Source organism: Phytohabitans aurantiacus, from assembly GCF_027923225.1.
Classification (GTDB): Bacteria; Actinomycetota; Actinomycetes; order Mycobacteriales; family Micromonosporaceae; genus Phytohabitans; species Phytohabitans aurantiacus.
The window spans coordinates 1-57671 of sequence record NZ_BSDI01000083.1 but is presented as its reverse complement, the minus strand read 5'-3'; the positions used below and the strand labels follow the sequence as shown (position 1 = coordinate 57671).

45 protein-coding genes and 7 pseudogenes are annotated in these 57671 nt (G+C 68.0%); 36 read left to right on the top strand and 16 right to left on the bottom strand.

The annotated features are described in order from the left end of the window. Positions 1–90: 90 nt before the first annotated feature. Both QMG73_RS43175 and QMG73_RS43170 read right to left on the bottom strand, forming a co-directional pair. Positions 91–468 (bottom strand): DUF4267 domain-containing protein, encoded by a 378-nt coding sequence (locus tag QMG73_RS43175; protein WP_281905537.1) that lies wholly within the window; start codon positions 466–468, stop codon positions 91–93. A gap of 117 nt (positions 469–585) precedes the next feature. Then, positions 586–1503 carry an NADP-dependent oxidoreductase gene (locus tag QMG73_RS43170; RefSeq protein ID WP_281905535.1) on the bottom strand — a complete coding sequence of 306 codons (918 nt, stop codon included), beginning with the start codon at positions 1501–1503 and terminating at the stop codon, positions 586–588. A 108-nt stretch (positions 1504–1611) separates the two neighbouring features. Between QMG73_RS43170 and QMG73_RS43165 the strand changes: the two genes are divergently transcribed. Continuing rightward, on the top strand, positions 1612–2010 hold the full coding sequence (locus tag QMG73_RS43165) for a winged helix-turn-helix transcriptional regulator (protein ID WP_281905532.1): 399 nt from the start codon (positions 1612–1614) through the stop codon (positions 2008–2010). Positions 2011–2524: 514 nt separating this feature from the next. Then, positions 2525–2872: a hypothetical protein gene (locus QMG73_RS43160; RefSeq protein ID WP_281905530.1), complete on the top strand. Its 348-nt coding sequence runs from the start codon at positions 2525–2527 to the stop codon at positions 2870–2872. On the opposite strand, the gene QMG73_RS43155 is transcribed toward QMG73_RS43160, so the two are convergent. Both QMG73_RS43155 and QMG73_RS43150 read right to left on the bottom strand, forming a co-directional pair. Further along, on the bottom strand, positions 2832–3263 hold the full coding sequence (locus tag QMG73_RS43155) for a hypothetical protein (protein WP_281905528.1): 432 nt from the start codon (positions 3261–3263) through the stop codon (positions 2832–2834). The genes QMG73_RS43160 and QMG73_RS43155 overlap by 41 nt on opposite strands. Before the next feature lie 12 nt (positions 3264–3275). Continuing rightward, the gene (locus QMG73_RS43150) at positions 3276–9941 is read right to left on the bottom strand and encodes an RHS repeat-associated core domain-containing protein (RefSeq protein WP_281905526.1); all 6666 of its coding nucleotides are present in this window, start codon (positions 9939–9941) and stop codon (positions 3276–3278) included. Positions 9942–10333: 392 nt separating this feature from the next. Here QMG73_RS43150 and QMG73_RS43145 point away from each other — a divergent pair. From QMG73_RS43145 to QMG73_RS43105, 9 genes and pseudogenes are all read left to right on the top strand, one after another. Further along, a pseudogene (locus QMG73_RS43145) lies at positions 10334–10901 on the top strand (NADAR family protein). Beyond that, positions 10894–11127, top strand: coding sequence for a hypothetical protein (locus QMG73_RS43140; protein WP_281905524.1), 234 nt, complete (start codon positions 10894–10896; stop codon positions 11125–11127). The pseudogene QMG73_RS43145 and the gene QMG73_RS43140 overlap by 8 nt, the downstream one beginning before the upstream one ends. After that, a complete protein-coding gene (locus QMG73_RS43135) occupies positions 11124–12023 on the top strand; it encodes a hypothetical protein (RefSeq protein ID WP_281905522.1) in 900 nt (299 codons plus the stop codon). Before QMG73_RS43140 ends, QMG73_RS43135 begins: the two co-directional genes overlap by 4 nt. Continuing rightward, entirely contained in the window at positions 11957–14590 is a 2634-nt protein-coding gene (locus QMG73_RS43130) for a hypothetical protein (RefSeq protein WP_281905521.1), read from the top strand. Before QMG73_RS43135 ends, QMG73_RS43130 begins: the two co-directional genes overlap by 67 nt. Next, complete coding sequence (locus QMG73_RS43125) at positions 14524–15423, top strand: hypothetical protein (protein ID WP_281905520.1); 900 nt, start codon at positions 14524–14526, stop codon at positions 15421–15423. Before QMG73_RS43130 ends, QMG73_RS43125 begins: the two co-directional genes overlap by 67 nt. Positions 15424–15720: 297 nt before the next feature. Continuing rightward, positions 15721–16095, top strand: a complete 375-nt coding sequence (locus QMG73_RS46555; RefSeq protein WP_407676940.1) for a hypothetical protein — start codon at positions 15721–15723, stop codon at positions 16093–16095. Positions 16096–16301: 206 nt separating this feature from the next. Beyond that, positions 16302–19664 carry a hypothetical protein gene (locus QMG73_RS43115; protein ID WP_281905519.1) on the top strand — a complete coding sequence of 1121 codons (3363 nt, stop codon included), beginning with the start codon at positions 16302–16304 and terminating at the stop codon, positions 19662–19664. A 9-nt stretch (positions 19665–19673) separates the two neighbouring features. Further along, positions 19674–22061: a fibronectin type III domain-containing protein gene (locus QMG73_RS43110; protein ID WP_281905517.1), complete on the top strand. Its 2388-nt coding sequence runs from the start codon at positions 19674–19676 to the stop codon at positions 22059–22061. 15 nt (positions 22062–22076) lie between these two features. Further along, the gene (locus QMG73_RS43105; RefSeq protein WP_281905515.1) at positions 22077–23531 is read left to right on the top strand and encodes a hypothetical protein; all 1455 of its coding nucleotides are present in this window, start codon (positions 22077–22079) and stop codon (positions 23529–23531) included. A 233-nt stretch (positions 23532–23764) separates the two neighbouring features. Here QMG73_RS43105 and QMG73_RS43100 read toward each other — a convergent pair whose 3' ends face one another. The 3 genes from QMG73_RS43100 to QMG73_RS43090 all read right to left on the bottom strand — a co-directional run bounded on the left by QMG73_RS43100 (position 23765) and on the right by QMG73_RS43090 (position 25093). Then, complete coding sequence (locus QMG73_RS43100) at positions 23765–24310, bottom strand: hypothetical protein (protein WP_281905514.1); 546 nt, start codon at positions 24308–24310, stop codon at positions 23765–23767. After that, on the bottom strand, positions 24307–24603 hold the full coding sequence (locus tag QMG73_RS43095; RefSeq protein WP_281905511.1) for a hypothetical protein: 297 nt from the start codon (positions 24601–24603) through the stop codon (positions 24307–24309). Before QMG73_RS43095 ends, QMG73_RS43100 begins: the two co-directional genes overlap by 4 nt. Before the next feature lie 151 nt (positions 24604–24754). Further along, positions 24755–25093, bottom strand: a complete 339-nt coding sequence (locus QMG73_RS43090) for a tyrosine-type recombinase/integrase (RefSeq protein WP_281905510.1) — start codon at positions 25091–25093, stop codon at positions 24755–24757. Between the two features lie 163 nt (positions 25094–25256). On the opposite strand from QMG73_RS43090, the gene QMG73_RS43085 reads away from it, so the two are divergent. The 6 genes and pseudogenes from QMG73_RS43085 to QMG73_RS43060 all read left to right on the top strand — a co-directional run bounded on the left by QMG73_RS43085 (position 25257) and on the right by QMG73_RS43060 (position 29562). Beyond that, a complete protein-coding gene (locus tag QMG73_RS43085; protein WP_281905509.1) occupies positions 25257–25445 on the top strand; it encodes a hypothetical protein in 189 nt (62 codons plus the stop codon). 94 nt (positions 25446–25539) lie between these two features. After that, on the top strand, positions 25540–26379 hold the full coding sequence (locus QMG73_RS43080; protein ID WP_281905507.1) for a hypothetical protein: 840 nt from the start codon (positions 25540–25542) through the stop codon (positions 26377–26379). A gap of 406 nt (positions 26380–26785) precedes the next feature. Next, positions 26786–26968 (top strand): annotated as a pseudogene (locus QMG73_RS43075) (helix-turn-helix domain-containing protein); the annotation flags it as partial. Positions 26969–26974: 6 nt separating this feature from the next. Then, complete coding sequence (locus tag QMG73_RS43070) at positions 26975–27277, top strand: helix-turn-helix domain-containing protein (protein ID WP_281905550.1); 303 nt, start codon at positions 26975–26977, stop codon at positions 27275–27277. Continuing rightward, complete coding sequence (locus QMG73_RS43065) at positions 27241–27861, top strand: transposase (protein WP_281905506.1); 621 nt, start codon at positions 27241–27243, stop codon at positions 27859–27861. Before QMG73_RS43070 ends, QMG73_RS43065 begins: the two co-directional genes overlap by 37 nt. 1098 nt (positions 27862–28959) lie before the next feature. Next, positions 28960–29562, top strand: a complete 603-nt coding sequence (locus tag QMG73_RS43060; protein ID WP_281905505.1) for a glycoside hydrolase family 16 protein — start codon at positions 28960–28962, stop codon at positions 29560–29562. A 22-nt stretch (positions 29563–29584) separates the two neighbouring features. Here QMG73_RS43060 and QMG73_RS43055 read toward each other — a convergent pair whose 3' ends face one another. Further along, complete coding sequence (locus QMG73_RS43055; protein WP_407676941.1) at positions 29585–34183, bottom strand: caspase, EACC1-associated type; 4599 nt, start codon at positions 34181–34183, stop codon at positions 29585–29587. A gap of 47 nt (positions 34184–34230) precedes the next feature. Next, positions 34231–34674 (bottom strand): effector-associated constant component EACC1, encoded by a 444-nt coding sequence (locus QMG73_RS43050; protein ID WP_281905502.1) that lies wholly within the window; start codon positions 34672–34674, stop codon positions 34231–34233. 564 nt (positions 34675–35238) lie between these two features. On the opposite strand from QMG73_RS43050, the gene QMG73_RS43045 reads away from it, so the two are divergent. The 3 genes and pseudogenes from QMG73_RS43045 to QMG73_RS43040 all read left to right on the top strand — a co-directional run bounded on the left by QMG73_RS43045 (position 35239) and on the right by QMG73_RS43040 (position 38409). Continuing rightward, positions 35239–35508: a hypothetical protein gene (locus tag QMG73_RS43045; protein WP_281905500.1), complete on the top strand. Its 270-nt coding sequence runs from the start codon at positions 35239–35241 to the stop codon at positions 35506–35508. 79 nt (positions 35509–35587) lie between these two features. Continuing rightward, positions 35588–35818 (top strand): annotated as a pseudogene (locus QMG73_RS46550) (transposase family protein); the annotation flags it as partial. A gap of 329 nt (positions 35819–36147) precedes the next feature. Continuing rightward, entirely contained in the window at positions 36148–38409 is a 2262-nt protein-coding gene (locus QMG73_RS43040; protein WP_281905499.1) for a hypothetical protein, read from the top strand. Here QMG73_RS43040 and QMG73_RS46545 read toward each other — a convergent pair. Further along, positions 38378–38947 carry a pentapeptide repeat-containing protein gene (locus tag QMG73_RS46545; RefSeq protein ID WP_407676939.1) on the bottom strand — a complete coding sequence of 190 codons (570 nt, stop codon included), beginning with the start codon at positions 38945–38947 and terminating at the stop codon, positions 38378–38380. The two genes, QMG73_RS43040 and QMG73_RS46545, sit on opposite strands and share 32 nt — an antisense overlap. 307 nt (positions 38948–39254) lie before the next feature. Here QMG73_RS46545 and QMG73_RS43030 point away from each other — a divergent pair, with 307 nt between their 5' ends. The 4 genes and pseudogenes from QMG73_RS43030 (at position 39255) to QMG73_RS43015 (ending at position 40428) form a co-directional block, all read left to right on the top strand. After that, positions 39255–39587, top strand: a complete 333-nt coding sequence (locus tag QMG73_RS43030; RefSeq protein ID WP_281905496.1) for a hypothetical protein — start codon at positions 39255–39257, stop codon at positions 39585–39587. A gap of 91 nt (positions 39588–39678) precedes the next feature. Beyond that, positions 39679–39974: pseudogene (locus QMG73_RS43025) on the top strand (serine hydrolase domain-containing protein); the annotation flags it as partial. Positions 39975–39979: 5 nt separating this feature from the next. Then, on the top strand, positions 39980–40156 hold the full coding sequence (locus QMG73_RS43020; protein WP_281905555.1) for a hypothetical protein: 177 nt from the start codon (positions 39980–39982) through the stop codon (positions 40154–40156). Beyond that, entirely contained in the window at positions 40153–40428 is a 276-nt protein-coding gene (locus QMG73_RS43015; RefSeq protein ID WP_281905494.1) for a hypothetical protein, read from the top strand. The genes QMG73_RS43020 and QMG73_RS43015 overlap by 4 nt, the downstream gene beginning before the upstream one ends. A 104-nt stretch (positions 40429–40532) precedes the next feature. Here the strand turns inward: QMG73_RS43015 and QMG73_RS43010 are convergent, their stop codons facing one another. Both QMG73_RS43010 and QMG73_RS43005 read right to left on the bottom strand, forming a co-directional pair. Beyond that, complete coding sequence (locus QMG73_RS43010) at positions 40533–42290, bottom strand: S-4TM family putative pore-forming effector (protein ID WP_281905492.1); 1758 nt, start codon at positions 42288–42290, stop codon at positions 40533–40535. A 34-nt stretch (positions 42291–42324) separates the two neighbouring features. Continuing rightward, positions 42325–43848, bottom strand: coding sequence for a WD40 repeat domain-containing protein (locus QMG73_RS43005; protein WP_281905490.1), 1524 nt, complete (start codon positions 43846–43848; stop codon positions 42325–42327). 176 nt (positions 43849–44024) lie between these two features. Here QMG73_RS43005 and QMG73_RS43000 point away from each other — a divergent pair, with 176 nt between their 5' ends. Together QMG73_RS43000 and QMG73_RS42995 are read left to right on the top strand one after the other, a co-directional pair. Further along, positions 44025–44516 (top strand): SigE family RNA polymerase sigma factor, encoded by a 492-nt coding sequence (locus QMG73_RS43000; protein WP_281905489.1) that lies wholly within the window; start codon positions 44025–44027, stop codon positions 44514–44516. Between the two features lie 86 nt (positions 44517–44602). Continuing rightward, complete coding sequence (locus QMG73_RS42995; protein ID WP_281905488.1) at positions 44603–45583, top strand: hypothetical protein; 981 nt, start codon at positions 44603–44605, stop codon at positions 45581–45583. A 311-nt stretch (positions 45584–45894) separates the two neighbouring features. Here the strand turns inward: QMG73_RS42995 and QMG73_RS42990 are convergent, their stop codons facing one another. From QMG73_RS42990 to QMG73_RS42980, 3 genes and pseudogenes are all read right to left on the bottom strand, one after another. Then, positions 45895–46443: a hypothetical protein gene (locus QMG73_RS42990; RefSeq protein ID WP_281905486.1), complete on the bottom strand. Its 549-nt coding sequence runs from the start codon at positions 46441–46443 to the stop codon at positions 45895–45897. A 185-nt stretch (positions 46444–46628) separates the two neighbouring features. After that, positions 46629–47057 (bottom strand): annotated as a pseudogene (locus tag QMG73_RS42985) (transposase); the annotation flags it as partial. A 181-nt stretch (positions 47058–47238) separates the two neighbouring features. After that, positions 47239–49587, bottom strand: a complete 2349-nt coding sequence (locus QMG73_RS42980) for a helicase HerA domain-containing protein (RefSeq protein WP_281905485.1) — start codon at positions 49585–49587, stop codon at positions 47239–47241. Positions 49588–49850: 263 nt separating this feature from the next. On the opposite strand from QMG73_RS42980, the pseudogene QMG73_RS46265 reads away from it, so the two are divergent. From QMG73_RS46265 to QMG73_RS42960, 3 genes and pseudogenes are all read left to right on the top strand, one after another. Then, positions 49851–50928 (top strand): annotated as a pseudogene (locus tag QMG73_RS46265) (tyrosine-type recombinase/integrase). A gap of 4 nt (positions 50929–50932) precedes the next feature. After that, positions 50933–51226, top strand: a pseudogene (locus QMG73_RS42965) (helix-turn-helix domain-containing protein); the annotation flags it as partial. Positions 51227–51736: 510 nt separating this feature from the next. Then, positions 51737–51967 (top strand): hypothetical protein, encoded by a 231-nt coding sequence (locus tag QMG73_RS42960; protein WP_281905480.1) that lies wholly within the window; start codon positions 51737–51739, stop codon positions 51965–51967. Positions 51968–52077: 110 nt separating this feature from the next. Here the strand turns inward: QMG73_RS42960 and QMG73_RS42955 are convergent, their stop codons facing one another. Beyond that, positions 52078–52302, bottom strand: coding sequence for a hypothetical protein (locus QMG73_RS42955; protein ID WP_281905475.1), 225 nt, complete (start codon positions 52300–52302; stop codon positions 52078–52080). Positions 52303–52442: 140 nt separating this feature from the next. Between QMG73_RS42955 and QMG73_RS42950 the strand changes: the two genes are divergently transcribed. The 7 genes from QMG73_RS42950 to QMG73_RS42920 all read left to right on the top strand — a co-directional run bounded on the left by QMG73_RS42950 (position 52443) and on the right by QMG73_RS42920 (position 57375). Next, positions 52443–52670 carry a hypothetical protein gene (locus tag QMG73_RS42950; protein WP_281905474.1) on the top strand — a complete coding sequence of 76 codons (228 nt, stop codon included), beginning with the start codon at positions 52443–52445 and terminating at the stop codon, positions 52668–52670. A 276-nt stretch (positions 52671–52946) separates the two neighbouring features. Further along, a complete protein-coding gene (locus tag QMG73_RS42945; RefSeq protein WP_281905472.1) occupies positions 52947–53528 on the top strand; it encodes a helix-turn-helix domain-containing protein in 582 nt (193 codons plus the stop codon). Beyond that, complete coding sequence (locus QMG73_RS42940) at positions 53528–53899, top strand: hypothetical protein (RefSeq protein ID WP_281905471.1); 372 nt, start codon at positions 53528–53530, stop codon at positions 53897–53899. The genes QMG73_RS42945 and QMG73_RS42940 overlap by 1 nt, the downstream gene beginning before the upstream one ends. Beyond that, a complete protein-coding gene (locus QMG73_RS42935; protein ID WP_281905470.1) occupies positions 53896–54816 on the top strand; it encodes an ABC transporter ATP-binding protein in 921 nt (306 codons plus the stop codon). The genes QMG73_RS42940 and QMG73_RS42935 overlap by 4 nt, the downstream gene beginning before the upstream one ends. Next, on the top strand, positions 54813–55610 hold the full coding sequence (locus QMG73_RS42930; protein WP_281905469.1) for an ABC transporter permease: 798 nt from the start codon (positions 54813–54815) through the stop codon (positions 55608–55610). Before QMG73_RS42935 ends, QMG73_RS42930 begins: the two co-directional genes overlap by 4 nt. Positions 55611–55959: 349 nt before the next feature. Further along, positions 55960–57048: a tyrosine-type recombinase/integrase gene (locus tag QMG73_RS42925; protein ID WP_281905466.1), complete on the top strand. Its 1089-nt coding sequence runs from the start codon at positions 55960–55962 to the stop codon at positions 57046–57048. A gap of 6 nt (positions 57049–57054) precedes the next feature. Beyond that, positions 57055–57375 (top strand): helix-turn-helix domain-containing protein, encoded by a 321-nt coding sequence (locus QMG73_RS42920; protein WP_281905464.1) that lies wholly within the window; start codon positions 57055–57057, stop codon positions 57373–57375. Positions 57376–57671: the final 296 nt, after the last annotated feature.

Below are 57671 nucleotides of genomic sequence, written 5' to 3'. Positions count from 1 at the left end.
GTCGGCCATCAGCGCTGTCTTTGACCACGCGGCGCCGAGCCGGAAAGGCCCCATATCCGGGGATCGGCAGTACCGCTGTGTGGCAATCGATTAGCCGACGAACAACAGCACGCTGATCACCAGCATCGCCACGGCGGTGGCGCCGTGTACGCCGTAAGCGGTCGCCTTGGGTCCGTTGCTGCGCAGCACGATCAGTGCATCGCCGACGGGTATGACGGCGGCGGCCAGCATGAACGAGCCGAGGAGGTGGGGTGTCGCTCCGGCCAGCAGGATGAGGGTGGAAAGTCCCATGGCGATGTCGCGTACGGCCTTGACGGTCAGCCATGCCTGGAAGGTGCGGTCCCCGGTTGGGGTGTCGGGGATACCGAAGCCGGCTGCGGCCTGCGGCGCCCGGAAGGCGTTCGCGCCCATGAGGACGACGGCTACGCCGATCAGTCCGGTGAGCACGTTGCCGATGTTGATGAGCATGGTTGTCCCTCTGAAACGAAGCTAACGACGGAAAGCTTGTAGCTACTGGCACCGTGCCCTGTCTGCGGCGCAGAGCGTGCGTGGTGGGGGCGGCGATCCGGTGCGGTGTGCGGTAGATCAGGGAACGATCACTACGCCTCCCCGCACTCCGCCTTTGGCCAGCCGGTTGTGGGCCGCTGCCGCGTCGGTGAAGGAGTAAACACCGTCGACCCGTAGCGGGATGTCGCCGCCTTCGACGAGTTTGACCAGTTCGCCTAACCGGGTGCTGTCGGGCAGCACGTTCAGTGCGAACGTTCGGATTCCCCTTGCCGGCTCCGGGCGCAGCGGGGGTGAGGCGGCCACGTAACCGCCGCCGTCCCTGACCAGTTCCATCAGTGCCGGGCCGATCACCGCGAGATCGACAACCGCGTCGAAGCTGGCCGCCGCTACCGGGATCGGATTCTCCGAGCGTGGCACGAACGCCGCGCCCTGCGACTCGACGAACTCGCGGTCGCCCGCCCCCGCTATTCCGGTGGCGTGCAGGCCGGCGGCTCGGGCCAGTGCCAGGGTGAACCCGCCGACCTGCCCTGCGGCCCCGGTGACGAGCAGGGACGAGCCTGCCGAAAGCGCGAGCAGGTCAAGGGCTTGGGCGGCGGCAAGGCCGTTGGTCGGCAGGGTCGCGGCCTCGATGGCGGGAACGCCGACGGGCGCGGCGGTCAGCCATGCGGCGTCGAGGATTACATACTCGGCGTGGGCGCCGACGGTGGTGCGCAGCCAGGGTGAGAAGCCGATGACGTCGTCATTCACAGTGAGATCTCCGACGGACGGACCCACCGCGTCGACCGTGCCGGCCACATCCCAACCGGGTACATACGGCAGCCCTGCCGGCAGCGGCGCCGGGAATCGGCCGGCGCGAATCATCAGATCAACCGGGTGGACGACGGACGCGGCGACCCGTACTCGCACCTGACCCGGCCCCGGCTGCGGCACCGGCAGGTCCGCCAGCACGTGCAAAACCTCCGGCCCGCCGAACTGTGTATAGCTGACTGCCCGCATCTCCGTGCCTTCCGCTGAACGTCATGATCGCCATCACGGTAGGTATCCTTGGGTGCTGCGAGAAAGTAGGTACCTGGAAGTGCCTAGGGCACCGACGAGGGATGGCGCATGGCGACGGCGACCGCTGGACAACGACGAGAGAAGGCCAAACGCGACTATGACGCGTTTTTGGCGGGCTGCCCGACCCGGGAACTGCTGAGCACGCTCACCGACAAATGGGCGGCACTGGTGATCGCGGCGCTCGCCGACGGTCCGCAGCGGCACAGCGAGCTCGCCCGCCGCATCGCCGGCGTGAGCCAGAAGATGCTCACCCAGACCCTGCGCACCCTGGAACGTGATGGTCTGCTCACCCGTACCGTGACCGCGTCGGTGCCGGCCCGCGTCGACTACGCACTCACCCCGCTCGGCCAGGATCTGTTCCCGGTAATGGTCGCGATCAAGAGCTGGGCAGAGACACACATCGACCGCGTCTTTCAGGCCCGCGCCCAGTTCGACGCGCGATCATGAAGTCCAGTAGGCGCTGACCTCCCGACCCGGTCACCAGTCGGCCATGACCTGGCGGTAATCGATCGGCATGCGGTTGCCTCACGGCAACGTTCAGCCCACGCCCAGCATTCGGCCAAGCGACTCGGCAACGGCCGATTCGAACGACACATGTGTCCGCGGCCGAAGCCGATCGGAGTCAGCGCCGTACGTGCGGGCGTTGGGCACGCCTAATGTGTGCAGACGCGGCCGTCGATCGGTTCTTGGTTCGTCGCGTTTCCCCTCGGGATCATACCGGACGAATCGGACATATTGTCGCATGTCACGGGGGCAACCCCGGTGAACCAAGAACCGCCCACTCGCAGATCTGTGTCCGGCGGAACGCCAAGCCAGCTCCTTCGCCGGCGGGCCGGCGGGCGACAGTCGAAGCACACATGCCTGGCGCATATTATCGGCGGCATGACAGTGCGCCACCAGAGGTTCCGAGTGACCCGAATCCTAGTCGCGGCCCGAGGCAGGAAGATGGCATCTTACGTCCGTGTATAGAGCATTTGACGATGGCATCGAGATCGTGGCCGAGGGCGGACAGGGCCGTGTCCGTTTGCTTGCCCCTCAGCGACCCTTCGCGGACGAGTTCCTTGACTTCCGAGTCGAGTTGCAGGATCTCGGTTTGAACGCCGCCACCGGGGTGCGCACGATCGGTGGAGACGGAATCGCAGCCTGGGCCAAGATGCTGGCCGACTCGTATGCCGGCTGGGATGATGAACCAGGGTCAATACGACCTGGCAGCCTAACCAAGATCGAGAAAGTCACTCAGCGCAAAACGCACCCGGTGGCTCACCATCTCATCCACGGTTCCATTCTCTGGCGTTGGCAGCATGCATGAATTCTATTGCGGTCTGCGATGTCAACCGCGGGTGTATCTGTCGTATGTATGTTGCGTGCGCCTCCAGCACATGTCTGAGGCTGGCGAGCGTGTGTGCATTATGGGGGACATGGTTGCGTGCAGCAATGCCAGCGGCCTGCACCAGGTCTCCGAGGTCAGCGACCAGGTCTTTCGACTCAATCCCTATCGTCGCCTTCGTCGTGACGGTCATACTGCGCGAGTTGAGCATCACTTCGTATTGAATGCCACGACCATGGTATGAGGCGGCCGACAAGACCACGGTGTCGATCTCGGGGCCAACGAGGTCCAGATCCCGCGCCAATGGTTCGAAAGTGGCAGCAACTTCGTCGAAGAAGGCCGCTACGACCGCACCAAATGCCTTCTTGCCCAAGGCAACTCCGTCTCATCGGATGATCGGCGGTCGGATCCTAATGACGCGCCAGTAGTCATCAAACTGTTCCCAACCATATCCTTTACCCTCCAGATATTTTAGCTCCCGCTTATACGTCTTCCCCGCTAGGAAGAATGGGCTCTTCCTGGCTGTGGAGTATGGCGTCGTGACCAAACGGATCTCGCCACCGCTCTCAAGCGCCTTGTCAATGAACCTCTTGTTGCGTGTCCAGTTCCAACCACCTACCCCTTTCTCCCCCCCAGCCATTGTTCCTTTAATATCCAAGAAGTCTGCGCTAAATGACTTATCTGGGTTCCTCTTGATATACCCCCGGATATCATCGTACTTCCCGAGCAGCGTCACCGGCCCTGTACTTGGACTTGGGCCGGCCGGCAGGGCCAGTTCGTCGACGTGGCCAGCCGTAGCGGCTCGTGTGGCAGATGGTGTGAGGAGTTTGCCGCCGGCCCAGCCGAGTGCGCCGCCGGTGATGGTGGCGGTGGCGAGGCGTTGTGGGTTGATGGTGCCGGTGGTGAGGAGTTGGTCGGTGGCGTCGCCGGCGAAGGCGGAGGTGGCGCCGACGGTGAACGCGCCGGCTCCGGCTGTGGCGGCGACGCCGGCGACGGCGCCTGAGACGGCGCCGACGGTGGTGCCGATGGCGAGGCAGCCGGCGGTGCCGTGTTTTTCGATGTCGCAGAAGGCGCCGCCGTAGACGGCGCCGAGGGCGGCGCCGACGCAGATGGCACCGGCGATGCCGGCGGTGAGGATGCCGAGGGCGACGCAGCCTCCGATGATGACGGTCCCGATGGCGATGCCGGCGAGGGTGGATTTGACGCGGTCGCCGTGTTCTTCCCAGAACTTGGAGGTGTTGGAGGAGATTTCGGCGGCGAGGTTCCGGGCGTTGGCCAAGGTGGAGGACCATTTGCGTTTCGCTTTGGTTTTGGTGGTCTTCCAGCCTTCGGTGGCGTCGTTCCAGGCTCCGCTGATGGCGTCGGCGGCGTCGTTGACCGCTTCGACGGCGTCGTCGATGAGGTTGCCGATGGCGTCGATGGCGTCGCTGATGAAGTCGACGACGGCGTCGATGGCGTCGTCGAGCCAGCCGGGCCAGCGTCCGTCGGGGTCGAACAGGTTGATGGGGTCGCCGTGGGCGTAGAGGTAGCGGTTGAGCGTGATTGGTTTGGTGAGGGCGCCGATGATGCTGTCGGGGGTGGTGAAGGCGCCGGTGGTGGGGTTGTACTGGCGGGTGCCCATGTCGACCAGGCCGGTGGCGGGGTCGGTGTACATGGCTTGGAAGCCGACGGGTGCGGCGGGGGTGCCGGTGGTGGAGGTGGTTTCGCCGAACGGGTTGTATTCGCCTCTCCAGCGCACGGTGCTGCCGGTGTCGTCTTTGAGGGCGGTCAGGTCACCGTGGACGTTGAGGGAGGCTTGCAGGGTGGTGGCGGTGCCGGTCTTTTCGGCCAGGAGGTCGCCGTCAGGTGTGCGGATGAGGCTGGTGGCTGCGCCGCTGGGTGGTTGCCAGGTGGTGAGGGCGCCGGTGGGGCCGTCGTAGCCGAGGGTTTCGGTGCCTGCGGTGGTGGTGCGGCCGGCGGTGCGTCCTAGCGGGTCACGGTTGTAGCCGACGGTTCCGGCGGGGGTGGTTGCGGTGACGGGTTCACCGAAGCCGTTGTAGGTGTGGCTGGTGGTACCGGCGACGGTTTGCAGGCCGTCGTCGTTGTGGGTGTAGGTCTGTCCGGTGGAGGTGCCGGTGAGCCGGTCGGCGAGGTCGTAGGTGGAGGTGATGGCCGGGCCGCCGGCGGGGGTGACGGTGGTGCGGTTGCCGTCACCGTCCCAGCCGTAGCTGGTGTTCGAGAGTGTGGTGCTGGTTTGGGTGACGGTGGTGTTGGTGAGTCGGCCGGCGTTGTCGTAGGTGTAGCTGGTGAGCTTGTCGGTTTCGATGCTGGCGATCTGAGAGTCGTCGGTGTAGGTGACTGCGGCTGCGTACGGGCTGCCGGTGATGGTTTCTAGGCGGCCGGCGTTGTCGTAGCCGTATTGGGTTAGGCCGGTGCTGGGTGCGTTGGAGTTGAGGATGGTGAGCTGGCCGTAGGAGTCGTAGCCGAAGCGCCGGTTGGTGGGGCCGGCGGTGGTGGCGAGCAGGCCTTTGTCGTTGTAGGTGTAGCTGGTTGTCGGTCCGACGGGTGGGGCGCGGGAGGCGAGCCGGCCGGCCACGTCGTAGCCGTATGTGCTGGTGCCGAGGGCGTCGGTGCTGGTCGCCATCAGGCCGCGGTTGTCGTAGCTGTAGGTGAGGGCGGCGACGGCGGGGGTTTGCCCGGACACGCTGGCGGAGGCGAGGCGGCCGGCGTCGTCGTAGCCGTAGGTGCGAGTGATGCCGCCGGCGGTGAGGGTGGTGCGGCGGCCGGCGTCGTCGTAGTCGGCGGTGACGGTCCGGCCGGTCGGGTATGTGGTGGTGGTGAGCCGGCCGGCGGGGTCGTAGTCGTAGCTGGTGGTGTGCTCGAGGGGGTCTTGTTCGGTGTCGAGCCGGCCGGCGGGGTCGTAGGTGTAGGTGTAGTCGCCGCCGCGGGGAAGGGTGATGCCGGTGGGCCGGCCGGCGGGATCCCAGGTGTAGGTGCTGGTGTTGGACAGTGGGTCGGTGGCGGTTTCGAGCCGGCCTGCGGTGTCGTAGGTCCAGGTGCTGGTGTGCCCGAGTGGTGTGGTGGAGCTGGTGGCGCGGCCGGCGCCGTCGCGGGTGATGGCGGTGCGGTCGTTGACACCGTTCTTGACGGCGGTGATATCGCCGCGGATGTTGTACTCGTAGCTGATAAACGGTGTCAGCAGCCGGGTTTCCTGGCTGAGGCGACCGACCGCGTCGTAGGTGTATCCGAAGGAGCAGCCGCAGGTGGTGCCCCATTGCCAGCCGGTGGTCTCGCCTCGGTCGTTGATCCGGTAGGTGCGGCGCACGCCGGTGGGGTCCAGATCGCCGATCAGGTTGCCGTCCAGGTCGTAGGTCGATACCCAGGAGGCGCCGGTGGCGTCCCACCGCACGGCGGGCCGGCCGACCGGATCGTAGGCGGTGTTGGCGACGACCCCGGTCGGGTCGGTGATAGAGGTTTGCCGGCCGAGCAGGTCGTAGGTGTAGGTGGTTTGCTCACCGAGCGGGTCGGTGCTGGTGGTGACCCGGTTGGCCGGGTCGTAGGCGTAGGTCGTTTCCGCGTCGGTGGGGTCGGTGTAGCTGGTGAGGTTGCCGACGCTGTCGTAGCCGAACTGCTCGACATAGTTGCCGGGGTGGGTGCGGCTGGTGAGCCGGCCCAGCAGGTCGTAGCTGCCGGTGGTGCGACGGGCGGTGGCGTCCTGTTCGGCGGTGACGCGGCCGGCCAGGTCGTATTCGGCGGTGGCCGTGCCGGCCGGGTCGGTGGTCGAGGTGGCGTTGCCGTCGGCGTCGTAGGCCCAACTGGTGAGCATGCCGGCGCCGTCGGTGTGTGAGGTGACCCGGCCGGCGGCGTCGCGGCGGATCACTTCCAGCACGCCGAGCGGGTCGGTACGGGTGATGGAGCGCTGAATGTCGTTGTAGGCGATGGTGGTGACCACGCCGGCTTGGTCGGTGGTGGAGGTGACCCTGCCGGCGTTGTCGTAGCCGGCCAGCGTGGTGTGGTTCAGCGGGTCGGTGGTCTTGACCAGATTGCCGGTCGAGTCGTACTGGGCCTTCCACTGCTTGCCACGGGGTGTAGTGGTCAGGTTCCGTCGGCCGAGGTTGTCGTAGCCATAGCTCCACTTAGCACCGTCCGGGGTCCACACCGTCGTGGTGCGGCCGGCCCGGTCGTACTGGGTTTGCGTCACATGCCCCAGAGGGTTGGTGATGCGTACCGGTCGGCCTTGCGGGTCGTTGACCGTGGTCGTGACAGCGCCGGCCGGATCGGTGCTCGTGGAGGTCCAGCCCTCGGTGGTGTAGGTGCGACCGTAGATGGAACCGCGGGCGTCGGTGACCTTCTTGGCGCGGCCAACCACGTCATACTCGAGGCTGGTCACGCCGTTCTCGGCGTCCTCGATGGTCGACAGCCGGCCCGCCGGGTCGTAGGTGTAGGTGGTCACACCGCTAGCCGGGTCGGTCACGGTAATCGGTTGCCGGTCGTCGTCGAATGTCACCGTGGTGGCACCGCCACGCGGCCGCGTCGTCTGACGCACCTCATTCCACGAGGTAAACGCAAACTGGGTCGCGTTCCCCGCCGGATCCGTGGCGACGGTTCGCCGCCCATGGGTGTCGTGGGTGAACAGCGTCGTAGCACCGGTTTCATCCGTCACCGACTCGACGTCGCCATCCCCCTGATAGGCGATCGTTCTGGCACGGCCCAGCGGGTCGGTCTGTGAGGTGATCTGGCCGCGGCTGTTGTGGCCGTACTCCCACTGCTTGCCACGCGGATCCGTGAGCGTGGCGATACGGCCGGCACTGTTGTAGGTCCGGACAACGGTCGACCCGTCGGCCAATGTGGACACCAGCGGCCGGTGCTTGCTGTTGAAGGTCGTCGCCGTGTACCGGCCGGTCGCGTCGACGGTCAACACCGGGTCGCCCTTGCCGTCATACAAGGTCGCCGGGGCGGACGGCCCATAGCCCTCCATCGGCACCGCCGGCACGCCGGTGATCGTGGACACGACCCGGCCGTCGCCGTCATAGACGACATGAGTTCCGGCCGCACCCACCTGTTCGGCCACCAGACGGCCGGCGAAGTCGTACTCCTGGACGATCGTGGCACCGTCGGCCAGCGTGATCGTCCGTCGGGCGTTGGTGTCGTCGTAGTCGATCGTGGCCCGACCGGTGCCCTGCTGCTCGACCCAGTCCACACGGCCGTCCGAGCCATAGTGCGCCGCCAGCTTGACGCGACCCGCCGGTGTGGTCACCCGTGTCAGACGGCCAGCGCTGTCATAGGTATAGGACTCGGTCTGCGAGTCGACGCCCTGCACGCTGGCAAGCCGATCACCTGAATAGGCCAGGCTCACGTCGCGGCCGGCCTGATCCGCCACCGTGGTCAGCTTCCCGCCGCTACGGGAGAAGTTCAGGTAGCGGCCGGAAACGCCAGTGACCCGGTTGACGTGGCCTCCGGACCGCTGCACCGTCAATTCGTGGCCGTCGTCGCCCAGCAGCATGCCAGTCAACTCACCGGCCGGGTTGAACCGGTAGGTGGTCTGCTCCGGTGTAGTCACTGACGACCCGGCCGCGTCCACCACGTAGTCGAGCGCCACGCCGGGCGCCGGCGAATATCCGGACGCCGCGTCCGTTGCGAACGCCAGCGCGGACCCGTCCGACATGTTCAAGGTCGCGATGCCAGCCGACTGGGACAACGACTCCGTGAACGCGCTGGACCAGCCCTCCCCCGCATCACCCGAACTCAACCGGTCAGAGCGGTAGGTGCGCGTAGCGGTGACCTGCTTGCCGGCGTCCTCCACCACCAGATCCTGGGCGGCATACGTCAACGCGCCGCTGTAGGTGTCCACCGGCCCGAACCGCGGTGCCGCGGCCTCCCGCAACGCCGCCGGCAACACCTGAGGTGACGCCGACAACGCCGGTGTCACCGCTGAGGAGTAGCCCAGCACCTTCACCTGCCCAGCCGGACAGGCACTGGAGGACACCGTGTTGATCGCCGGCACGTGAGCATCGGCAATCGCAGGGTCCAAACAGGTCGGCAGTACCGCGTTGGCATCGTGCCCGAACCAGTTGCTCGACCAGTCAGCCAACTGGTAGCCGTCCGAGGAAATACGCCCCAGCAGCGAGTTGTAACGCACATCAGCCTGCGCCCGAGTAACCGCCGGGCTGGCGCCGTTCATCACGCGTATCCTGCCGTTCACGGTGTTGAACCAGAACCGGATACGTCCAGGATTGACCGAGTCGAACGCGAAGGTGTCGAAGGTGCCACTGAACGTGTTACCAACCACCTCGGCCTTCGAGGAATTGTATGCCCACACCCCACAACCGGAATCATCGAATCTCGTGTTGTAGATCCCAGCGAACCCGTGGCCAGTAAGCCCTGATGGCAGCCCGACACCACCAGACTGAGACTCTTCAATTAAGGAGTTGGAAACCACCAAGCGAGATTCCGGATCAACAACCTGAATGGTCGAATAGCCGGCGCAGTTATTTGATCCGTAGCCGCCGTACCGGAGAGTGGTGTAGTCAAAAACGCTGGCCGGCGCGTCATTCTTGACTATGTGGTCAGCGATCCATATCGACATCCAGTCCCCGCGGGCGGGTGTCGTCGCGGATCCGTCGCCGTTCGTGTCACCCATCACCGAATCATCACGATACGAAGTGATCGTCACCCGACGATCAGGCGTGCCTAACGACAGGATCTGGCCATTCACCTGGATCAACGCTTGCCCATCAAGCTTCACCACGGTCCCAGGCAGCAGCGTCAACGAAACGCCAGGATCAACGATCATTCCGAGGCCCGTGCTCGCCGCCCGAACAATGTACGGAGACCCTTGCGGGCCCCACACCGTGTCCACCGTGATGCGCTCCGGTGCCACAGTCGGCCCAGACGTCTGTACCACCCGCATGTACGGGACCGGATTCACCGGCGACGACGGAGGCGTCGGCGTGATCGGATCCGCAGCAGCAGGGGCGACACCAACCCGCAACTCCGGCACATACGGCAGCAACTGCACCGTCAGGCAGGCCACCAGAATTCCGGCGATACACGCCACCAACCTCGCGCGCACGGCAACCTCCCCGACGTCGACCGCAACCGCAGTACAAGGCGCCCGCACCGTACGCGATCAAGCACATCCACCGACATCACTCAAAAGGCCGATTGCAGAGGAGGCCAATATGATCTAGCCACAGGCCACCCAGCGTCGAAAGTGCTTATACGTAGCCGCGACCACCCAAACCGAACCCTCATTAGCCCAGGTCGCAATCAGTCGATTAGAGCAGCCTGACCTAAAGATCCAGACAAACGCCATAAGTTAAATCAATCCATAAACTGATTTGCACACCATGTCCGATACGACAAGATCACTCGCGCTGTCATCGGCATCTGAGGACGGCGTGGAAGCCTCGCAGGCGGTATTGGTGGTGCGGTCGTTGGGCCGGATGCGGCACACTCGCGTTCGTGTCCCCACCGGTCCGTAGCGTCGAGGAGCTGGCTGCCGCGGTCGCCGAGGGCCGGCGGGTCAAGTTCCTGTTCTTCTGGGGCCATCAACCTGAGCGAGACGGCACCATCGGTGCCGGGTGCCTGTCCCAGTGGTGACCGTCGCCGTTCACTGTGGACAGGATGCGGTTCGCCACGGCCGAGCACTACATGATGTGGCGCAAGGCAACCCTGTTCGGCGACCGCACCACGGCCGAGCAGGTGCTGGTCGCGTCGCACCCGCACGCGGCCAAGATGTTGGGTCGCCGGGTTCGACCAGCGGGTGTGGGACGAGCACCGCTACGAGATCGTGGTCGCCGGGAGCATCGCCAAGTTCGGCCAGCACCCGCCGCTGCGCACGTTCCTGCGCGGTACCGGTGAACGGGTCCTGGTTGAGGCCAGCCCGGTCGACGCGGTGTCGGGCATCGGCCTGAGCCGTGACGACCCGGCCGCGGCCGATCCGGCCCGATGGCGTGGGCTCAACCTGCTCGGCTTCGCCCTGATGCAGGCCCGTGCCCTGCTCCGCGAACGGCAGCCGACCGATGGGTAAGACACCGCAGCTCGTGGCCGCCGAGTACGCGCTGGGCAATCTCGACGTCGAACGGGTGCCCTGGTACGCGGCACACTGGCTCGCCGACGGGTGGGACGGTCCCCTGCTGCGGGAGTTGGCCGGGCTGGACCACACCGCGCCACGGCACATCGGCGACCTGCTCCCGCACGTGTTGGCCCAGATGGGCGTTCCGATACCTTCCTGCAGGGTAAGGGGTCGTTCGTGACGCAGCGGGCCGACTCGCGGTCGCCGGATTCGACCGGGATGTTCGAGTCGCTCGTCGTTCTGGACGTGCCGGGCAAGCTGTTCAGCGTCAACCTCGCTGCCGCGTACGAGAAGAAGAAGATGTTGACGATCTCGGGTGATGCCGACGCGGCGTTCTCCTGGGCGCGGCAGCCGCCCGCGGACGTCTGGCATCTGTACGTCGGGGAGAAGGAGCCGCCGGAGAAGCGGATCCGCGGCGTGCTGCTCGACCTACTGAAGGTCGACTCGTATTTTCAGCTGCGCGGCACCGGAATCGCACTGGGCGGGAGGATCGGGTTCGACGGCGACTGGCGCTTCGGCCCGGCGCACGCCTGGGCGCACGCGTCGATGTCGGTGGACGCCTCGGTCAGCTGGAAGCCGCCGCAGTTCGCCGGCGAGCTGGCCCTGCACGGCGACGCGGGCGTCGAGGCGTTCGGCGCCAAGGTGATCGCCATCCTGGACGCGTCGGTCGGCGCGGGCGGCGGCCGGCCCTGGTATCTGGAGTTGCTGCTGCACTTCGAGCTCATCGTGGACCTGTGGTTCTTCATATTCCACATGGACGTGGACGTGCCGCTGCGCTGGGGAAACCGGGCCCTGCCGCTGCCAGATCCGGCCACGCCCGCGGTGTCCTCGGTCGGCGCGCGGCACCCCAAGGTGGCCGAGGACCTGCCCGCGCTGCACGGGCGCACCATCCCGCCGGACTCGCGGCCGGTGGTCAGCTTCAACCGTCCGGTGCTCGATCGCGGCATGGTCGGCACACCGAACACCGGGGCGCGGCCGGCCACGTGGTCGGGCCCCGGTCCTTCACGTAGGTGCTGGGGCATGTGGCCCTGGCGGCCGGCAACCGGTTCGTCGCCGCGGCGGGTTCTCTGCAGGTGACCGGTGGCGCGGTGCTGCTGCCGGCCGCTCTGGTCCTGCCGGACGTCGCGGGCGCCACCCTGACCCTCGAACCCGGTGCGGTGAGTGTGCCGGCGACCGGTCGCACCCCGGGCGGGCTGGCCGTCACCGGTGCGGTTGCCGACGGCGCCTACGCGTACCGGCTGCAGGCCCCGCCGCAGCGCGCCGACGTCGAGGTCACGGCGGTGGCCGTCAAACCGCTCGGCAACACCGAGCTGACCCTCGCGGCACCGGTGGCCGCGGCGACCTTCGACGGCGGCACACTCACCCTCGGGTCGGCGACCTGGACGGTGCTGGCCGCCCGGGACCGTACCGTCACCGTCGTCACCGCGGCGGCGGCCCCGGTGCCGTCGGCCGGGCGCCTCACCGGACCGCCGACGCCGGAGCTGCGCGGCTCCTGGCTGCCCAACGACGACCGGACCTCGGCACAGGATCCGGGGCCGACGACCAGCCTCGTGCTCTGGGCCCGCTCCCCCTACGCCTGGTTCCGCGGCAGCGACGACGAGACGGTCGACGGGTTCGACGCGCACAACCCGGACTACGCCTGCGGTCCCACACCGGTCGAGGACCCGATCTGCGCCGGCTTCGACGACCTGCCGGCCGGGCCGCTGGCCGGTACGTTCCGGACCGAACTGCTCACCGGGGTGGCCGACGGTGATGTCCGCGCCACCGCGCCGGGGCTGCAGATCGGCTGGCAGCCCGGGTTCGGGGTGGTCGAGTTGAGCTTCGCGCCGCCCGTCGACGTCGTCTTCGTGCACTGCCACACCGGCGAGGGCGGCCTGGTCAGCATCCTGCGCGACGGCGTGACAGTCGCCTCCGCCTGGATACCGTCCGCCCCGGACGGCGTCCGGCTGGTCGGGCCGCTGGACACCGTACGCATCGAAGGACAGCGGGTCTCGGTCGAGAGGGTGTGCTTCACGCCCGGCTGGACCTGCGTGCCGTTCGAAAAGGCGAGCTTCCCGCAGGGAAGCTCCGGCGAGCAGAGCTACGCCGGACTCACCGTGGCGAGCCCGTCGGCGATGACAGTCGTCGGCAACGAGCTGCGGGTGGACCCGGTGACGTTCGTGTGGAACCTCGGTGGTCCGCTGCCGCCCATCTCGGCCACCCTCTCGGTGATCATCATCCGGCTGCCGGAGCCGGTCACCCGGATTCGGCTGCGGGTGCTCACCGACTGCGCGGTCTGGCTGACCGGCAACGACGAGGAGGTCGCCACGTTGCCGGGCACGGCCGGGCAGACCGTCACCGCCACCGCCCGCATCGGTGTGATCGACCGGATCGTGGTGCTCTCCACGGACCCGCTCGCGATAACCGGGCCTTGCCACGACGGCGGGCCGTTCGGCTGGCGGCGGCAGGAACAGTGGACGTGGCGGCGCAGCATGCGGGCCGCCGCCGAGAACCTGCACCACGTCGATCCGGTGCTCGCCCCTGGCGACTACACGCTGTCCGTGCTCACCGGCGTGGAGATCGGCGGGGCGTCGCCCGGATCCGCGTGGGACCAGCAGGTCGACACGACGTTCACGGTCGGTGCGCCGCCCGGTCTGCCGGTTCCCACCGGCGACCCCGCACAGGACCGGCACTATCCGGGCGGCGGAGTCCTCGCGGACCTCACCGCGTACGTGCGCTCCACGGTGCCGGTCGAGGGTGAGCGGCCCGCCTACCGCACCTACGACGTGGGTGTGGCGTTCACCGCGCCGTACGTCAGCCGGATGTTCCTCGCGGAGGGCGCCGAACTGACGGTCGCCGTCGTCGATCCCAACGGCGTGGACCGGCGGTCCGGCGCGCCCAACCGGTGGGGTGACGGGCCGCAGATCCGCCTCGGCGAGCAGGAGACTCGCTTTATCAAGACGCTGCACGGTGACGGCACGCAGATCTGCGCACTCGTCGACCTGGCCACGATCGTGCGCGACGAAGGGCTGGCCGCCGGGGCCGGGGAACTGCTCGCTCCGGCCACCCAGCACGTCGCGGAGCTGCGGGCCGCCGGGCACGCGCGGGCGGTCTACCGGTTCGCGTTCACCACGTCGCGCTTCGCCGACTTCCGGCATCATGTCGCGTACGCCAGCGGTGCTCTGCGGCGGCATGCCGCCGACGGTTCCGGGACGGTGGACCTGGCGGTTCTCACCGCTGATCTGGATCGCGCCGGCGACGTCGTGCGCACGGCGGTGGCAAGCTTGGGTACGGCTCGTGCGGCGGCCACCACCGGAACGCCCACCAGGGCACAACAACGCCCACCAGGGCACAACTCGACGCCTACCCGGCGGCGGAACAGGCGCTCCTGGATGCCCGCGAGCGGCTGGCAGGCGTACGGTCGCAGGGGTCCGATGTGTGGTGGCAGTGGGCTTTCGCCGGACCGCCCGCGCAACTGCCGGAGGGCGTCGAGATCACCCACGTGCCCGACGCGCTGCTGCTGGAGAGCGCGGAACCGCTGCGATGGGAGCGTATCGAGGCGTCGCTCGCCACGGCCGCACACCCTCGCCAGCTGCGGGTGCTTACCATCGCGGAGGTCGGTGCGCCCGACATCGGAACGTTCCGGTGGGGTGGGTTCGAGGTGACCACCGACGTGGAGCTGCGCACCCATCTCGGCGTGCTCGCGCCCCGGATCCCCGGGCCGTGGACGTTGCAGCTGACCGCACCGCAGGCGACAGCGGTGCGGGTGCGGGTCGCGGTCGCCGAGGGCGGGTCCGCGACACTCACCGCCTACGGCACCGACGCGACGACCGGCCCAACCTCCGGCACGCTGCTGGAGGTCGTCGGCGACGCGCTGACCGGCGTGCAGCTGACCGGTATCGGGGTGTCGCTGCTGGCGGCCGAGGTGGAACAGCTGTTCATCCCGCCGCCGGCGACCGGGCGACTGCGCCTGAGCCGCGCGGTCCTGCCGCCGCTCACGCATGCGGTCGACGTCGCGGCGTACGCCGATGTCGCGCTCGCCGGATACCGAATCACCTGGACCGACGCCTACTCCCCCGCGGTCGGCGGCGACTACCACGTCTTCGCCCCCGACGCGGCCATCCGCGACGGCCGGACCGCCCGCGTCTACGGCGGCGTCGCCACCACCCCGCCGGACGGTGGCGTCGACCTGTACGCGGGCGGCACCACCGGCGTGCTGCCACCGACCGGCGTGGTGCTCCGCCTGATCGCCCCGGACGGATCCGTCGCGCACGCCCTGGTCGCGCTCCCCGAGACCGCATTCACCGCCACGGCGCCGCCGCGGATCTGGGCGAACGGCGACCAGACCCGCGCGTTCCTGCTCACCGGCACGGCCCTGCCGAGCGGTTTCGGCCGGTTGCGCCTCCAGTGGCTGCGCGACGCCGACCCGGACCTGCCGCGGCTGTCCGTGGGCGGCGACACGACCGCGGAGTCGGCCGCCGTGTGGTTCACCTCGTGAAGTCGGTGACGTCCGCAAGCTGCCGGAAGCCGCCCGAGACGTAGGTGGCCACAGCGCCGACGTTGCTGCTCGGCGTGCACACCGTCGCGGTGGAAGCACCCATCTACCGCAGTGCGGCGGCCGCGGCCACGGTGATCGCGCGGCCGTGCCCGCGGCCACGGCGATCCTGGTGAACGCCCAACGGTTCGAGCAGACCCGGGCGAGCCGTCCGGCCGACCAGACCGTCACCGCGGCGCCGTCCGCGTCGTAGCCGACCAGGCACCGGGCCCGCCGGTAGAGCGGTGAGGCGGCCATCGTGTGCCGGCGCTGCCCCGGCATGCCGCCGAGCAGGCACGCGAGCACGCCCGATCCCACGCAGACGCTGCCGTCGTCGGCCCCGCCGACCAGCCCGCGCCCCATCTCGGCCAGCTTGCCCACGACCGTGTCGAGGTCCACGCCGGCCCGACAGCGCACCGCCTCCCGCCGGTCGAGCACCGGGCCGCCCAGCCCCACCCGGGCCGCCACCAGCCGGTCGACCGCGACGTCGAACGCCAGCACCCACACCCGCCGCGACTCGGGCCGCACCACCAGCGACGGGCGGCCCGCCCGGGTCGTACCGGCCTGGTGCTCCTCACGCACCAGCCCGGCGGCCACCAGCTCGGCGGTCAGCGCCAAGGATGGTGCTGCGGTTGACACCCATCCGCTCCGCCAGCGCGGCGCGGGACAGCGGCCCGCTCACGTGCGCGTGGTGGAGCAGGGTGCCGAGGCTCGTCCGGTGTCGATGCATATCGCCCTCACCGACTCCCCGACCGCTGGAGAATCAACGACAGTACCGATCAGGCATTCTCCGCGACCGCTCATAGTTTGAGTGGCGGCCCCGGAGGAAGCGAAGTGATCTCATGCCCACGGACGCGCGGACACTCCTTCTTCACGACGACCCCCGGCCGCTGCGCTGGACGGTCGGGGAACACGAGGTCGAGGTCGTCGAGTTGACGGCGGGCACGGTCTCCGACGACGGCCGCCTCCTGGAGGGCGCGGCCGGCCGCGCGACGGTGACCTTCCCGGGCGTCCGGGCGCCCCGGCTGCGGGACGACGCGCGGACGCCGGCGAACTCCGTGCGCCTGCGCCAGACTGTCGACGTCGTCGGGCGGGTGACAAGCCCGCAGACGCAGCTGGGCCTGGCCGATGCCGTCGCCTGCGACCCGTCCGCGGCTCCCGGCCGCCCGCTCACCGTGGATCTCGTGGTCGACCGCCGTCACCTTACCGACCTGGTCACCGTCGATCTCGGCGAGCTTCTCGGTCGGGCGAGGCTCATCGACCTGGAGTTCCGTGACCTGGTGGTGGACCTTGCGGCCGGCCGGGTGGTCAAGGGCACCCTGCAATGGGAACCCGGCAAGCTGTGGCGTGCCCTCGAGATCGACATCGACGGGTTCACCATCGTCATACCGCGCCTGGTCCTGTCGCCCAAGGGCTCCCGCGCGCCGGCAACCCTGGTCCTTCCGCCCGGGGTCGCCGACGCCGGCGCGTGCGGGGCCGCGTCGATCGGTCTGGGCACCATCGCGATCTCGCCGACCGGCGACTACTTCTTCGACCTGCCCGCGCTCGACTACGGTCCCTGGCTGATCGGCGACACCGGACTCGTCGCGACGGGGACCGGTGTCGTGATCGACCTGAGCGCCACGCAGAGCGCGCCCGGCTTTCCGCTCCTCTGGCGCGGCCTGGTGCTCGGCGCAGGCGAGGCGACCGGCGCCGCCGCGGTCCCGGATCCGTGCAACACCGGTTACCTCCGCGGCCGGTACACGTACGCGCGGGCGCTCCTGCGGGCCGCCGGCCTCGACGCGACGCTGCACCTCGCCGAGTCCGTGTCGTTCACCGCCCTCAACCCGCTGGGCCAGTTCGTGGAGTTCGGCACCGGCTCCCTCGTCGTGCAGTCCTCCACCATCGCCGCGGGACAGTTCCAGCAGGCCACGTCGGTGCTGGTCGAGGACGCCGGATGGGGAGCCGGGTCCCGCAGCGCCGTCAGACTGCCGTTCGGCGCGGTCGACGTCGAGCCCGATCTCGCCCTCAGCGGCGTCGCCGACGGCCACCAGGTCGACCTGCACTGGGGTGAGCTGACCCGGCACGGTGACGAGATCATCCCGTGGCGCACCACGGCCGACCTCGCCTACCTCTATCTGCCCGCGGGTCCGTTCGCCTCGTACTCTCCGGTCGCCTCGGGGGCGTTCGTGGCGCCGCACGTGTCGCGGAACCCGGTGACGTCGCTGCCCGAACTCGCCACACACCACGCGTCGGGCGTCACGTTCGCCCGCTTCGGGAACATGAAGGTGTTCTCGCCCGACGGGCCCACCGGGGTCAACCGCCCGTACGACCTGCAGGAGGTGGAGGGCTGGCTGCGCGCCGGCATCACGGGCCTGGACGGCCAGTTGTTCTGCCACGCGGCCGTCAACGGTGACGCGGGCTTTCCCGGCCGGCAAGGGTACGTCGGGAACCGCACGTTCCGGGCCACCCTCGTCTTCGGCCAGCCGACGGTGCCGTTCGCGGAGTTCGTCACCAGCGCGGTCCACGAATCGACGCTCGACGCGTATCTGACCCTGCCGGTCCCCGCCGACCTGCCGCGCCTGCATGTGCTCGACATCGGCATCACCTCCACCGCCCATCTGGTGGGCGGCGACCTCGCCCTTCCCCCGGGCGGCGTTCCCCTCGGCTACTGGGAGGTCAAGCTCGTCCCGACCGGCCCGCCGGCCGCGGCGGCGGTGCTCAGCGTCCGCACGGGGCGCATCCTGCTGACGGCAGCGGGAATCCAGGAGGCCCTGCACTTCGCCCGGCCGTTCGGCCTGACCTGGGGCGAGCTGCTCGCCGACGGCAACCTCGGCGACCTGTTCCTCGACTTCAACGACTGGGGTCAACGCTTCGACGGGCTCGTCTTCCACCACGACGCTCTCGTCCTCTCGACGTACGCGCCCGGCACCGATTCGTTCCTCGGCGTCTCCGGCCAGGTCCTCCTCCCCTACTTCGGCCTGCACTACGTCAACATCCGCGATGCCGCGCGGATCACCTTGGGCGGCACCGCACCGCACCCGCGGCATGTCACCGTTCCCAAGCCGGCCATCGCCCCGGGTTCGCGCACCACCGACCTGTCCCTTGCGCGGGACTGGCACGACGTCCACACCAGCGTGCTCGCGAACTTCCTGTGCACGGACGCCGACGTCGACTACCACGTCACCGCCCAAAACGGGTTCCTGGGCACCGGCACCGCCGAATTCGGGTTCCTCCACTCGAGCAGGCTCGACATCACCGTCGAGATCCATTCCGACGCGACCGACATCCGCATCTCGGCGCAGACGGCGCACGGCCTGGACATCGGGCCGGTGTCGAACGTCGGGTCTCTGGGGGAGATCGTCGGCTCGGCGCGCATCGAGGGCTCGGGACTCGCCCGCATCACCATGTACGGCGCTGTCGAACAATCCGCTGGTGCGCTGTTCACCAACAAGGTCGGCTACTCGGCCGAGGCCAACTTCACGATCACGCCGACATCGATCGACCTGTACGTCTCCGGCGACATGCTGGTCGGCGCCACCGTGGTGGAGGTCGAGGCCGCCGGGACGGCGCACCTCTTCTTCGACTTCGGCGCCGGCACCGCGGAGGGCGAGCTGTCCGGCTGCGTGGATGCCGACGCCGCGATCGCGGGCCTGTCCGGCGACGGCCAGTTCACCTGGCACATCTCCCCCGCTATGCACTACCTGCAGGGCCGGGTCCGGGTGGCCGTCTTCTCGACCGTCGCCAGCGGCGGGCTCGAGGGCGGGTTCTTCATCGGGCGGACCGTCCCCAAGGCGCTCGCCTGGTCACTGGACACGGGTGATCCGCACTTCCGGTTGTCGCGCGCGATCATGCCGGCAACCATCACGGGCATCTACGGCTACGGACGGGTCTCCTTCGGCGTCAACTGGTACGTGTTCGGCGGCGGCGTCGACATCTTCGCCGGAGCGGGCGCCTTCAGCCAGCCCGTGCCCGGGTTCCCGGCGCCACCGTTCGTGCCGGCACCGCAACTGCCGTTCGTCGCGGCTGCGTGCGGCATCCACGTGCACGGCGAGATCCTCGGCGGACTGGTCAGCGCGTCCGCCTGGGCGAACCTCAGCCTCGTCGGCGGCGTGCCGCCCTTCTTCGAGGGTTCGTTCGAATTGCGGGGCTGCGTCCTGTGGGTCATGTGCTCATCGGTGTCCGTCAGCGCCGGCGTCAACAGCAGCGGCTTCTACCTGTACTGAGGAGGGGGCATGACCGGGTCGCTCGTCCATGTGACGTCCGCGGGCATCGCCGCGGACGGCTCGACGTTCACCGTGGTGCGCTGGGAGGTGGTGGACGACGCGGAGGGCTACAACGTCTATCGCCGCCCGGCGGCCGGCCCGGTGAGCTGGGGTCCGCCGCTCAACGGAACCACCACGGTGCGGGTTCCGTCCTCGGGCGCCGAGCTGCTGGCGATCGTGTCACCGGGGACGGCCGCCTGGTCGGTCCTCGTCAACGGCCTCAGCGCCGTCGCGGCGGGCACGACGCCCGGCACCGTGCTCAGCCCGGTCGATCCGGTCGTCGTGTTCGACAGGGGGCTGACGCCGGCCGAGCGGACGTTCGTCCAGGCCGGCGCCCAGGCCGACCTGACCATGGGCCGCATCGCCGGCCTCGCGTTCATCGACACGACCGTCACCGCCGACGAGACATACCTGTACGAGCTGCGGGCCGTCCGCAACGGCGCGGAGAGTGTCGCCGGCACCTCGGGGGACGTGTGGGCCGGACACTTCACGCTGCCGCCTGCGCCGTCGGGCGTGACTGCCCAGGCGGGTGACGGCCGGGTCCTCGTGTCGTGGAACCGGCCGCCCGCCGCGGCCACCTTCCTGGTGCAGCGGGCCACGAGCGCGGGCGGCCCGTACGCCCGCGTCAACGCCCGGCCGGTCACCCACGACCTGACGACGGACCTCGACGGGCAGCCGCTGCCCGCCACACCCGGCTTCATCGACGCCGCCGCGTGGGACGCCGACGGGGCTCCCGCGACGCATCCGGTGGACGGCGTTGCCGTGGACGGCCCGCACAACGGCATCACCTACCACTACCGGGTGGCCGCCCGCGACGCCCTCGACCGCACCGGCCCCTGGTCGGCTCCCGTCGCGGCGCTGCCGATCCGCGCGCTGCCCCCGATGGCGCCGGACGAGGTGCAGGTGACGCCGACGACCTCGGCCGACGGCATGGTGGTGCGGTGGCGCACGGTGATCCGCAACGTCGAGGGCCACCGGTTCACCGACCACGACGTGCCGGACTCGACCCAGACCAACCTGATCCACCGCGCTCCGGCCCGCGAGCAGCTGGAGGATCTGGCCACGCTGTCCTCACACCTGGTCACGTCGCTGGTCAGTGACCCGCGGGACGTGACCACGCCGGTGCAGACCTGGACCGACACCGATCCCGCGCTGGTGCCGCCGTACGGCACGACGCCGTTCTACTACCGCGTGCTCGTGCGGGACCAGTACGGGCTCGTCAGCGCCCCCTCGGCCGTCGTCGGCAACCGGGTGCCGGACACCACTCCGCCGGGGCCGACCGTCATCGTGGACGCGGTCGGGCGGGCCGACCACATCCACGTGGAGTGGCGGGAGAACCCCGAGCCCGATGTCGCGGGATACCGGATCTACCGGGGCGTCTGCGATTTCGGGCGGATTTACATCCCGGGGACCGGCCACGACCCGGACAAGGAGCCCAGCGACCCCACCGGCCGGTTCACCTGCGACATGGTGTTGGTGGGCGAGGTCCCGCTCGGCGACGCCCGGGTCATGATGCACGACGACGGAGTCATCTGGTTCGACGACTCCTCGGTGCCGGCGAACTCGCCGATCTGCTACGCCTACTGGATCCGGGCCTACGACTTCGCCGACAACCTCTACCCGGGGGACGGCCACGGATGCCCGGCGAAGAAGGCGGAGTACACATGCGCCGCGTTGCGCGAGAAGACGCCGCCCGAACCTCCGGTCATCACGAACCTCAAGGCCCGCAACAACGCTGTGCTGATCGAGTGGGTGGGCGCACCGGAACAGGACATCCGCGCGTTCCATGTCTACCGCTCGGACAAGGAGAACGATCCTCCGCAGTTCGTCGCGTGCGTCTTCACCGACGGCACCACCACGACCGTGCCGTGGCACGGCATCGTGCCCTCGTGCATGGTGCTGCCGGCGATGCCGGACCCGCTCGCGTCGCGCGGCTCGTATCTCGACACGGCCGTCGAACCGCACCGCGAATACTGGTACCGCGTCGCGGGCGTCGACTGGCTGGGCAACGAAAGCACCTCGGGCAACCTCACGGCCATTCCGGCGTCGAGCACGTTCACCTACACCTCAGACCTGCCCGGCACCCCCACGGTGCTGCCGCCGACGCCACCGCCGCCCGGCGGCTGCGGTCTCGAGGTCACCTGGGAGCCGCCGTTCGACCCCGCCACGCTGCGGGGCTATGTGGTGTCGCGCTCGTCGCCGGGCGCGCCACCCCGGCAGGTGTCGCCGATCCTCACGGTCACGTCGTTCACCGACCCCACCGCGCGCCGCGGCATCGACTACCGGTACACGGTGCAGGCCGTCGACGCGGCCGGAACGCTGTCCGAGCCTTCCCTCCCGGTGCTGCACCGCTACTGACCAAGGAGCACCGCCATGGCTGTCACCGACGTGTTCGACCCGCGGACCGACGGATGGTTCTTCGAGAACTGGGGCGAGGACACCGACTTCACCTGGGACCTCTACCGGCGTACCCATCTGTCGATCCATCCCACCGACGACCCCGTCCTGGCACCGCTCGACCACGCGTACTTCCAGATCTTCAAGAGCTGCGCCGCCGAGGGCAACTGCGGCGGGATGGCCATGCTGGCCCTGGCCGTGTTCAAGTACGGTGGCTTCTTCGGATACGGCTCGCCCGCCAACTTCTACACGGGGGGCCCCGACGGCCCGGACCGGAGCGACCTGCACGAGGCCGTGAACATCTTCCAGGCCCGCCAGTTCAGCGCACCGGGCATCCGCAACTTCCTCGACGTCGTCAAGGCCGGCCAGCTCAACGACGGCATCGCGGCGTGGCACCGCATCAGCGGCGGGCTGGCGAGCGGCGACTACCACGTGCTGTCGCTGTCCAGCGGGCTGTTCGGCGACGCGGCGCACACCGTCATCCCGTACCGCGCCACGCAGTCGGGAGGCACCTACACGCTCTGGGTGTGGGACCCCAACCGTCCGTACGACGCCTTCCCCGCCTATTACGACGGGGGGTTCAACCGCATCGTCATCACCTCGCCCACCGGGTGGTCGTACGACCAGAATGCCGGCGGGTTCTCCGGTGGGCACAACTACCTGGGGTCGCAGAACGGCTGGTTCTTCGCCATCCCGACCTCGTTGATCTTGCACAAGGGCCGCCAACCGATATCGGTCGCGTTCGCCATCACGGGGCTCACCTATCTGTTCGTGTCCGGCACCGGCGCCGCGGTGACCCAGATCGAGGACAGCAACGGCCGGCGCCTGTTCCGCGACACCGGCGTGCACACCCGGCGTGACGACCTCGAGACGTCACCGTCGCACCGGCTCGAGGGCGTGGCCCCGTGGCCGTTCACCGGCGGGCTGCCCGGCACCGGCCGTCCGGGAGAGCTGTACGTCACCGATCGGCCCCCGAGCTCCGCGCCGCTTCGCGTCACCGTGCGGGGCGACTACACGCTGCAGCGTGCCTCCGCCGGCTCCCTGACCGAGGTTGCCCCGGTGGGCAGGACCAAGGCGCCCGACGAGGTGCTGTTCGACGACGATGCCGTCGAAGTGCGCACCCATGCGGCGCGGCGGCGATTCGACCTGCGACAGATCCGCACCACCGGGCCCGGCGAATGGCACGGCGTGCACCTGCGCGACGTGCTCGTCACGGACGACAGTGTGCGGATGCGTGCCCCCGGGCCGGGCGGCGCGGTGGAGGTGTCCGGAAGCCGGACAGGACGCGAGCTGGACATCGAGTTCGAACGCCTGCGAGGGCGGCGCCTTTCCCGGTCGCACCTCGGACGCCGGCGCTACCCGGCTGGCGGCCCCCTGGTGGTAGCCCCCGGCACGTGGGAGGCCGTGCCCCGCCGACGACGCAAGACGTGACGAGCCGGTAGGTCGCGTCGCACCCCACCGCCGACACCGGCGCTGACCTCCCGTCCCACGTACCGGAATTACGGGAAACGGCGACCGGCGTCCGGCAAACCGGCCGCCTTGAGGAAGTTCGTCCCAGGTGGCGCCCTAGATCAACTGCTTGCCGTTGTTTTGGTCTGGAAACTACGGGCGGCCCGGCCTGGCGTACGCCGCCAACAGCGGTCCGCCTGATAGAAGCCCGACCGTCAGGCGCCGGCGGTGACGTGCTCGCACAGCCGACGGGGTCGGTAGCCGCCGGGGACACCGGCGCCGACGGTGTCCCAGAACGCTGGGGAGCCGTCGATGTGCCCGCCTAGGGTGTGCCAGGCGAAGCCGGGATTCTCCGCGCGCAGCGCCGCCAGGCCCGCGGCGGCCAGGCCGCGGCGCCGGTAGGGCTCCAGGGTGTGCGGCTGTTCCACCCAGCCGATCCGGCACGTTCGGCACAGCTGGTAGTCCACCTCAAAGACGAAATCGTCCCGCACGACCTCGGCGTCGCCGGCGCGGCCGCGCAGGTGTGCGGCGCGCATCCGCCAGCCGGGCCGCTCCGCCGACACGGTGTCCTGCCACGGCGTGGCCAGGTGCGGGACGACGGGCCAGCGGGGCCGGGGCCATCGGCCCCCGGTCACCCGTTGCAGGACTTCCCGCCAGGGTTGGCGGCCGGACACCCGACCCACCTGCCCCGAGGCGGCAATCAGCTCGCGGATCGCCGCCTCGTTCGGGTTCCCGGTGCTCATCGCGGGGTCAGTCGTCATCGCCGGCTTCGGCTTGGGCCTGGCTGGCCTGCTCCACCAAGGCGTTGCTCAGGTCCCGCAGGCCGGCGGCGACGTTCCACTCCGGCCGGACCGCCGGATCCAGGCCGCGGGCCTTCGCGCCTTCCCAGATGCGGGTCCACGTAGTCGTACAGCGCCTGCCGCGCCTGCAGCTGCGCCGCCCGGCCCGCCGGGGCCAGGCGGGCGAGGCCGGTGGCGTCGTGCTCGGCGAAGGCGTCGATCAGCTCGATCGCCATACCCTGGTGATGCAGCGTGTCGTCGTCCACGTCACTCATGCCGGTAACTCTATGACGCCCATCGATCACTTTGCGACCACGGCGGCCTGACCCGGGCGGCGGCGCTCACAGCGGTTCGAGGTCGTCCACGTCGTCCGGGCCATCTTCGGTGGCGAGCAGGTGCAGGGCCTCGCGAAGCCAGCCGAGCTCGTCAGGGTGCGAGCCAGAGCGCGATGACCGAGGTGTCCACGCCAGCTTGTAGCAGCGCCATCGCGGTGGAGTGGCGCAGGGTGTGCGGCGTGACGGTCTTGCTGGCCAGCGTGGGGCACGTGGCTACCGCGGTAGCGGCGTGCTTGGCGACGAGGCGTTGCACCGCGTCGCGGGATAGCGGGGTGCCCCGCCGGGTCGGGAACAGCGGATCGGTGGGCTGGCCGCGGTGTTCTTTGAGCCAGGTGCGCAGCGCCTTCACGGTGTGGCTGGTCAGCGGGGTGCACCGGTCTTTGCGGCCTTTGCCGTGGCACCGTAGGTGGGCGCCTGGGCCGAGGTGCACGTCGGCCCAGGGGTGAGCCCGGTCAGCTCGCTGACGCGTAGGCCGGTGTGGACAGCGACCAGCAGTAGGGCGTGGTCGCGTCGTCCGGTCCAGGTGGTTTGGTCGGGGGCTGCGGTGAGCGCGTCGGTTTCCGGGCCGGTCAGCCAGCTGACAGTTCTGGGCCGTGGCGACCCGCTACGACAAGCTCAAAGACCGTTACCTGGCAACGGTCACCATCGCCTCGATCATGGTCTGGCTCCGCGGCGCGCGAAACGCGACCGCAAATCTGATGATCCGTCAGATGCGCCCTAGCGTCTTCCTCCCTGCCGCGATCAGCGATCCAGAACGAATGACGTTTGAGATCAACGGTTGACGCGCAGGTACGCCATCTGCACCACCTCGCCCGTGAGATGTAAGACCTTGGACACTCGCTTTCCCTGCCGCGACGAGGTGCTCAGACTTCACGGGTGGAACCTGTCATGATGGCACTCAATGCCCTCGGAGCGATGAAGAGGGCCTACGACACCAAGCAGTTACGAGATCAGATCGCGCGGATCGAGTCGACGGTCCAGGCTCTCGGCGCCCGGATAGACCAGATACTCGACATCAGCGTGATGGCTGCCTTCGAGCATCTGGCAACCGCTGACAGGGCTACGAACGACGACTTCCGTCGACAGGAACTAAACCTAGCCCGTGGGAAGTTCGTGGAAATGACCAAACGACCAACCGAGTCTATGGCGCATCCGGGAGAGCAAGACCTGTCGGCGCAACAAGTAACCGCGATCGGTCACGCCGGCAATTTCAGCTACTTCATGATGAATGGCGAGGTCTCCCTGGCACTGCTAGAGGCATACCGGTGCACCGAACGCTTCCCCGCCCTTGGGGTACAACTCTTCCCAAAAGCCGTCTTCTCGCGTGACTACAGCGCGACCGGCCGGGCCATGGTCGCCCGACGTGCCAGCCGAGACAGAGTTCGCGCGAATCACGAAGCCTCTCTGAAGGCACACCAGGCGGACAGGGGAGCCTACTACCGGGAATTGGCCTGGAAGGTGCCGGCCGCGGGTGCAGTTTTCCTCGGCTTCCTAGCAGCGGGTATGGTCGCGCCGCCTCTAGCCGGCCAGGCAGGTGCGCGCGCGGCGGGCATCCTCGCCGGTACGGGAGACCGTGCGATATCAGATGTTCCTGGACCCAAACCGAAGCTCAACTACGACTCCAACGCGATCGATCCACCGGAGGAAATCGAACTCATGCGACAAGCGAGTGCCGAGAGCGCCCAGCGCCGCGCAACACTGGAGCGCTCGGTTTAGCAGGACCGACGAAGCCACAGCGACTGTACGGCTGCACCACTCCTGTCTAACATGCCAAAGATCGCTAACGCCATCACCTCGCGTCCGGCACGAGTGTCGCCATCGCCGGGGTGGCCCGTTCACGGAGTCGTGTGCTGGGCGTCACGACGAAGCTCTGTCGTGGCCCGGCGTGGTGGGTTATCCGGCGCCCCCTTGAAGCGCGAAGCGCAGGACTCCACCGACGTGAACATGTCTACAAGGGACTTGGCCGGGAACCCGGAGGCTTCTCTGTGCGCGCCTTCACTTTCCGAGGCGCGGAAGGATCAAGCCAGGTCGGATCAAGCTGGACCATCAGCTACAGACCTTGAAAAGTTGATGTCTGTCGGCGTGGCGGCGTGATCTGCGTCGATGGGTTCGGTAGGCCGGAATGATGAGGTATCCGGCTGGTGGTGGTTTGAACGCGGCAGCCAGGGCCCGGCCTGAAACGGTCCGCAGGCAGGCGGCAGCCATGTTCCAGGAGTCCAGACCGACCGCCCAGATCGCTTCTGAGCTGCGGGTTTCGCCAAAGTCGGTGCGTGAGTGGCGGCGTCGGTGGATCGCTGGAGGCACACGGGCGTTGGCCTCGGCCGGGCCCGGCGGCGCCGACTGCAAACTCGGAGTCGACCAGCAGCAACGGCTTGCCGGAATGCTGGATACGGGACCGGTCGGGCACGGCTGGGACGATGCCCGCTGGACGCTCGCGCGGGTCGCCGAGCTGATCGAACGATGGTTCGAGGTCTGTTACACGTTGCGTGGGGTGTCGTACTTGCTGCACCGGATGGGCTACAGCCTGCAGGTTCCCGCCCGCCGGGCGGTCGAGCGTGACGAGCAGGCGATCCAGACATGGCATCACCAGCGGTGGCCGGCGGTAAAAGGCTAGCGGCGGCGCGGGGCGCCTGGGTCTGCTTCCAGGACGAGGCAGGCCAAACCCTGCGACCGCCGAAAGGCAAGACCTGGGCACGGCGGGGTCACACACCAGTGGTCGCCGTGTCAGGCAAGGGATCCGGACGGATCTCGATCGCCGGGCTGCTCTGCCTCAAGCCCGGACACCGCGGCCGGCTGATGTGGCGCACCCGACTACACCGCGGCCGGACCGGCGAACGCGACAGCTTCAGCGAGGACGACTACATCGCGTTCCTGGACCAGACCCACCAACGCCTGGCCGCGCCGATCGTGCTGTGCTGGGACAACCTCAACACGCACATCAGCGTACGGATGCGAACCCTGATCGCCGCCCGAGACTGGCTGACCGTCGTCCGGCTACCCGCCTACGCCCCGGACCTCAACCCGACCGAGGGCGTCTGGTCCTGGATCAAACGCGGCATCGCCAACACAGCCATCCACCGCGTCGACCACCTCGCCAACCTGGTCAAACAACGACTACGCGCATGCCAGCAGCAAACCAACCTCATCGCCGGCTTCCTCGCCCAAACCGGAATGACCATCGAACCAGAACCACCATGACCGAACAGACGCCAACCCTTCAAGCTCTGTAGTGATCCTCGCCGTGTCGGCCGGCTTGATGGCGACAGGGCGGGTTGGGTCGCGTTCCGAGGCGGCGTCGCCGAGAATTCAGCCTGGTCACGACGTTCCAGCTGCCCTGGGTCTCCTGGCTTCTGGAGGGCTACGACAACAGCGGGGTCCTCTACACGATCGCGGTACCGTCCGTGCTCGCTGGCGGCTACGCAGCTCCGACGGCCGCGCCGTCCTGCGCCGCTTCCGCCACCCCGACGACCCGCTATCGGCCCTGGCCACCGAAGCCGCAAACTCCTGTGAGGCCGCGCCCACGCCGACGCCCCTATCCCGTCACACGGGCGGGTGAACTTTTGGGGATTCGTTTTCCTTCGCCCTGCTCGGGGCGCGCTTCGAACCGGACGGATCGCACTGTTAATACCACCGCCCAAGACGCTCCGGGAAACCTCCAAGCAGGCTTAATACGAGATCAAGTTTGGCAAGTGAGCCCGAGCGCGGGCCCATGATCCGAGTTCCGCATGGAGTTCCCACCCGGCGCCCGCCGGACCGGACATCGTTTTCGAGTTGTCGTCATCGACGAACGGTGAGCACAATACGACAATGACGGCCCGGGAGATCTCGCCAAAGCTGCGGACGAATATGGCCGGACGGATACGGCCACGTGACGCGAAGTTGGCTGGAACTATTTTTGTCATTTTGTCGACGCTGGCGGCAAGTCTTGGATGCGGTAGTGGCCAAGACCGGACAGATGCCTCCGACAAATCCGTTACGCATCCTGGATCAGCTGCGGCGTCGCCCGATGGGGACCCTACTACAGGTCCGGCGGGATCCCCGCCCACGACGGATGGCACCGACCATGGTGACACATCCCCAACTGGTCCTGGTAACAGTTCACCGACGAGACCGGGCCCACCGACCGAGCCTAAGACGGGACCACAAAGCCCCCGCGGTTCCACCAAACCGCCGGTCAGTACGACGCGGCCAGCCGACAGGCCGACCACGGCGCCACCGCCGAGCCCTCGCAAACCCTGGACGCTGGTATTCGAGGACAACTTCGCCGGCAGAAGCTTGAACACCCAGCGGTGGTGGGTGTATAACTCGCCGACCAAAAAGCCGCCGCGCTCCCCAGCCGCATTGAGCGTCGGCGGCAACGAACTCCGCATCAGGGGTGGATTCGACGGTGACGGCAAGGACATGTCGGGAGGTTTGCAGTCCTCTTGGGCCCAACTCTACGGCAGGTGGGAAGCGCGTTTCCGGGTGGATCTCGGAGCTGGCTATTCCGCAGTGGTTCTGCTGTGGCCGGAAACCGACCAATGGCCGACGGACGGGGAGATCAATCTGGCTGAGGCCAATCGTGGCAATCGGCAGACCGCGCTGAACTATCTGCACAACGGCCCCTCTGATCTGAAGTCGGGCAAAACGATGCATGCCGATTTCACCAAGTGGCACACCGTGGCGGTGGAGTGGCTACCGGACCGCGTGACGTTCTTCCTGGACGGTGTCGAGCAACGAACCGTTAAGGCCGTACATACTCCGGGTAAGCAAAATCCCGTGCCGAGTACCTCGCGAATGAACCTGGCGCTCCAGCTCGATGTCGGTTGTGACGGGTTCATCCAGTGCAGGGACGCTGACACCCCGGCCTCGGTGGTCATGCACGTCGACTGGGTCAAGATCTACCGGGCGAGTTCCTGACCGGCAAATCTCGTTCTCACGGTCAGCCGCAGGTCGGTTCGAAATCCACACCCTTTACATGGACCTTCCAGGCCGTCTCGTCGAAGCCGTCACCAACCAGCCGGCAGGCCTCCTCGGCCAAGCGCCCACGCAGCTCGGCGAGCTGCGTGAGGTCCCACAGCGCAACCGAACCGCCGGGACGTAGCGCCGCGATGACAGTCGCATCGCCGCTAACGGCCACGGCCGGGACCGACTCCGGCAAGACGATCGGGTCGCCGAGCCGTTGTGGCGAACGAGAATCCGCCAGATCCCAAAGAATCAGAGACTGATCATCCCCCGCGGACACCAGAATCGGGCTGGCCGCGGAGGAGGCGAACGTCCGTACCCCACCGCCATGCCCGGTCAGGGACTGGCCGGCGGGCGCCCGGACGGCCATGTCCCAGAGTGTCACGACGCCGTCCCGGTCTCCGGAGATGAGGTAGGGCGGATCTGTGCCGGACGGCATGAAGAGGATGACCGAGGGCTGGCGGCTGCCCGACTGGAGCGGTTCAAGCCGCATCGGCTGCTCGCGGTCCGTCATGTCCCAGGCGGTCAGCGGTCCTGTGTCACCTGCCGCCACCAGAAACTTGCCGTCCGGTGAGAAATCGACGGATCGCAACTCGCCTTCGCCGTGGCGGCTTAGCGATCCACCCCCCAGGAGGCGAGGACCGCCCTCGTCAAGGGCCCAGACACGGACCTCGCCGCCGGCGCTGGCGGCGGCCACACTACGCCCGTCGACCGAGGCGGCGACCGCCATCGCCGATTGGCGCAGGCCGGTCAACGGCGGACCGGCGCTGGCGCCGGTCCGCAGGTCCCACAGGATCACCGCGCCGTCTCGATACCCGACAGCCAGAAACGTGGTGCGGGGCACGAACGCCACCGACATCGGCGGCGGCGGGTCCGCGCGGACGAATGGTCGGCCGGCCTGGCGTGGCAGTCCGTCGGAGGTGGCGACATCCCACACTTGAACCGTCTGATCGGCGACCACCGCGAGCCGCCGCCGGGAGTCCGGCGCGAACGCGAGCGACCTGGCCGGTTGAGCGAGCCCGGATGTCAGCGGTTCAAGCGGCTTGGGCTGGTAGCGGTTTCGGACCCGCCAGAGCATCCCGTCACCGTCCCGGCTGCCTGTCGCTAGGCGTTGGCCGTCAGGCGAGAACGCTATCGCTCGGACGTGCCACCGGTGGCCCGACAGGCGCGCTCCCACGCGCTCAGGCAGACCAGGCCTGGAGAAATCCCACTGCAGTACCGTGTAGTCGTCACTGGCGGAGGCGAGAATCTTCCCGTCAGGGGCGAACGCCAACGCTCCGACGGCTGCCCGGTGCCCGGTGCTCGGCATGGGCAACCGACGCGGCCGCTCCAGGTCGTCGACGCGCCAACCCAGGATGGTGTTGTCGCCAAGGCCGGCGACAAGCGTCGCGGATACCGGCGAGAAGGCAATCGACTCGACCGACGTGCTCCGCCCCACCACGATGGTCGGCAGCCCTTGAGGTGAGCGGGCGTCGGCGCCCAGGTCCCAGAGCGTTATGACACCGTTGCCGGTTCCCGCGGCAAGGATTCGGCCGTCGGCGGAGAACGCCACCGAACGCGCCCAACTCTCGTTGAGGCCTGCAGCGACGGTCGACACCCGCGCCAGTACCTGCTCTCCGGCCAGCCGCCACAGCGCCACCACCCCGTCTTCGCCGCCGGCCGATGCGATCAGGCGGCCGTCGCGAGAGAACACGACAGACGACACGTCGCCGCTGTGCGCGACTTCGCTGTCGGGGAGGCGCCGGGGAGGACCAGGCTCTCCGATGGCCCACATCGCGATGGCTCCGTCGCCCTTCCCGACGACGAGGGTCCGGCCGTCTGGGGAGAACGCGACAGACCGCGGTGCCGGGCGGAAGACGGCAAGTGCATCACCCAAGCGGCGGGGGGCTCCGTCTTGGGAAACATCCCACAGGAGAACGGCTCCGTCGCCGCCGACGGAGGCGAGCGTGCGGCCGTCGGCGGAGAACGAAACGCCATTGATCGCGCTGCCCCGGTTGCCCGTCAGCGTTCCCAGGAATGGGCTGGTCGTCAGTAGGTTCAGAAGCGTGGACGTGGCGACGCCGTCCGGCTCGATGCGGTGTGCCGCCAAGGCGAGCTGCAGCGCTGTACGGGGGTCACGCTCCCGAAGCGCGGCAGCCTCCAGCGCGAGTTGACGTACGGTGGCGATCCGCGCCTGCCGGTCCGCCTTCCGCTGCTGACTGGATGCGTAGACTCCCGCCCCGACCACGCCCACGAGCAGTGCGACCAGCGCGATCGAGGCCACCGTCAACCGCCTCACCAAGCGCTGCCACCTGCGTAGCTCGCTGCGCTCCGCCGCCTCGCTGGCTTCGAGGAACTCCCGCTCGATTCGGTCGAGTAGCGGCCCACGGTCTTTCGCGACCGCCCGCCCGTCGGCGAGGAACTTGCCGCGAGAGAGCAAGCCCGGATCCCGCTCGCCGGCGGCCCACGCCCTCGCCGCCTCGGTCAGCCGCTGATGGGCGAGCAATCCCACCCGGTCGGCATCTATCCAGTCCGACAGACGTCGCCAAGCCCGCAGCAATGCCTCGTGTGTGATCTGAACGGTGTCGCCGGTAATCGTGAGTAGCCGCGCATCCGGTGCTGCGAACGCGTCCCGGGCCGCGGTCAGCAACCTGACCTCTTCGGGATCTCGCCCGGCCACCAACTCGCGGAAGTCGATCGCCCGCCGGCTGTCGTCGGTCCGGTTCCCGACCTGCACCATGCTGAGCAGCAGTTGGCAGGCGGCGCGTTGCGCTGGCCGCTCGCCCGTGACGGTCGATTCGGCGCCGTCGGTGCGAGGGCTTTCGGCATCCAGGGCGTTGTAGATCTCTTCGGCGCGTTGGGCGACGCTGCTCCAGATCCCGCCGGTGGCCTCGTACGACTCCAGGGTCAGCCAGCCATCCGGACTACGCCGCTGCCACGTCGCGAGAAGGGCGTAGGACAAGAGAGGCAAACCGTCAGGCCGCAGTGACCGGACGCTGCGCAGTAACTCGGCAGGCAACAGGTGGCCGCTGCCGCCCTTCGAGGGTTCGGTCAATGACCGTGCGACGGCGTCGTCGGTGCGTGGGCCGGTGCTCAGGTCTTGTAGTAGGCGGTTCGAGAAGCCGGGTGCCAGCCGCAGACTCGCTCGCTTGGCCGGCCCTTCGATGGCCTCTCGCAGCTCGGCTTCGTTCATCGGCACGACGACAACCGGCCGTTCGACCGCGGGACGCAGTTCGGCGAACGTCAAGCAGTTCTGGAAGAAGTCTGCCCGAACCGCGAGAACCACCATTGCCAAGGGCTGTTCGGCGCTCGGGCCTGACCGCACGATCTTATCCAAGGCTCGAACATATGCGAGCCGTTCATCGGGATCGACACGCGGATCGAATACTTCCTCGAACTGGTCCACAACGATCAGGAGCCGCCGGTCGACATCGGCGCCGGTACGCCGTCCCACAATTGTCCTGACAACGGCAACTGGATCTTCGAGGAGCTGTTCTCTGGTCTCTGCCTCGGGCATTTCGGTGAGCCGCGACACGGCCTCGGCCAGTGTCGCGACGGGATGCGTCCCAGGCATGACCACCAGCCTCCGCCACTCGTTGGCGCCGGGCAGATCTTGATGACCTTGCCGCAGGGCGGGGAGCAGCCCCGCCCTCAGCAATGACGACTTACCCGATCCCGAGGAGCCGACAACCGCGATCAGGCCCGGGTCACGCAAGCCTTGTGAAAGTGCGTCGAGCAATCTGGATACCAGAGTTTTCCGCCCGAAAAAGAATTCGCTGTCCTCCTCTTCAAATGCCTGCAAGCCCTGGTACGGCGCCCCATCGTCGTTCGAGTGCGGCGCCACTGCCGGCAAATCCCGTGGCTCGGAGACGTAGGCACCGTTTCGCACGAGAACGATCGAGCCGCCGCGACCGCTTTCGAACTCCTGGGGATCGGCAACTCCATGAAGTACCCGCGCAACGAAGCTGTAGGCGTGCCTAACGGTCAGGTACCTCGGCCCCTTCGGATCTCCGTTTCGAAGGAGATCGATGATCGCGCCGGTGAGGGCCGTGTGCCGGTGGCCGGGCGGGGCGAAGGCCTGGCTGTTGCGCCCGGTCGCGGCAAGCAGGTATGTGCCGGACGACGTGGCGGACCCGAACGCGCTTCTTTGGAGGGATCCAATCAGGACATCCGCACGAGCCGCGTAACAACAGTCGAGAATCACAATGACCGAGGCCGGATCCGTGACGCGGGCCAACTCGTCCCGGATCCCGTCGTAGGGCAACGTCGGCGTGCCGAGACGGATATCAGAGTCGATCGTGCCTGATGTGGCGAGATGCAGCTGCCCATTGTGTCCGATCAACCCGTGGCCCACGAAATAGAAGAGCAGCACACCGCCCGCCTGGTGGCTGTTGACCGCACCATGAACGGCGTCACCGATCACCGTCCCATCCGGTGGATCGATCAGGCGGTTGATCTGATCGGGGTGGACTCCACATTGATCCACCAGCGTCCGATAGAGGTCATCGACCGAACGCCGCACTGCAGGCTCATCATTCAGCGGCTTGGAGCCTGCCGGAGCCCGATATCCGGCTTCGGGACGCCGGTGTGTAGCCACACCGACAAGGACGACCCGGGTGCCCGGCCGGCGCAGCGCGGACAGGCTCACTCGTCCAGGTCTTCGTCTTCATCCGCGCGCGAGGCCGCGTCGGAGGTGACACCATCGCCTTCGGCGTTGAGTCCCAGCAGAGCGTCCTTCTCGAAGAAAGTGGTGAGTTCCTGAAACAGCGCACGTAATTCGGCATCGTCTGCTTGGCGCACGTTCGTCGCCCTCAAACGGATCTTGACGTCGCCGTCTCGCGTAATCGTGAGCTCCCGATCACCAACCCGAAACTTGATCCAGGTGACCAGCACGGATGCGAGAGCGGTGGCCAACGCGCCGGAGGTGACCACCGCGATCACGGCGTCCGTGATCGGCCCTAGGGCCCCCGGTTCCATGGGCCTTTGCCTAAGGCTCACATGGGCTCCCAGCCCGCCGTCGATCAATTCCTCACGCAAAGAAAGCAGGTCGTCGACCACCGACTCTTCGTCAGCGGTGATCGTCACCATCAACAACCTCCGTCGTCGTCCCTATTCAGCGGTGCTCATTATGCTGACGTTTCGCACCGTGATGCTGACGCGAACATGACAGATCCACACACCGCCCGGTTCGGCGGTCACTACCAGAACACACCCAGGACCGGCCGTCGGCATCATCTGGCAGATGACTCGGAGGGCTGTACCGTCACCCCGCAGAAAATCCTGAGATTTTCCGGCTATCGTTCGGCATCCCTGGCGCCCCCGAAACCTGGCCGTTGTCCGCGCCCGAGCAGGAACGCCGGCTTGCGGCAGATGCGAAACGGATCTTGCTGCCGACGATCAGCCTGTTCTGGAGAACCGACTGATCCAGGTGCGATACCAACCGATACAAGCCGCTCCCCGCCCCGCCTCCGCCTCCGAAGGGCGCGCAGATTCAGAGCGACCCGGCACTGACGCAGCCGATACCACCCTTGCGACGCGCCCTCCCAGCATCACCTCAGCACCGCGACATCCCGAACCTTGCGCCTACAGGGACAGCTGCCGAGCGGGCAACTTCTCAGCGCCGGCGGGACCACCTTCGACGCCGACGACGACATGACCAACGAGTTGGGCTACGCGACCGGCGAGGCCGCCGGCAACCGGCTCAACTTTCCTGGCGTCAATACGGTCGAGGTGAACCCAACCGAGGCAGCGCAAACCATCGTTGTGTTCCTTGCGCCTGAGACATTTAGGCCGGCCAAACTCGTCCTTACCGACAACAGTGAACCCATCAAAATTCGAAGGCGAGGCGGTCGAGGCCTGGAGCGCTATTCAGAACGTCTGATCGTCCACTGTGGTCAGGGCCACGGGTGTCACTACAGGTGACGGCGGCCGCCCCGGTGTAGATCACCTGGTTGTGTGGACCAAAGAGATCAACGAGGGGCAGCCGCCGCGCTGTCAGGCTATGACCGGACTACGCGGCGATCAAGTCACCGACCTCGTCAGCGGCGTGTTCGACCTACTGGACGGGGTATGGCAGCCAATACGCGGACGGCGGCGGGCGCTCGGCCTGTACCGGGCGGCGGTGCTGATCTTATTCCTGATGCGCCGTAACGAGGCCCAAGCCGTGGCCGCCGAACTGTTCGGCTGCTCCCAGTCCACAGTGTCACGGATCGTGCGCCGGCTGCGGCCACTGCTACGCCAGGTCACCGCGGACTTCGCCGGCCAGATACGCCAGCAAGCCCAACGATCGGCGGTGCTGGTCGACGGTCCAGTAACCGGTGTTTCGTGCTATGTGTCACGACCGTCGCCCTCTCGGCCACAGAAGGCCCTGCTGTACCTCCGCGCGGGTCCGTGCGTGCCTCGCTCGTTCGTCTGGTTGTCCGACAATTACCGGACTCGAGCCTTGATTGTCAGTAAGGTGCGACTGCACAGGTCGATGTCCCAATTGGAATGGATACGATGCGTAGAGTACCAGCCGAGGTGTGGCTCGGAGCTGCGGTCGCAGTCTTTGGATTCGGCGCGATGTCGTCGTTCTACTATCTGTATGGCTGGACGATTCAGCCCGATCTGTTTCACTTCCGTAGTGCGACGTTCGGCGACGGAATCTTCTTGCCGTTGGCGGCCGGACTACTCCTGTGTCTGGCTCGGAGTTTGGGCGGCGGTCGATCCGACTGGCTCGCCGCCGGCGGTGCGGCGTTTCTTGGTGGCGCGGCCGGAACCATCGTAACGCTCCGGGCGCTTGCCGATCCGACTCCAGCGCTCAACTGGACGATGCCGGCACCAGGAGTCCTCAACGCCGCTGGCTTGTACCATGCGGTATTCCTGTCGCTTTGCAGCGCGCTCATCGCTGGCCTACTCGGACTCGTGCTCATACGCATGAATCGGTTGGGACGCCGATCCAATGACGCCGTGCAACGTTACGTCGCGTCGCCGCAGTGGGTCGGTGCGCTTGCTGCACTGTTGAGCTTTGCCGGATGTCTGGCCGCGGACAACCGCGGTGGAACGACAGCAGGCGAACTCACCGCCACGCTGGTTGTCGGTATCGCCGCCATCGCCGTGCTGGCGGCGATGCCGCTAATCACCCGTGCCCGGCCCGCGGTGTGCCTAGCCGCCACGCTGACGGCGGTCATACCGGCCGTCTGCGTAGCGATCCTCGCGGCAAGTGACCTAAACATCACCGCACATGTGGTCGTTCTTGCTGTGATCGCCATCGCAGGAGCAGTAGTGATCGCGGCTCAGCACGGCATCGTCTCGGAGCGGGCGTCAAACGGGTCACTGTGGCTGCTGGCCGCAATCAGCGCCGCGCCGCTGCTCTCGTTCGCCGCAGCGCCCGTCGCACGCGACCGGCCAAACCTGGCGAGTCTTGCTGCGTTCCTGGTGCTGGCCGCGACACTGCTGCTTCTCGTGCTCGTGCTTAGCGGTCTCCTGGAGCGGTACGTCAACGGCGAGCGCCCGGCACGACTCACGCTTCGCGACCTCGGCGGCGCGTCGCTGGCCTGGGTGTTGACTAGCTTTGCGGTGTTCGCAGTCTGGCTCATTGAGGAGATCCAACTCAGCGGCAACGGCGCTTCCCTGATCCTGCTCGTCGTCTCTCTGGCCATCCTCAACTGGGCGTCGCCGCTGCTGCGCAATACCTACCACGCGTTCGTACGCCTAGAGGAGCAGGCCACCACGCCCGGACGAGCACCGAAGGATCATTCGCGGCGTTCGTCCATAGTAGGGGCCTATCTCTTCGCGACCGGTGTCGCGGGCTTTGGATGCTTGTTGCTGCTTACAGTCGCCATAGCCAAGCCGAACAACTTCGAATCCGGCCGCCCGGATCGGACCCTGCCGGACGCCGTACTCATCGCTGGCGCCGCGGCGGTACTAGTGGCCATCTTGGCGATGCGATGGTCACCCCAAGCGCAGCGACGCCGGAGCGCGGCGGCTTTGATGCTTCTCGCCATCACCATCTGGCTCGCCGCCTTGTACAGTAACCTGTCCTTGCGCTGGTACCAGGCGCTGCTTGTCATACCACTCGCGGCTCTGGCCGGCATCTGGTCGTTTGAGAGCGTCAAGGGCAATGGTGCGTTGTTGCAGCGCAACGATGCCAGCCTCGTCCAAGTCCTTCTCGCACTGGCAGTCGGCGCCTCCACGTTCACGACGGTGCTCTGGCCGGCGACCTCCGGCCTGATCACCGACGGCGACCCAGCAACCATCTACTGGTCGCTTGCCGCAGTCTTCTGGTGCTACGTGGTCAATTTCATCCTCGTCGTCGCCGTCGTCAAGTCCTGCTTTCCTGGCCCGACGCACGACGTTGAGGGAACCAGCTACAGCGCGACCGCTGGTACGCAACAAGACCACGGTCTCGTCTCGGCGTTGACCCTCCTGCTGGTATGGCTACCGGCGTTCGTGATCGCACACGTGCCCCCGAGCGCACCTGAGCGATGGACATCCATCATTGTCATTCTGTACGGCCTGCTCTTCCTGCTTAGCTCGGTGTACCTCTGGGTCATGCGCTACAACACACGGCACGCAGCGTATCGGCGCCACCGGCATCACGGTGGCACGTTCGACGACTGGCACAGTGATAGACGCTTCCCGATGCTGCCGTTTGACCGGCTACGCCGGTCGCTACGCATCGTCACTCGCCGGCGTGCTGACAATGCAAGCGATGAGGAGTGGATTGAGATACTTGAGGACCATACAGCGCTTCAGAACCTCGTCGCCATGACCTTCGTCGTTATCGCCATCATTCCGGTCGTGCCACTGCTCAACGAGATTCGCCTCCGCACACCCGATTAATACGGAAGCCTGGGTTCGATATGTAGATGCGGGTCAATGGAGGATGTAACCCCGGCGGCGGTAGTGGCTGCTCTGGGCGCGAGCTTGGTGTCCACCACCAAGCTGACTGTTGCGTGCCGGGGATCAGTTCGCGGAGAGGTGTACTACCACGCCGGCTGGCTGCGGCTCGAACCCATCTGGCCAGGCAGTGGCCTGGTCGGCCAGTGCACCCGTCGAGGCGTGCTCCGTCGAGTTTGGCTTCTCGCAGTGAGGCGCCTTCCATATGTGCTCGTTGCAGCAGCGCGCCGGTCAGCTCGGCTCCGTCGAGGCTGGCGCCGGCGAGGTTGACCCCCTGCAGGTTCACATCGGTCAGGTCTGCGCCATCCAGGCGTGCCTGCGGCAGCCAAGCCCTACTCAGGTGCGCTCCTTCCAGATCAGCACCGACGAGGTACGCCTTTGACGGATTCGCTCGGCGTAGATCCACGCCCAGAAGCCTGGGGCGACTCGCCTTTGGGTTGCATCGCCCGTCGCGCCAGCACGGTGAGGGCCGCCTGAACATCAGTGGCCCTCGTGACCAGATGAGGTAGGTCGCTATCCTCCGGCACCGGGCGCGGAGGACGCCCTTCCCTGATCGGGCCACGGCGAGTGCTGACGGATGTAGGAGCCGAGGACTTCAGCGATCGTGGCGGCGTCGGCTGGCGAGTCCTTCGCGATGCGCTCCAGCGCGTAGATGCCGCCCAATCGGACGACGAGTTGGTCGCTACCGAGCTGATCCGTCGCCCGGGGTGAACCGCTCCGTGATCTGACCCTGCTGGGCGATCATCAGCTGGTCCTGGCCGGAGCTGGTTAGCGGTTGCCCGGAGGTTGTGCTGGAGCTGCTCGCGGCTGACCCGGAACTGACGCCAGGTGACATAGGCGCCAAGCAGGAGCACCATCCCGCCCAGGCCCTGCAGAATGAGCTCCCGCTCGTCGTTTTGCGCCTGGATGGCATCCGCGGCGTCTCCGAACGCGCTGCGCGGCGCGAGGTAGGCGGGCAGCACGACGACCGCCACGGTCAAGACGACCAATGCGGCGACAGCGAGCAGCAGCCCCACAAGCTGATGGTGCACAACACGAAACCCGGACCGTTGATCCATAGGCGTATCGTGGCGCCTCCACTAAATCCCAACCAGGACCAGGACGGCAGCCCAGGTCCGTGATGTAGATGGTCGGCGATGGGCCGCGGCAGGTTGGGTCTGATCGGTGTGCCTGCGGACGCGAGGACAGCCGCCGGTTGATCATCGATGACTTGTGGAGACAATCGAATATCGTGCGGGGCCGCTGTGCACAGACCGGATCCCGGCGCGGTGGGTGCTGTCGCATCGGGCAGGGCTGCCGGCCCTCGACGGTCCCCGTTCATTGGCCGACCTGGCGGCGCGGAACTCAGTCACCGCGGCGATCGCCGCCCAGGCACCGGCCTGGGAGCCGGGAACCGCGCACAGGTCCACGCTTTCACCTACGGCTGGATCGTCGGCGAACTGGTCCGGCGGGTGTCCGGACGCAGCATCGGCGCGTTCTTCCGGGACGAGATCGCCGACCCGCTCGGCCTCGAATGGATCGGGCTCCCCTGCCGACCGGCAGGGTCAGCCGGATCGTGGCGCCGCCGCCGGACCTGCCGGCCGTCGACCGGTCCGCGTTGATGGTGCGGGCGCTGCGCCCCATCGACGAGCCGCTCGACCTCAACCGGCCGGACCTACGGCCGCCGAGATCTCGGCGGTCAACGGGGTGAACACCGCCAGCGCGCTCGACCTGTTCTACGTCGCGCTGCTCGGCCCGGTCGACAGTCACCGCATACTCGGCCCGCATACCCTGGCCGCCGCGACCGCCGAACAGGCCGCCGGACCGGACTGGATCCTGTACGGGCCGACCCGGTGGGCGCTCGGCTTTGGCCTGCCGACCCTGGACATGCCGTGGTTCAAGCCGACGCTGTTCGGCCACGCGGGTCACGGCGGGCGCTCGCGTTCGCCGTCCCGGCGAGCGGGCTGGCGTTCGCGTGCCTGATGAACCGGCTCCACACGACGACGGACCCGGACCTGCGGGCGAGCAACCCTGGCCACCGCGGCGAACGCGGCGGCGGCCAGATCATCACGTCCGGAGTGACGTTCTCACGCGCGGCGGCGGCGGACGATGACGACCGCCACGATTCCCGCAGCCAGCACCACGGCGCCGAGGACCCAGGTCCATGAACCCGCGGCGGTGGCGCGTTCGGCAGTGGCGTCCGATGCCGGCGCCGACGGCTGCGGGGTGCCGCGCTGGATGAACGGCGTGGTCAGCTCCCGGCCGGCGACCCACAGGGTGAGCAGGCGGACGCCGGGCCGGACCGGGCCGCTCGGCCGGACCGTCACCGACGCGTCCTGGTCGTTGTCCTCGACGATGGCCGGCGTGCCGTCGATCTCGGCGCCGAACGCGGCCGCGCTGCTCACCTTTCCGCCGTAGTACGCCTGCACGTCGACGACGTCGAGGGTCCCGCCCTCGTCGACGTCGAGCGGCGGCATGAGCATCGCCACGTCGTCGAACCCGGGGTTGGTCCACGGCTGGTCCATTGCCGTCGTCCAGGATCCGTCCGGTCGGCGGCACGACATCGTCACCCGCAACGGGCGTGGCTCCGGGTCGCCGAGCGGGACGACGGCGAGAAACTCGGCGGGACCGGCCCGCAGCACGGCCCCACCCGGGCCCTCCTCGTCGCCTGGGGTGTGGTCGGGCTTCGGGTCGCCGCCGAACACCGTTACGTCGTCGACGGCGAGGGTGATGTCGGCGGCGAGCCGTTCGACCTCGGTGGCGCCGCCGGCGGCGGTCGTGCACGCGGCGGCGTCGCGGACCCACCACACGACTGCGGGCGCGCCCGGGTCACCCGACACCGGCGCCGCCACGAACGTCCGGTACGCGTCGGCGGACAGCGCCCTGGCGTCCCGGCCCGGCGTGACCGCGTGCGGCGTGGCCGTCAACGCGACGGCCATCGCCAGGCCCGCGGCCCGGACCTGCCGGCCGCGGGTCTCGAGGTGCCGGGTCTCCGCCCGGACGGTCGACTCGAGCCGTCGGCGCCGCCATAGGTAGAGCCGGTCCGGTACTGGCGGGCCGCTCTCCCGCAGTTGCAGCAACTGGTCCTGGACCTGCCGGCAGTCGTGCTCGCCGACCGTTTCGGTGCCGTCGACCCGGGACCGCCACAGCCGCACGATCTCGGCGTCGAGCCGGGCCACGCGGCGGGCCTGGTGCAGGTGCTCGCGCAGGGCCTCGACGAGCCCGTGCACCGGGGCGAGCAGCGGTGCCACGACCGCCGCGACGAGGTCCGGGACGCCCAGCGGGCCGAAACCGCCGACAAGCACGACACCGCCGCCGAGGACCCCCAGCGTGCCGGCGAGGACTGTCGCCCATTGGCGGTGCAACGGCGCGCTCCACGAGACGTTCGCCCGCTGGCACAACAGGATCGCGGCGATGCGGTCCTGTTCGTCGACCGGCGGGTACCAGGCGGCCAGGCCTGCGTCGGAGTGCCGGCGCCGGTACCGGGCGGCGCACCGGGCGACCTGCGCGGTGGCCGGCCGTTCGGCCAGGAGCCGGTTCCACGGCAGCCCGAACACGTAGGTGTCGAACTCCTCCTGGACGGCGGCGGCGGACTGGCGCCGGTCCCGTTCCCGGCCGCCGGCCAGCACGGCGAGGACGAGCAGGCCGACCCCGGTGGCGAGTCCGACCGGTAGCCGGACGGACTCCAGCACCAGCGCGAGGACGACGGTCGCGGCCGCTCCGGCGGTGACCAGCGTGGCTCGCGTCCGGCGCAGGAGCTTGACCTCGTTGTAGGTGGCGCGTTGCGCGGCGAGCAGGTCGATGGCGTGCCGGTCGGCGTGCCGCGCGGCAATCGTGGCGGTCACTTGCACACCTCCTGCCGTGGGGCGATCGTGGCGGTCACCGGCACACCTCGCGCCAGGTGACGGCCGGCAGGGTGGCCGCCCATTCGGCGGCGCTCGGTCCTTTCCCGACGATCGAGCAGGCGTACGCCCGCGGGTTGGCACTCATGCGGGTCGCGTCCGCGACGTTCCAGCTGTACATGGCCTCGTTCCCGAAGTAGACGGAGTCGCCGCCGCCGTCGAACGCGACGGCAAGGTAGGGCGGATGGCCGGCCTGGCCCCGCGTGACGGACAGCAGTGCGGTCGGTGCGGCGAGGTCGCTGACCTCCCAGAGGCGCATCTGGGAGATCGCGTCGACGGTGGCCACCACGTTGCCGCGCGGGCTGAACGCGGCCCGGTTGACGGTCTGGGTGTAGCCGGTCAGCGCGCCCTTCGGCGCCGGCGCCGAAGGGTTCGAGATGTCCCACAACCGCAGGCCGCGGTCGGCCCCGCCCATCTGCGCGACCAGGGCGTTGCCGTCCGGCGACAGCGCGCCGACCGACATCGAGAATCCGGTCGGGCTGCCCTGCACCGTCACGGTGCCAGCCGGCCGGGGCTTGCGCGGGTCCCGGATGTCCCACACCGTGACGGTCTTCAGGTCAGCCGAGACCGAGACCAGCCGCGGCGCGCGGGCGGCGGTCGCGATCTCGCCCCACCCGGCCGGACCGTCGACAGTGGACCAGCCGTCGATCCCGTCGTCGCTCGGTTTCGGCGACGGTGGCGGAGGCGGGGCGAGCGCCGCGACCCGGCGCGGGGACGCGGCGTCGGCGACCTCCCAGATGCTCGCCTCGCCGCCGTTGTCGACGGCGACGAGGAATCCGGGCCGGTCGGTGAACGCGAGTGACCGCAACGGCTTGCCGACCCGAAGTTCGCCGGCCGGTCTGGGCCGGACCGGGTCGGCGAGGGTCCACACCCGGCCGCCCGTCTCCGTCGAGGCGACGAGCAGCCGGCGGTCCGGTGATACGGCCACGGCCAGCGGCTTGCGGCCGTCGTCCGGCCCCGGGAACTGGATCTCGCCGAGCGGGGTGACGCTTCCGTCCGGTGTGGTTCGCCGGAGCAGCACGACTGGTCCGAATGAGTAGGCCGGGGCGGCCAGCAGGTCGCCGGCGGTGGAGTACTGATGGCTGAAGCTGACGGACCGATCCATGCCGCCTGCGGCGGTCAGGTCGGTGATGTCCCAGAAGCGCGTGCCGGTGAACAACCGGGTGCGGTCGCCGCTGAACGCCACGCCGCCGCCACCGCTGACCGTCGCCCGCCGTTCGGAGAAACCGAACCCTCCGTCGTCGGCGGCCTCGAGTCCGAACCGCATGACTGTCGTGCCGGCCTGATCGGCGATCGCCAGGGCCGTGCCGTCGGTCGTGACCGCCAGGTCGACGACCGAACCGCGGGCGGTCAGGGTCGGTCCCGGCTTCGGCTGATCGGGGTCCCGAATGTCGTAGAGGGCGACGGTGCCGTCCAGGTCCCCGACGCCGATCTGTCCGCCGGTGCCGACGACGGCCGTATTCGCCCGTGGCCGCTCAGATGCAAGTCCGATGTGCACCATCCTCTTCCGATCCTGACAAGCGCAATAGTTGCACTGTGTCAAGATTCACGCACTCCTTGTGACTATCGACACATTCAGATATGTTCCGATAACAGATTGACGGCGACGCGGTGGTCCCTTGTCTGACAGCTACCGCCGGCCAGGATCGCGGGCTACAGGGGAAACGGGGATCTCCCATGGCGAGCGACGTAGACCAAGCTGAGTTCGAGGCATTCGTTCAGGCGATCCGTCCCTGGCTGCGCGGGGAGGCCTACGCGATTTGCGGCGACTGGCACGAGGCAGACGACCTTGTACAAGTAGCACTGTGCCTGGTGTATCAACACTGGGACCGCCTGGAACGGCGGACAGAGTTGGGCGCTTACAGCCGCCGCATAGTCCTGCGCAGCTTCTTATCCGAGCGACGCCGGTCACGCTGGCGGCACGAGGTCGCCACTGCCGTCGGGATCGACGCCGCCACGCGGGCTTCGGACACCGCTGTTGACGACCGGCAGATGCTGCTACCCGCGCTGCGCAGGCTCGGCCCACGTCAACGTGCTGTTGTCGTACTGCGCTTCCTCGGAGACTTCAGCGTCGAGCAGACAGCACGGGCGCTCGGATGCACAACAGCGACCGTGACCAGCCAGACCGTGCGCGCACTCGATGCACTACGTCGCAACCTCAGATCCTGACCGCAACCATGCAGCATTTCTCAGCCGCCGACACGTGTACGCAAGCAACACCCATTGGATCGCCCCACAAGGGAGGGAACCACTCGATGAGAGTGCGTCGAACAGTCGCCACTGTCACCACAGCGCTGTTGGCCGGATCGATGCAAATCGCGGGGCCAGCGCAGGCCGCCCCTGACAGCAAGCAGAAAGCGTGGAACCCGAAGCTGGTGTCCACCGAGTCGCTGTACGACGGCTCGGCCGTCCGCCTACGCTACACAGACGGCTCCACCGTTTTCACGATCATTGCAGCCCCCGGCGACGAGGTGACGTTCATAGGTTCCCAAGCGCCGACCATCATGGCCGATGGGCGCCGCAGCTACGACCGTGCGGTGTCAATCCAGGAGAGAAGCACATCCAGCAAGTCCTCCGCCACGGCCGCCGCCGCATACGCGGCGGCGGGTCGCAGCCCCTACACCGACGCGCTCGCCGCCGGGATGAGCCCCACCCAGGCCCGGCAGTATGCGCCCCCACAAGGTGCGGCTGCTTTAGACACGCCACCGATTTCGAGCACACGGTGCCTGTACAGCGAAACCTCGGAACCGGACTCCGATTTCGAGTGGTCCGGCTGCCGAATAGCCTACTATTCACAGATTGACGAGACAAACAATTGGAGGTACAGCCCATACAGTGTCACAGCGCATGGTTGGGGCACCGGCGCACTAGGTGGCGGCAAAGAGCTCCAAAAGGGCAGCTTCCAACATTCCTATACCCTGGCTAGCTCTCTCGGGCCTTTCGAGATCATCGAGGCATCGCCCTCGGCTAACGCGACCGGCAGCAGCCCATGCGGCAATTTCACTGTCGGCCTGGCGTACTATGTGGAGCTTTCGTACAACGTGCCGCTGTGCAGTGACGGCTGGAATGTCACGTGGAACCAGACGCTCTATAAGGTGGAGTGGTACGGCGCGAGCGCTGGCGGCGAGTCAGATAGTCGGTCCGCTGCAGGTGCCCATACCCTGAAGACACACATCAGTGCCGAGTTCATGAAAACGTTCACCCTGAGTTGGACCTACGCCTGCTTCCTGTGCTGACAGACCAAACGGTCGTCCCTCAGATTACCTAGACCATGACCGCGAGCTTGAGCGTCAACGAATAAGTCCGTTGGCGCTCAAGTTCGCATGTACCCTAAACGAATCGAGGCCATCGATCGCACGTGGATGATTGTGACGTCACGAGACTCGATGGGCGCACCGGACTATCGCACAGCTACGCGGACAGCCAGAAAGTGATCCTCGTCGTCGTCCACATCGGGCACGCCAGCAGGCCGTTTCTGGGAGCAGGGCACGCAACAAGACTCAGTCGGGTGACGCCTTGGCCCTCTGCTTCCGCCCCCTACGCAGGGTCAGTCCACCTGCGTGAGGACGTTGCCAGCCGCGTCATAGCCAATAACGGCAGTAACGTCGGAGAGGTCCATCCCGCTGCGCCCAGGACCGCTCCTAGGAAGCCAGACCGCGTAGGCGCCGACCTGACGGCCTGCCGAGACGGGCAACTGATGGACAGCCGCTGTGGCCGTCTCGCCGAACATGGTCACCGACACGGTGGCGACATCACCGCGCACGGTTCCGACCAGGATGGTCTTCCGCTGCTGCGGATCCAGCGGCGCGACGTAGGGAACCGGCTTGGCAGGCAGCAACGCCGGACCGCTGGCGTCAAGAGCGGACGGCGCCGGATCACAGAACACAAAATTACTCGCCGCGCTGGCGTTGACCTTTCGGCCTGTGCGCTGCGCTCGTACGCAAAACTGGCCTCCATCCAGCCATGCAGCGGTTTCCCAGCCGGACACAGACGTGTCCAGTACCACCGGCGGTCGCCCCACCGGAGGAGCAGATGCTTCGATGGCCGCCGGTCGACCCGTGACCGCACACCCTGAGACCAGAAACAGCACGACCATGACAGTCAAAGTTGTCCCAGAGCGCATGTTTGCAAGGATATCGAACTTTCTCGCGTTGGGCAGCTCGCGTTGACATGCCCAGCCAGCACGGTGTGGCACGTGTCGATCCACCGCAGGTCGATGCCAGGGTCATTGCGTTCTCGGGTTGTTGCTGGTCACGGCGGTGATTAGGTCGTGGGGCAGGGCTATTGCGTTCTCTGTATGCTGGTCACGGCGTTGATGAGGTCGTGGGGGCGGCGGTTGGCGCGTCTGGTAGCGCGGGCGATGTTGGTTTCTCCGTTGCTGCGGTGGTAGCCAATCGCGGTGTTGCGTAGCACGGCAGCGACGGCGGGGCCGTTGCCGGTACGGGCCTGGTGGGCGTCTTCGGCGAAGGTCACATCCCGCACCCAATGAAGACGATTCTCAATCTGCCACTCGCGGCGGGCCCAGTCACCTAGCTGGTCGGGTTGGGCCTGACCGGCGGGCAGGGTGACGATCAGATACGCCGTCTCCCTGGTGGTCTTTGTACCAACGACGGTGCGGGTGCGGGTGATCCGTACCGCCTGCTGCGCGTGTGGGAAACCCAGCCCGCCCGGCGTGGCCACGGTCAACGCCTTCACGGTGCGGGTCTCCCGGCGACCGTGACTTTATCGACCGCTCTCGGATGTCCGCTCATCGGCATGTAAGGGCGTTCGTAAGGGGCGGCGCAGCCGTGTTTGCGGATGAGTCGACTGCGCCGCGAGTTCTGGAGCCTAGCGCCAAGATCAAGGTTATGAGCGAGGCGGGCGTCAGTGGCGCCGTGGCCGGAGCGGTTGATCAGACGTCACTGCCTGCGCAAGCCGCGGCACCGCCGGAGTCCCGGTTGCCGAACGTCGTGCGCGCTCGGACGGACGGTCCGAGCCAACCGTCCGGTCCGGCGGACCCGCAGGGCCTGGGTTGGGTGTCCCGCGGGAGCTGGGTGAGGTTCTGGTGTGCCAGCAGCAGCGACAGGTGGTAGCCGCGGGCCTCGGCGAGCATGTCACCTACCGATCCGGCCAAATTCAGGACGTTGTGCGCCTCGTCGACGTAGACACAGGCGTCACGGCGCTCAGGTTCGGGGATCCGGGCGCGGGCGGTGGCCGCCTGCCACACACTGGCGAAGACGAAGCTGCCCATGAGTTTGGCGGTCTCTTCGCCGATCTGCCCTTTGGGCAGTCGGGCGAGCAGGATCCCGCCGCGGTCAAGGACGTGGCCCATGTCGAACGACGACTTCGGTACGCCGAGGGTGGCTTTGACGAAGTCGCGCAGCAGGAACGCCCGCAGCCTGGACAGCACCGGGGCGATGATCTGCGCCCGCAGCGGCGGCGGGGTCTGCTCGTACCACTGCCAGAACCCCAGCAAGCCCTCTGGGTCGTCGAGGTTGACGGTGAACGCCGCCCGGAACTGCTTGTCCTGCAACAGCGGCGGAATCAGCGTCAGGGTTGCGTTGGCCTTGCGCATCAACGTCAGGCACGCCACCCGCAGCACGTCGTCGATCCGGGGTCCCCAGTGCCGCTGGAAGATCTTCGAAAAGATGGACACGATGTTGTCGACGATCAGGTCGTCGTCCAACCCTTGAAGCGGGTTGAGGGTCGCCCCGCCGGGCTGGTCGGGGTCGATGAGCACCACCCGGTCGGCGACCGAGGCGGGGATGCGGTCCAGGATGTCCAGGACCAGGTCGCCTTTCGGGTCGATGACGACCACGCCGCGGTGCGCCTTGATGTCGTCCAGGACGAGGTGGCACATCTCGGTGCTCTTGCCCGACCCGGTCGAGCCGAGCAGGTGGATGTGTTGGCGGGCGTCGACAACCGGCAGGGCGACCTTGTGGCCGCCGACCTCGGCGGTGCCCAACACCTTGGTGTTGCGACCGCCGGTGGGCACCTCGATCGGCGGGGGCACCGCGTTGGCGCGGGCCCGATTCAGACCGGGCACCGCCAGGTCGGTGGGCAGCCCGGCGATCGCCGTCAGCTCCTGGGCCGACAGCAGGAACCCGCGCCGCAGCGGCCGGGCGGCGAGTACCGCGACCGGCTGCGCAAGCCGCAGCCGGCGTAGGTGGTTGCGGCCGGCGTAGGCGCCGAACGCGGACGCCAGCCCGTGGGCGAGGGTGGTCAGGCGCCGCGCGGTGGCGTCCTCGCCCGGGCGGCTGGTGGTGCGGGTGTTGGTGGTGGCGACCGCGTAGCGGATGGCGGTCTCCCACTGCGGGCCGATCGTCTTGTCGATCGCCGGGCGGGCGTCGCGGTCCCGCAGCGGATCCGGTGGCACCGGACGGTAGCCGGCACCGGCGCCGGTGGTGGTGCGGCGGGGTGGGCCGGCGGTGACCAGTTCGGCGACGATCTCGGTGATCAGGTTCAGCCCGCCGCGCACCAGCGGGGTCGGGTCGAGTGGCCCACCGGTCGGTGGTTTCCCGGTGCGCAGCGCCGCCGCGCCTTTGCGGAGCCGGGCGATCTGGCGTGGGGTGGCCGGGCGGGCCAGCACCTGCACACACGCGTGCTCAGTGGAGTGCAGGCCGGCACCGGCGGCGACGAGGGGACGCATCGGGTCGGTGTCGTGGTCGAGGTTGAGCGGATACCAGGCCGGCATCGCCGGGGCGAGCGCGCCACCGACCGCCCGAATTTCGGCCCCAGCGCCCGGGACCGAAACGCCCGGGATCGGTTTGGTGACCTCGTCGATGGTGCAGGCGGCGCCGGGCCAGGCGGCCCGCACGGCGGCGGCGACCGGGCCGGCGGGTACGGTGCCGGGCACCCAGACGACGATCGTCAACTGTCGGCCGGACCACCGGTACTCCACCGCGACGTGTGGCACGCCGTACAGCAGGCGGCGGCGCCGGGACGGGCTGAGCAGGTCGTGGAGGTTGGCCCACCAGGCTGCGGCGCCGGCCGCCTCGACCTGCGGTGGTGGGGTGATCAGGATCTGGTGGGCGTGGGTGGCAAGGCGCCGGTGCCGCCCCCGCCATACCGCCGCGCGGGCGGTGTGGGTCGCGGCAACGACGACGACCACGACGAGGGCGAGCACCACGGCCAACCAGGGCCGGTCGGCGAACCAGCCGGCGACCTTGCCGGCGAGGTCGAACAGCGGCGAGCGCGGCTCGGCGGGGACCATGTTCGGGTCCACCGGCGGGGACGGCGGCAACTCGTGGAATACGGACACGCTTACACTCCAATATGGACAGATGGGGGATGCGGTGCGATGTCCGCGGGGGGGCCGCGCGGTTACAGGTCGGATTCGTCGAGAAGGTCGGCCAGCCCTGTCCCAACTCCCGTGAGTTGATCGAGTGGCAGCCCTGGCTTGGTTTCCGTTTGAGCAGCGTGTTGGTAGGGCAGGGCCATCGGGCCTTCTATTGACAGATGGTCGGGATTCCTGAAATCCGCGTAGATCTTGATGCATGGTCGTCTCCAGTGAAGGGGTGGCTTATGGCGCTGGCTGTGGTCCGGTCGCTGGGGTCACCGCGTAGGCTGCGCGATGCGCAGGACGTGGAGGACTTCGAGCAGGAGTTGGTTGACCAGTTCCTGCTGGCCTCGGTCGGTGCGGGTTACTCGGACGCCAAGGTGTCCGAGGACCGGTCGACGGTGTTCGAGTTCTCCCGGTTCCTTGCGCGTCCTTTATGGACGACTCAACCAGCCGATGGGACCGTTTCCTTGCGTGGCAACGCAAGGAAGGGCGGGCGAGATCGACGCTGGCGGGGAAGGTGGCGAGCATCGCCCAGTTCTTCGAGTTCCTGCTGTTGCGGTATCAAGGCGACATTCATGCCCTCACGGGCTATGTGGTGTGCCAGCCGATCGACGAGTTCAATCGGCCCGCGGCCGCGCAGCATGGTGCCGGTCGGGTGCCGCCCACCGGGGCCGAGGTGCAGACCCTGTTCGAGCAGCGGCGGGCGGCTCTGCCATCGGTGCGCAAGTATCTTCCAGCAGCGCGGGACTATCTGGCGGCGTCGCTGTGGCGGCGGGCCGGATTGCGGATCAACGAGACGGTGATGCTCGACGTGCGGGACTGGCGGCCGGATCTGGGCGGTTCGGCAAGCTGCACATCCGATTCGGCAAGGGAAGCCGGGGGCGGGGTGCGAAGACCCGGTTGACGCCGGCGATCAACGACGTGGACGCGCTGCTGCGGTGGTGGTTGACGGACGTGCGTCACCAGTACGGCGACAACTGGCAGGCTCCGGACGCGCCGCTGTTGCCGTCCGAGCGTCGCGATCCGCACACGGGCTTGTGCCGGCGGGCGGGCGATGACGCGCTGCGCTCCGGGCTGGCCCAGGCGGTCCGCACGTGGCTGCCGGACTGGGCGGGAAAGCTTACCCCGCACGGGTTGCGGCACTTCTGCGCGTCGTCGCTGTATGCGCGGGACATGGGCCTCAAAGCCATCCAGGAGTTACTCGGCCACGAGTGGCTGTCCACGACGACGCGGTACGTTCACGTGCACGCCGAGCACATCGAGCACGCCTGGTCGCTGGCCAACCAGCGGGTCGCGGACCGCCTTGCGGTGAGGGGATGAGCCGGTGAAGTGGAACCTGCGGCTGGTGGCCGCGAACAAGGGCATCTGGAAGTCGACCGAAATGCGCCGACTACTGGCCGAGGCCGGATTGGAGATCAGCGCAGGCAAGATGTCGGCGTTGTGGACCACCACCCCGACCACCATCCGCCTCGACGACTTGGACGTGATGTGCGCCGTGCTGCAATGCACGCCAGCGGATTTGCTGCTGCCGGAGCCGGAGAAGGTGGCCGCCCGCCGGCCTCAGCGGCCCTCACAAGCGGCTACCGGCTCCGATGCGTCGATCACACCTCGGCCCGGCCATGCCACCGGCATGACCGGACGTCCCAAACCATGCCGGGTATGCCGGGTTCGGCCGCCAGCGATGCGCGAGATTTCCTACTGCTTCCAGTGCTGGCCCGGTGGGCCCGTTCGGCCACCGCCTGCTACAAACGCGGCTCCGCACGGGACTATTACACCTCTGGCCAGTGCGCTCGCTGCCACCCGCACGCCCCTGGACAACGCTCGCCCGTGTGGAGAGGCGCGGGGCCGCTGGCCCTGACCTCGGTGATCATCGACTCTTGCCCGGACTGCCACGCGTGGGGCGTCACCCGGACCTACGGCTGGATGTGCGCGGCGTGCCGTAGTTGGCGGGAAAAGTACCGTACCGTCGAGGCGTGCCGGTCCTGCGGGCAGCGGGTTGCCTTGCACGACAACGGCTCCTGCCGACTGTGTCACAAGCAGCGCAGCATGCTGGCTCGGCGGCGCCGCCGCGTGCGGCGACGACAGCAGCGCCTGCGACGTCGCCGAGCTCACCGCGATCCGCACGTCGGTGCGCGGCACACTCGACGTCCTCGCCGAGGCCGGCATGCTCGACGAGGACCGCACCCCGACCATCGAGCGGTGGTTCGACAGGCGCATCGCCGACTTGCCGCAACCGATGATTAAGGAGCTGCGGATTTGGTTTGAGGTGATGCGGCACGGCAGCACCACCCCGCCGCGGCGCCGGCCGCGGGCCGACGAAACCACCGGACCCAGCTCGACTTCGCGTTGCCCGCCCTGACCATGTGGGCGGCAGACCACACAACGCTGCGGGAGATCTCCCGAGACGATTTCCTGGCCATCCTGCCGGCATCCGGCACGCCACGCGCGATCCTCATCAACGGCGTCCGATCAATCTTTCGAATCCTCAAAGCCCGCAAGGTCGTCTTTACCGATCCCACGTTCCGGGTCCCCGGCGCCAAAGGTGAAACGCGTCAGCCCTCGCCGGTCGACCTGGAAACCCTCCGCACCATCATCGATAGCGACGACCCAGCCCGCGCCGTGCTCGGCGCGCTCGTGGCCTTCCACGCCCTGCGCACCGGTGACCTCACCGCCTTGCAGCTGACTGATATCCATGACGGACGCCTGCACCTACACGGCCGCGCGATCCTGCTCGCCCCACCAGTGCGCTACTGGCTCGACGCCTGGCTAGCTTTCCGCGCCCGCCGCTACCCCAACACCGCCAACCGCACCTGTTCGTCACCTACAAAAGCGCTTTGCACACCGGTCCGGTCCGGCACAAGTGGGTCAGCGAGAAACTCGGCATCCCCGCCCAAGCCATCCGCGAAGACCGCATCCTCGACGAAGCCCTCGCGAGCGCCGGCGACGCCCGCCGCATCAGCGACCTGTTCGGCCTATCCATCACCAGCTCCACCCGCTACACCAACGCCGTCGACAATCCAGGCATCGGCGACTACGAAGGCAACCGCCGCGCGCACACATGATTCCGGCTGGTTGAACGGGTCGCACGCGGCGGGTTGTTCTGGTAGCACATCGCGCGCGAACCGCACGAACATGGCCACTGCCAGGTAGTCGGCCAGTTGGCCACTCCCGACAGCGCGGTGAGCGTGCGCAGCGACGGATGCCTGCCCTGCCCACGTGTGAGCGACGCTCGGGAGCCAACCGAACGGCGAGGTCGTGTCCGGCGATCCCGCAGTGCGCCTACGCGACCCGTTACCCATTGCTATCACTCTCGATAGTGATAATGTTCTGAGGTGGACATGTCGAGGGAGCGTTGGGCGGAGCTGGCACTGCATCCGGTGCGGATCCGGATTCTGCGGGCGGTTGCGGGTGCACGGCTGACCACTCACGATCTGATCGAGCTGTTGCCGGACATTCCGCAGGCCACGCTGTACCGGCACCTGGCCACACTCGTCAAGGCCGGCCTGGTCGAGGTCGTCGAGGAACGCAAGATCCGCGGCGCGGTCGAGCGCGTGTACGCGTTGCCCGCTCAGGGTGCGACGTTGGACGCGGCGGCGTTGGCGACCGCGACGTCTGAGGAGCATGCCCGCTACTTCACCGCGTTCGTGTCGAGCCTGCTGTCGGAGTTCTCCCGCTACCTGAGCCGGGAGCGGATCGACTTCGCCGCCGACGGCGTCGGATACCACCAACTCGTGCTGCACCTGACCGACGCGGAACTGGCCAAGTTCGCCGCCGACCTCAACGAGGTCATCGGGCCGCTGCTGCGCAACGAGCCGGGCAAGGGCAGGGTGCTGCGGCTACTGGCCACCATCCTGCTGCCGGCCGATCAGCCGGCGGCCACTGACACCGGGCGGCAGACGCCGAAGAAAGGGAGTGCCTGATGGCATCGATCACGGTTACCGGCGCGCTGGTCGACATCCAGTTCACCGGCTGGGAGCGGCTCTGGGTCGGGCGGGAGCGGACGGTAATCCCGGTTGGCGCGGTGCGGTATGCGGCGCTCGTGGCTGACCCGCTACGCCTGGCGCGGGGCGGGCGGCGCGGGATCGTAGTGTCCGGCTTACTCAAGATCGGCATCTGGGGGTTGTTCGGCGGTCCTCGTCAGCTTGTGGCGGCACGCCGTGGCGAGCCGGGGTTGCACCTGGTCCTGGACCGTGCGGCCGCTGGTGGGCAGTTCGACGAGGTTGTGCTCTCCCACCCGGCCGCGCCCGGCATCGCGGACGCGATCGGCCGCGCGACGGCGGCCGACGCATGAGCGGCGACCGCGCGAGGATCGAGGTTTCGCACCTGACGAAGCGGTACGGCGAAGTCACCGCCGTGCGTGATCTGACGTTCACCGTCGAACCCGGACTCGTCACGGGATTCCTGGGCCCCAACGGCGCCGGCAAGACCACCACGATGCGGATGCTGACAGGGCTGGTGTCACCGACGTCCGGCACCGCGACGATCGGCGGCCGACCGTACCGGCGGTTGCCTCGCCCATCGCGCACCGTCGGAGCGGTCTTCGACGCGAGCGCGTTCCATCCCGGGCACACCGCCCGGGACCATCTGCGCGTCTATGCCGCGATGGGCGGCTATCCGGACAGCCGGGTCACCGCGCTACTTGACCTACTCGGGCTCGCCGAAGCCGCCGATCGCCGTACCCGAGGGTTCTCCACCGGCATGCGGCAGCGGCTCAACCTCGCCACCGCGCTGCTCGGCGACCCCCGGGTGCTGCTGCTGGACGAGCCGAGCAACGGCCTCGACCCCGAGGGCATGCGGTGGCTACGCGGGTTTCTGCGCCAGCTCGCCGACCAGGGGCGAACCGTCCTGGTCTCCAGCCATGTGCTCAGCGAAATCCAGCAGCTCGTCGACGACGTGATAATGATCCGGCGCGGCGAACTCGTCGCCGCCGGGCCGTGGTCGCGGCTCGCCGGACCGCCGGCGGTACTGGTGACCTCCCCAGACGCCGACCGGCTGGCCGCCACCCTACAGGCCAGCCGCCCGGACGGCGACGCGCCGAGCGTCGAGGTCATCCAGGCAGGCCGGCTACGGGTACACGGGCTCGACGCGCCCGGCGTCGCCGACCTCGCGGCCGAGCACCGGCTGCGGGTGCACGAGCTGGTCACCGAGACCAGCAGCCTCGAACAGCTCTTCCTCCACCTGACCACCGACAAGGCGGCCACCCCATGAACCACCTGATCAAAGCCGAATTCCGCCGGCTGCTCGCCAGCCGCATGTGGGCCGGACTGCTGCTGGCCGCCCTGCTGCTCGGCGGCGGCATGATGGGCGCGATGGCGCTGATCGGGCCAGAGAACTTCGACCCGCCCATGCCCGGACTGCACACCGAAACCGGCGTCCGCTCAATCCTTGGCATCCTCGGCTACACCGCCTTCGTCCCAGCCGCCGCCGGCACACTCGCCGCCACGTCCGAGTACCGGCACCGCACGGCCGCCGTCACATTCCTGTTCGCGCCCCGCCGCTGGCAGGTACTCGCCGCCAAACTCGCCACCTACGGCGTCGCCGGGCTGGCCTACGGCCTGATCCTCGCCGGCACCGCAGCCGTGGCCCTTCACACCGCCGCCGCCGTCCGCGGCGTCCCGCTCGGCCTGCCAGCCAGCACCGTGCTCGGGCTGCTAGCCCGCATCGGCCTCGCCATGGTCGTCTACCTGCTCATCGGGATCGGCGTGGGCGCCCTACTCCGCAACCAAGTCGTGGCGCTGTGCGTCGTGATCGGCTACCTGTACATGGGCGAAGCGCTGCTCATGATGATCCCGGGCCTCAACCAGCTCTACCCAATCCTGCCCGGCGGCGCCACCGCAGCCCTCACCGACTTCACCTACCTCGCCGACGCCATGTCACAACAACTCGGCAGCACAACTCTTCAACTGCTACCACCAGCCGCCGGCGCGCTACTGCTCACCGCGTACGCGCTGACCGCCTCGCTGATCGCCGTCCTCGTCCCCATGCGACGCGACATCACCTGAACAGCACAAAGCCTCGAGGCGGTGGCCGTCCGGAAACGAGGAACCGGGACGCGAGAACCCGGCACGGAAATCAATCCACGTAACCGAAGCATCCGCATGCCACCGACGCCATGAGGCATCCTTGAGTTCCCGCCGACTCACGCTTCAGAATCCTCGAGCTCAAGGCCAGTTATCCGAACTACCTGAAGTTGTGTGTTGACCTTGGGCTCGTGAGCTGGTGTTGTCGCAGGCCAGGATCGGTTTCTGAGGTCACTGGGTCGAGGTACAAGGTCTTGACCGCTGGTCAGGATTCGTGGAGTTTGGACAGTGTTCATGGTGTTTTGCCACTTTCTTCGAAGGTCGGATTGCTATGGCACTGGCAGTGGTCAGGTCGATCGACGCACCGCGTCGGCTTGACACTGCGCAGGAACGTGAGGACTACGAGCAGGAACTGGTGGACCAGTACCTGCTGGCGTCGATGGGCGCTGGATGCTGTGACTCGACGCTGGCCAATGACCGCAGCGTGCTGATCGAGTTCATCCGATTCCTGGGCCGTCCGTTGTGGACAGCGCTAGCGTCGGACGCGGACCGCTTCCTGGCGCGTCAACGCAAGGAGCTTTGCCGCTCGCATTCGACGGTCCACAAGAAGGCGCTGGCGCTGGGCAGTTTCTTCGACTTTCTGGTTACGCGGTACCAGGGCGATATCCGCGTGCTCACCGGGCATGTCATCGAGCAGGTGATCGACGAGTTCAACCGGCCGGCCAGCAGCGACTACGGCAGCGCACCGGTTCCTCCGGGTGACGAGGATGTCGAAACGCTGTTTTCCTTGTGGCGGCAGCACTTGCCGGACGCGCGTAAGTTCCTGACGGCCGCCCGTGACTATGTGGTGGCGTCGTTGTGGCGGCGAGCCGGTCTGCGGATCATGGAGAGCTACATGCTCGATATCCGTGACTGGCGGCGCGATCTGGGCGACTACGGCAACCTGCATGTGCGCTTCGGTAAGGGAAGCCGCGGACGCGGCCACAAGACGCGCCTGGTACCGGCGATCAATTCGGTGCGTGAGCTGGTGGACTGGTGGATGGTCGACATCCGGCACCAGTTCGGCGATGACTACACCAATCTGGACGCGCCGCTGTTTCCCAGCGAGCGGCTGCCCGATCCCCTGACCGGGTTGTGCCGCCGGGCCGGAGACCAGGTGCTGCGAGATGGGCTCAACAAGGCGGTCGCCCGGTGGCTGCCGCAATGGCGGGGTAGGCTGACACCGCATGTGCTGCGGCACTTCTGCGCCTCCTCGCTCTACCGGCGAGGCATGGACCTCAAGGCCATTCAAGAACTTCTGGGCCACTCTTGGCTTTCCACCACGACCCGCTACATCCATGTGCCCGCCGCGCACATCGAGAACGCGTGGACGCAAACAAACGCGCGGACGTCGGACCGGCTCGGCCTGGGAACGGGGTGAACGCTGATGCGCTGGAATCTTCGGATGCGCGCCGCGCAGCAAGGGATCTGGAAGTCCACCGAGATGCGCCGGCGGCTTGCCGAGGCTGGGCTGCAGATCAGCCACGGCAAGATGTCCGCGCTGTGGACGGGCACGCCGACCACGGTCCGCCTCGACGACCTAGAAGTCATTTGCGTTGTCCTGCAATGCGAACCGTCGGACCTGCTGATCTGCGAACCCGAACGCGTCACCAGCGGCCGACCCGAGCAAACCGCCGCGAAGTCGACCGCGGCAGCGGGCCAACTCAGCCCACGGCTCGGCCGTAACCGGACCCTGCCACCAGCATGACCGGCAAAGGAAAACCCAAGCCACGTAAGGCATGCCGAACCTGCGGCGTCCGACCGCCGGCGATGGTGTCGGTCCCGCACTGCTTTGAGTGCTGGCCCGGTGGTCCGGTCCCCGCCCCACCGTGCCGCAAGTGCGGCTCCACCACCGACTACTGGAGCTCCGGGCTGTGTAAACGCTGTCACCCAGGCGCGCCAGGGTCGAAGTGTCAACGGACATCTCGATCTCCGGTTGTGCGGACCGCGGACCTCCGGCTGTGCGGACATGAGTTCTCCGGGTGGGTGGTCACCAGATCTCCG

What these genes read in the sequence shown, in the direction of transcription:
- QMG73_RS43020 (WP_281905555.1), top strand. Translation starts at nt 39,980, where the DNA reads ATGGATCGGGCTCCCCTGCCGACCGGCAGGGTCAGCCGGATCGTGGCG.
- QMG73_RS42930 (WP_281905469.1), top strand. Translation starts at nt 54,813, where the DNA reads ATGAACCACCTGATCAAAGCCGAATTCCGCCGGCTGCTCGCCAGCCGC.
- QMG73_RS43140 (WP_281905524.1), top strand. Translation starts at nt 10,894, where the DNA reads ATGGGTAAGACACCGCAGCTCGTGGCCGCCGAGTACGCGCTGGGCAAT.
- QMG73_RS46545 (WP_407676939.1), bottom strand. Translation starts at nt 38,947, where the DNA reads ATGTTCAGGCGGCCCTCACCGTGCTGGCGCGACGGGCGATGCAACCCA.
- QMG73_RS42995 (WP_281905488.1), top strand. Translation starts at nt 44,603, where the DNA reads ATGAGAGTGCGTCGAACAGTCGCCACTGTCACCACAGCGCTGTTGGCC.
- QMG73_RS43100 (WP_281905514.1), bottom strand. Translation starts at nt 24,310, where the DNA reads ATGACGACTGACCCCGCGATGAGCACCGGGAACCCGAACGAGGCGGCG.
- QMG73_RS42990 (WP_281905486.1), bottom strand. Translation starts at nt 46,443, where the DNA reads ATGGTCGTGCTGTTTCTGGTCTCAGGGTGTGCGGTCACGGGTCGACCG.
- QMG73_RS43095 (WP_281905511.1), bottom strand. Translation starts at nt 24,603, where the DNA reads ATGAGTGACGTGGACGACGACACGCTGCATCACCAGGGTATGGCGATC.
- QMG73_RS43040 (WP_281905499.1), top strand. Translation starts at nt 36,148, where the DNA reads ATGTCGTCGTTCTACTATCTGTATGGCTGGACGATTCAGCCCGATCTG.
- QMG73_RS43175 (WP_281905537.1), bottom strand. Translation starts at nt 468, where the DNA reads ATGCTCATCAACATCGGCAACGTGCTCACCGGACTGATCGGCGTAGCC.
- QMG73_RS43170 (WP_281905535.1), bottom strand. Translation starts at nt 1,503, where the DNA reads ATGCGGGCAGTCAGCTATACACAGTTCGGCGGGCCGGAGGTTTTGCAC.
- QMG73_RS43065 (WP_281905506.1), top strand. Translation starts at nt 27,241, where the DNA reads ATGGCATCACCAGCGGTGGCCGGCGGTAAAAGGCTAGCGGCGGCGCGG.
- QMG73_RS43050 (WP_281905502.1), bottom strand. Translation starts at nt 34,674, where the DNA reads ATGGTGACGATCACCGCTGACGAAGAGTCGGTGGTCGACGACCTGCTT.
- QMG73_RS43115 (WP_281905519.1), top strand. Translation starts at nt 16,302, where the DNA reads ATGCCCACGGACGCGCGGACACTCCTTCTTCACGACGACCCCCGGCCG.
- QMG73_RS43000 (WP_281905489.1), top strand. Translation starts at nt 44,025, where the DNA reads ATGGCGAGCGACGTAGACCAAGCTGAGTTCGAGGCATTCGTTCAGGCG.
- QMG73_RS43045 (WP_281905500.1), top strand. Translation starts at nt 35,239, where the DNA reads ATGACCAACGAGTTGGGCTACGCGACCGGCGAGGCCGCCGGCAACCGG.
- QMG73_RS43165 (WP_281905532.1), top strand. Translation starts at nt 1,612, where the DNA reads ATGGCGACGGCGACCGCTGGACAACGACGAGAGAAGGCCAAACGCGAC.
- QMG73_RS42935 (WP_281905470.1), top strand. Translation starts at nt 53,896, where the DNA reads ATGAGCGGCGACCGCGCGAGGATCGAGGTTTCGCACCTGACGAAGCGG.
- QMG73_RS43105 (WP_281905515.1), top strand. Translation starts at nt 22,077, where the DNA reads ATGGCTGTCACCGACGTGTTCGACCCGCGGACCGACGGATGGTTCTTC.
- QMG73_RS42940 (WP_281905471.1), top strand. Translation starts at nt 53,528, where the DNA reads ATGGCATCGATCACGGTTACCGGCGCGCTGGTCGACATCCAGTTCACC.
- QMG73_RS42920 (WP_281905464.1), top strand. Translation starts at nt 57,055, where the DNA reads ATGCGCTGGAATCTTCGGATGCGCGCCGCGCAGCAAGGGATCTGGAAG.
- QMG73_RS42925 (WP_281905466.1), top strand. Translation starts at nt 55,960, where the DNA reads ATGGCACTGGCAGTGGTCAGGTCGATCGACGCACCGCGTCGGCTTGAC.
- QMG73_RS42945 (WP_281905472.1), top strand. Translation starts at nt 52,947, where the DNA reads ATGTCGAGGGAGCGTTGGGCGGAGCTGGCACTGCATCCGGTGCGGATC.
- QMG73_RS43110 (WP_281905517.1), top strand. Translation starts at nt 19,674, where the DNA reads ATGACCGGGTCGCTCGTCCATGTGACGTCCGCGGGCATCGCCGCGGAC.
- QMG73_RS42955 (WP_281905475.1), bottom strand. Translation starts at nt 52,302, where the DNA reads ATGGATATCAGTCAGCTGCAAGGCGGTGAGGTCACCGGTGCGCAGGGC.
- QMG73_RS43005 (WP_281905490.1), bottom strand. Translation starts at nt 43,848, where the DNA reads ATGGTGCACATCGGACTTGCATCTGAGCGGCCACGGGCGAATACGGCC.